The organism is Bacillus sp. PK3-067 (assembly GCF_056738645.1).
On sequence record NZ_CP096490.1, the window covers coordinates 2007456 to 2065126 of the forward strand.

Here is a 57671-nt window from a genome sequence, read left to right on the forward strand (position 1 = left end):
CTTGGCAGAGTGATAGATTTTTAGACTCTTATAGAGAGTCTTTCTAAAAATAGAATTGGATTAAGTATATCAAAGCAAATCAAGTAAAACAATGGAGGATGAATAATATGGCAGTTTATAGACCTGTTCAAGTTTCATATTGGCAAGATGCTTTTGTTTTAGATCTTACACCGGAGGAAAAATACTTCTACTTATATTTAATGACTAATAGCAAAACTTCTCAGAGTGGTATCTATGAGCTTCCACTAAGAGTGATAGAAATGGATACAGGGTATAACCGTGAAACAGTTGAGAAGCTGCTAGAGCGGTTTTCTGATTACGGGAAAATTCATTACAACAAAAAAACGAAAGAAATTATGTTGATTAATTGGCTTAAATTCAATGCTATTACAAATATGAATATTGAAAAGTGCGTGTTAAAAGAAATCCAGAATATTAAGTGTGAAGATTTTTTAATTGATTTTTATGAGACATGTTTAGAGTTAGAACAGCAGCAAGATTTTAAAATCCCTCGTATTAAGGAATACTTCCAAGCTCGTTTTGAGTGGCTTATAAGGGGCTTCGAAGACCCTATGAAGGAAAAAGAAGAAACAAAAACAGAAACAAAAGAAAAAGAAGAAACAAAAACAAAAGAAGAAGCAGCAAGCTGCTCAAGTGATAAAAAAGTTGCAGAAGAAAATCCAATAGCATTTTATGAGCAAAACTTTGGAGTTCTTAAACCATTTGTGGCTGAGGGTATTAATGCATGGATTGAAGATTTGAATGCACAGCTTGTTATCAAAGCAATGAAAATAGCTTTAGAAAAGAATGCACCTAATATGTCTTATGTACAAGGTATTTTAAGAGATTGGCATGCTAAGGGGTATAAGAGTATTACTGATGTTGAAGCTGCACAAACTCAATTCCGTAAGAAATACCAGTCTCGTGGTGGGAGAAGTAATACTAGAAAAGAAATCGTCCCTGATTGGTTACATACACAAGATACAGAAGTGCAATCTCAGCCTGTAAAGCACGATGAAATGGATTTAGAGGGTGAACGTAAACGTTTAGAACAAGTATTAGCTAAATATCGAAAAGAGGCTTAAGTCAAATGGAAGCAGATTATATTATGCTAGAACAATTTAATCATAGGTGGAGCTATCAGCAGATTAATGATTTTCGAGAGATGTGGAAAGCGGGTATTTCTGTAGAGAACATTTCGAAAGTATTTAAACGGAAACCCCAGGAAGTGATTTTACTAGTCTATGATCAAGCCGAAAAACGGAAAGTATCTCCAAGAAGTACGGGTTTGGAGGGATTGTAATGCCTGAACAACTAACGATATTTGATGTTGAACCAGTTACTGTATTTGATATTAAAAAGGCCAATGTCAGGAGGGTGAATTCTAAAGTTCGCTTTACAGATATCATTGTCCAAATACCAAGTAAAGCAAAGGCGATTGATGAACTTCCCAAAAAAACGGAACCAGATGATTATTATGAGTTGTTTGAAGAATATACACTTGGAATTTGGAGGTATAAACGTGTTGAGGATAAGGAATTTGATTGGGAAAGAGCTGAAGAACTATGTAAATATGCCCGTGATATAAAAGAGCCAATCCCTATCCGTTTGCATTTATCTGTAGAACAATTATTTAAACCAGAATATGTTCTTAAGTATTTGTAGATATGTCCAATTAAAATATGAAAAGTCGAGAGTTGCTCCCGGCTAAGAAATTACTAAGCTAACATGATTATAACAAAGGGAGGAACTCTATATGAGATTGAAAGAAGTAAAGGTAAATTCCGAAAGTTTAAAGATAGAAATCGATATAATGAAATATAATAATGTTTTTGCTATTATTGTTTGTGATGGTAAAGCAAAATTAACTGAATTACCAAGTCATGGTGAGACGAAGATTGTTACTCATCAAGGAAAAGTAAAACGAGTGAAGTTTGATGAGGGGGAAGAGTTTTGAATGAAATAAATAATTCAAATGTGTGTATTTTAGAAGAAGCAAAGAAGCAAGTTAATATTTTAAGGGATAAAATAAATGTGAAAAAAATCCAGGATCTAGTTACAAATTTTAATATGCAAAAAGAAACGGGGTGCGTATCGTCTGAGGAACATAAGTTTACAAGTTTAAAAGGTGCCCCAGGAATTTACGTGTTTTATATATCTTTTAAAGATGAACAGGAATTTGAAAATTTCAAAAAAGAGTGGGCCCATTTTAAAGATAATAATGATAAAAGGAATAATAATATTCCTAATATTAATAAAACAAATATGGAATGTTTAAAACTTTTTGATGATAGCAAAAAAAATAGATGTGTTATGTACTTGGGAAAAGCAGAGAAGAGTATTGGAAGTCGCTTAAAGCAACACATAATAAAGTGTACCGAAAGTACGTATGCTTTAAAATTATATGATTTTCCACACTTGAAAAATTATGATATATCATATGATTATTACTTTTTTAATAAGAAGTTGGATTTAGATGAGCTTACGATCAAAATTCTACTAACCGTATTTGAAAAAAAGCTTCATAATCAAATGAAGCCGATTATAGGTACTCGTAGGTAAGTTCTACCAGATAACTGGAGGACACCAATCAAAAATCAGCATCATAGCTGTGTGATTGGTGTCCTTTTTATTTTACCCAGAAAGAGGGATTTTAATGGATGAGTTAATTAAAGAATATAATTTGTCTTTAAATAAAGTTAAAATAGCGAAAGAAAGTGCAAGTGAAGAGGAACAGAAGATTTTAGTAGATATGATTTCGGATTTGGAATTTGCGCTGATTTGGATGCGTACAGGGAGAAAAGAAAATAATAGACGAGGCGTTGAAAGACGGGCAGTTTATCAACGTGAGAGGGCATTTGATCCGTTATTAATGCAACGTTATTTTCGTAGTACGGATGATAATGTTTATGAATGGGACAATCATTTACAAGAACATACAATTGGTGAGTGGGAAAAGATTCAATTAGAGGATGCGCTCTCTGTATTAACTGAGCGTGAAAAGGAAGTGTACTTAATGTCTAGAGGATACTGCTTGTCTTACAGTGAGATTGCTAATTATTTGATAATTAGTCGTAGTACGGTTCAGACAATGGTTGAGCGGGCAGAAAAAAAGATTATAAGGAAAACTAATGAGAGTCTTTTTTGTTTGAACATTTAAAAGACTTATGGATACATGATTATGAAAAGAAAAAGCGACTATTGTCATTCCTATAAGCTGACCGATAGTATAATATTAAAATATTGAGAAAAAGAAGTGATAATTAAAACATTTATGTTACTACTTTATAAAGTTGAGTGAAGTAATTTTAGGTGGGGGAAGATAAAGTGGAACTTTTGTACGTATGGATTGATAATTTTCAAGAAGGATTGATAGAAGAGCAAGGATTTAATTTTGATAATCGTTTTAAGTATCATTTGAAATACAACGAGGGTAATGGAAAATTTGAATTAAGTATAAAACCAAATCATAATTACTTGGAGGATTTTTTTCAACCTGAAAATCATAATTTAGAACAACTAGCAACTATTAAGAATGTAACTGCGATTGTAGGGCAAAATGGGGCTGGTAAATCAAGTATAGTTGACTTTTTAAAAGATAATTTTGGAGCAGATAGTCTAAGGGAGTATGAGGATGGGAGCGAGAGGTATCTTTATATCTTACGTGAGTATAAAAATTCAAGAATGGAACACTATATATGTTTTTCTAAAGAAATGAAGATTGATATTAAAGTAGATAACGAAACAAGCTATTTTTATGAAATAAGAATTGGTAGTGGTCTCCCTCGTAATTTAAAAGATACAACTTTAATTTATTTTTCAAATGTATTTGATAATAAAGAGGAATATTCGAATGAATCAATGGTAAATATCTCAACGAATCATTTGGCGAGTAATTTTTATAATTACCAATCTAATTATATTGAAGGAGAAGGGCCCAGTTTTAAATTCCAGGAGGTAAAAAGACAGATCCGTTTTATTCAAGCAGTAAAAAGTGAGTTGAAACAATTTGAATTGCCATTTAATGTGCCAAACCAAATTGATTTAATTTTTACGGGTATAGAATCTACTAGGAGAAGTATGATTTCAGAAGGGAAAAATATAATAGATTGTATTAGGGAGCTTGGATCGGATATAAGGAGAAAAATATTCCAGCTACCTGTGGATGAGGAAGAGCGAAAGATTATAATAGGATTTACTAGATGTATCCTCAATCATTTAGTTCGAGAATTAAGTGATTTGAAATTTAGAAGGGCTATAGAATTTCCATTTAGGCTTTTTAGAGATGAAAGTGATGAAAGTAATAAGAACGATTTTATTAGACTTGTTAGAGGGATAAGGAGATTTTCAAGAGTGATTAGAAAAAGAAATGAGGGGGGGAATGAATTAGCTGACATGCTAAAAGGTTTAACCATATTTATGCTGATGTTTTATAGGTCTTACCGTTTTAGAGTAGAGGGCATTAAAAGGGCGAAATATAAACTCTCTTTTACACTTGAAGAGTTAAATGGAGGGGAATTAGAAGAGTTTATAGATTTATATGAAAATTGTTATTTAAATCATGAGTTTATTAATTTCTCATGGAGAAACCTTAGTAGTGGGCAGCAAGCTTTAATAAATATTTATTCACGGTTTTATTTTGTTTCTAATAGATGGGAACTGACTGAAAATCCTAAGAATGATTTATTAATTTTTATTGATGAGGGAGAGGTATACTTACATCCTCATTGGCAAGGGAAGCTCCTAAATAGTTTGATTGAATATTTTCCAGTTGTATTTGGGAATAGAAGTGAGGGAGAACAAAGAAATATTCAATTAATACTTACATCGAATTCTCCTTTTATACTTTCTGATCTCCCAAGTACAAATATTATATTTTTAAAGAAAGAAGGGGAGAAAACTGTAGTGATAGGTGGTTTAGATGAATATAATCAAACCTTTGCGGCAAATATTCACTCTTTACTAGCACATTCTTTTTTTATGGAAGATGGCGTTACAGGTGCTTTTGCCAAAAGGAAAATTAATGAAATAGTTCATCTTCTTGTTAAAGGGGATATAAATAGAATTTTGCAAAATGAGCAAAAAATTGAGAGAACTATTAATTTAATCGGGGAACCGGTAATTCGTAACAAGTTGTCTCAAATGTTAAGAAATCGACTTTCTACTAGAATTATAAATGTAAATAATGAAATTGAACACCTGAAATCCCGTTTAGAAGAGTTGGAGATGTGGAAAAATGATACAAATAAAACGAGATAATTTACATATACTTGCTGAAAGTCATTATAAGGAATTCTTTGAAAAAAGGGGATTTTTGAAAGAGTTAAAAGAGCTTAAAGAGAAAGAAACAAATGTTTTGCAAAAGAAATTTTTCACGTATTTATATAGCAACATTAAAGATATAATCATGGGAAACCCAAAATGTTTAAACCGGATTTTAGAAAGTATAAAGAATAGTAATAAATTTATTATGTACCTAATTTCACAGCTCAATACCCTAGGAGCCAAGTTAAATAATCGAACAAAAAAACAAGAGAATTTAATAAAAGAAAAAGAAAATTTAATAAGGGAAAAAGCATTGCCAACTCAGTTATTAGAAATTGAAATAAAAATCCAAAAAGTGGAGAGTGAGTTACAACTTATTAAGCATTATATTGAGGAAGGAAAAAAACTTAATAACAAAATCGAGAAAATTTTTAACTATCCTGATTTTCGCAGACAGTATGGTAAGGATAGAAAAGAAAACAAGAATAAATGGGGAGCTTATGAATTAGTAAAAAAATTAAAAATAGAAGTTTGTCCTTATTGTAATAGACAATTTATTAGTATCGCTGAACCAGTAATTGGTGAGAAGGGTAAAACAAGGCCTGAATTAGACCACTTTTATAGTCAAGCTCGGTATCCTTTTTTTGCGGTTTCTTTTTTTAATCTTATTCCATGCTGTCATGTTTGTAATGCGAATCTAAAAGGTAGCAAAGAAATTGATATTGAAACCCTTTTACATCCATATGAAGAGGGGTTTGGTGACTTAGTTGAGTTCACAGTTAAGTTTAATGAGGAGGAAGATGAGATAGACTATGTTAATGCTTGGCTTTACAATCCTCAAATGTTTTCGATTGATTTTAAACTAAACGAGATTGAAAGACAAAAATATAGTCGTTCTGAGCTTAGATCTTTGCTTTATAAAATCAATAATAATAAGAGAACATTTAAATTAAAGTCTTTATATAATGTTCATACAGATTATGTTGGTGAAATAATAGCAAAATCAATTGAATATAATGATGACAGAATTGAGTCCATGTGTAAAGATTTTCCAGAGTTATTCCCAACAAAAGAGGATGCGGTAAGGTTAATATATTCTAACTATGTTGAGACGGAAAAAATAGATAAAAGAGTGTTAGCGAAATTAACTAGAGATATTACTAAAGAGTTTGGAATCAACTATACATAATAATAAAAGTCCCTAAGTATAAGGGACTTTTATTATTAAAACGCATTATTTAATAATAATCGTAGTTCATCCTTACTTAACCATGGCCTTTTCCTATGCAGCATCCTATGACAATTAGCACATACCATTACAATATCCTCTACTTTGGTTACAGAGCCCTCTTTAAGCTCTGAGACAGGTACAGTGTGATGCCCTTCAATGAAATCTTTTCCTAATGCCCCGTATGCCTTATAAAAATCAAAACCACAAACTTCACAAAACAGCTTTCCACCATGTAGTTGTTTAAATCGCTCCTTAGCCAATTTAATCACTTTGCTGTTACGTTCGTAAGATAGATGTGCCTTAAGGATTTGTCTGCCTTCAAAAAATCCTTCTTCGCCGTCTATTAAATCAGAATTACTATTAGTATCGTAATCTCTTAGCCCCCATAAACCATTTCCTTTACCATTTACAGCATAAAATAAATCTTGCTCACCTTTGTAAATATCACATTCACTTGAATGTTGATAAATGGTTTTTCTAATTCTTGCAGCTATAGACTGTTCGTGTTGATATCTACTCAAGTCAATTTTATTACGCTCCATAACCTTTGTTTTAATTTGATTCAGTGTTCCAGTACCTTCTAGTTCAGTTAATATTGCTATAATTTCATCTAACCATAAATTCCTGTTGGACATACAAATACCTCCTAATAAAACGTGTGTACCTATTTTTATTTTAATCTTTTACATTTATATATTCATATTTTATTGCAATGGAAGTAAATGGTTATATATAATTATAGAAGAGTTTACCAATGAAAAGTAACTGGGGGATTCAAAAAATGAATCAAACTATTTTAGAGAAAGTCCTAAAATTTCGGGACGATAGGAACTGGAAGCAGTTCCACAATCCTAAAGATTTAGCTATCTCTCTTTCTTTAGAGGCGAGTGAGTTGTTGGAGAATTTTCAGTGGAAAAGCAGTGAGGAAGCTGTAGAAACAAAAATAGAAGACATGAAAGATGAGTTGGCAGATGTACTCATTTATTCAATGCTGTTAGCAGATCAATTGGATATTGATTTAGAAGAGATTATTTTAAACAAAATAGAAAAAAACAATAAAAAATATCCAGTAGAGAAATCTCGAGACTCTAAAAAGAAATATAATGAAATTTAAAAAAGGTGGAATTAAATATGTTATATCTTTTTACTGCAAGTAATGATAGTGCTATAAAAAATTTGGAAGCTACTATTGAAAACCCATATCCTATTTCTACATGTTTAGCAGATTTAGATGTCGATACAGTAACTAAACTTAAAGATAATGGATTAAATGAGAATGTATGTATGTGGGGAGCAACTCCTGGTTCTTCAAATGTTGATAGATGGGGAAAGTTAAAAGAGGGTGACAGGATTTTAGCATATTCTAAAGGGGAATTTAAGTTTTACGGGACGATTTTTGCTAAGACTCATAACCCAGCTGTAGCTAGAAAAATTTGGAGAACCAACGATAACGGTGAAACGTGGGAATACATCTATTTTATTAAGGATCTAAAACCTGTAAACATTAAAGCAATAGAATTCGCAGCTTTCTTTGGCTACAAATTGAACCATAAACCACAAGGATTTACTAATATTGATTCAACAAAATTAGAAATTAAATTAGCGAAATATAAATCTATTGATAATATTATTAAAGTGTTGAATGAGAGTTTTATTCTTTCTGAGGATGAGCAAGAGGAAGATATGTATCAGGCTAATATTGATTCGGATTATAGTAATGTAAAGGTTGCAGAAGAGGGTAAACCAGAAAAACGAAAAATCCTGAAAATGGAAACTGGTAAAGAAGTATGGCCACGTGATTCCCAAAAAGCTAAGCAGGCTATTAAACAGGCGGAATTTAAATGTGAAATAGATGACACACATGAAACATTTGTATCGAAAGCCAGCCGAGAAAATTATATGGAGGCCCATCATCTAATACCGTTAAGAATGCAACATGATTTTGAAAATAGTTTAGATGTTGTTGGAAATATAGTTAGTATATGTCCGAACTGTCATAGGTTGATTCATTTTGGAAGAGCCAAAGATAAGAAAAAAGTTTTAGAACTTCTCTTTGAACAAAGAAAAGGTTTTTTGAAGAAGTTTGGTATTGAAGTATCTCTCAAAGAGCTCTTTGGATATTATGGAATTCTAAAATAAGGATATCCATAGCTATAAGTGAAGGTAGAATGTTTCATACTTAAACATAGGTATTATTGTGATGGGAATTTAAATTTTGTCTTTTGAAAGTATCAATAATTTGTATTATTTTTATAGGGTTATATATTTTTCCTTTGCTCTGCTGTATAGCAGAGCTCTTTTTTGTCGTACAAAAGCCACCTATATATGTAGGGTGAAACTTCACATACCGTATATATTTTATTAATTAATAAGGACATTGTTGTAGTGGTGTTTTAAATCTTTATATATTATTTTTATGATTTATTTGTTAAAATATTCTTCTGTTACATTTTTAATAGAAGGAATGATTGCTTTGAAAAAAATAAAGATGATTATTGGTCTTACAGGTATTTTATCTGTAATAACAATACCTACAGTAGCAATTGCAGTAGCGAAGGATGTATCTAAATTAGAAGAGGTTATAAAAGAAACAACGAAGTTAGGAATGAGTTTAGTCATAGGGTTAATCGCTATTTCAATAGCTTGTATAGCACTTCTTTCTAAAAGAAAAAGAAATTTAGATAAACAGTATTATTTAGATTATTTGATTCTAATGATGGGAATGTTAGTGCTCTTTTTTCTAGTTTTTCTTTTTGGATATATTCCGATAAAAACTAACTTTGCAATTGCTACAATTATCATGTATTTTGTAATAACTTTTGGTTTAATAGTATTAGCAGTTGCAGATACATATAAAGTCATAAAGAAAACTTTGGAATAAAAACCGTCTAAATTAATAGATGGTTTTTATTTTTGGTGAAAATTAATAAAACAAACACAACTTAATTTAGCTATTGTAAGTACAGTGTAGTTATCAATTTAGAGAGTTACCCTGTTAAACGTTTCACAAAAAATATTGATATTTTGTTATAATGAATTATAAATATTAATAAGCAGGGTGGATATAATGAGATACGAGATTTTTTCAAGTAGATTAAGAAAACAGCAAGAGGGAATTTCTGATGTATATATTTATGATAAAGTCCCGGAAAAATTAAGGATCCAAGTAATTCACATTTGGCATGAGGCGATTGGTGCACGTAATACAGAGGTATGGAGGAGAATCGATAAAGTACTTTCAAAAGAATTGGGTTTATTTAGTTTAGTAGATGAGGAATATAGTCTCGATTTGAGAGAAGGTTGTGAAAATTTTTTAATGTCATGTGATGATATTCATGCCTTGGATATAATAGAATTATCTTTTTTTATTTTGAGTCAATTCTATCTAATATATGAACCAGTTAGCTATAGGTTTAACCATGAGATAGATGAAAGTTTTGAAGATGCAATTAATGAATTGAATTATAGGTTTAAGGATAATGGAGTAGGTTATGAATTTATTAATAATGCCCTTATTCGAATTGATCAAACTCACATGCATCAAGAAGTTATAAAACCAGCCATCTCCTTATTATTGGAAGAAGGATTCGAAGGTGCTATGGAAGAATTTTTGAATGCACATAGATATTATCGTACAGGTAATTATAAAAGTGCTTTAGTAGAAGCGTTAAAGTCTTTTGAAAGTACTATGAAAACAATCTGTGATAAAAAAGGATATGTATATAATAGAGATAGTGATGCGGCCCAAAGATTAATTACAGTTCTATTAGAAAATAATTTAATTCCTCAGTACTTGCAGACTCATTTTTCTGGTTTAAGAAGTACGTTAGGAGCTGGATTGCCTACAGTAAGAAATAGACAAGCTGGCCACGGACAAGGTTCTGAATCTTTAATAGTTGAACCATACTTTGTTGAGTATGCCCTTAATTTAGCTGCAACTAATATCGTGCTTCTTGTTAAGGCTTATAAAGGATAAATACATATATCGAAATTAAAGTAGCGAATTCGCTGCTTTTTTATTTTGGATAGAAACAGGAACTGTTGAATTTTACTGTGAGGTGGTGTAAGTGGAAGATGAGAACAGAGATGTTCCTACATGCTCTGCTTGTAATGAACCGTGTATGTGGACGTTAAAAATGCCATTAACTATTAATTACCTTGATAAAACGTATATCCGTGAAGTAACTACAGATAACGCTAATATATGCATTGAATGCTTAGAAAAAGAAGTGCAAACCATTGGATAAGGAGGCAGGTGATATGTAAGTATGGCCAGACAACGAAGCCCAGACCGTGATAAAGCGTATCAACTATTTAAAGAACATAATGGAGATATTACTAATCGTAAAATTGCTGAATTATTATCTACATCCGAAAGAACTGTTTCAGAAAAAACGGTCGGTGGATGGAAAACGAAAGATAAATGGATACAGCAATTGAATGGAGTACTCCATAAAAATGAACGGAGTACTCCAAAGAAAGATGCGGAGTACTCTAAAAAGAAACCAGGAGCACCTAAAGGCAATAAGAATGCTTTAAATAATCGTGGTGGAGCTAAGAGAGGTAATAGAAATGCTATAGGTAATTCCGGTGGTTCTGCGCCATTACGTAATAGTAATGCCGTTAGTCATGGTTTATATAGAAAGTATTTACCACAAGAATTATATGATTTGAAAGAAGAATTAGAAGAAGCGATTAACAACGATCCATTATCGATTTTGTGGGAAAGTATAATGCTGCAGCACGCTCAAATCATTCATGCTCAACGTATTATGTTCGTTAATAATAAAGAGGACATGACAAAGGAGCTACGAAAGAAAAAGTTCAGTGAAAGCGGATTTGAAGAAGAGTGGGAAATTCAATTTGCTTGGGATAAACAAGCGAGTTTCTTAAATGCTCAATCTAAGGCCCTTTCTACTTTATCTGCTCTTATTAGAGATTTTGACAGGTTAGCTAATATAGATGATGAACGTCGCGCTAAACTTGAATTTATACAGGTTCAAATCGATAAGATTAAATCCACTACTAATAATGATGATAATAATATTGAGCCAGTTGTCATTGTAGATAATATCAGTGGTGATTTAAATGTCTAAAAAGAAGATTGATGAAATACTTCCACCGGCGTTTCACCAAGTTTGGTTAGCCCGTAAATGTGAAGCGATATTAAAAATCGTTTGTAAAGGCGGGCGTGGTTCCGGTAAATCTACTGATATATCCATTTGTATTGTTATGGATCTTATTCAGTTTCCTATTACAGTGCTATGCATACGTAAAGTAAAGGATACAATAAGAGAATCCTGCTATGAACAAATAAAAGAAGCGATAGAAATACTAGGTGTAGAGCATTTATTTCGTTTTAAAGAAAGTCCTATGGAAATCATTTATAAGCCGCGCGGAAACAAAATGATATTCCGTGGTGCTGATGACCCTGCAAAAATAAAATCTATTAAAATAGCGAAGTATCCGGTTGCTATTGCATGGTTTGAAGAATTGGCCGAATTTAAATTAGAAGAAGATGTTTCTACAATAGAGAAGTCTATTTTGCGTAAAGAATTACCGAATGGATTGCGATATAAAATGTACTATTCATATAACCCACCAAAGAGAAAACAGTCCTGGGTTAACAAGAAGTTTGAAACGCAATTCAAACCGAAAAATACATTTGTACATCATAGTACATATCACGATAATCCCCATATTTCTAAGCAATTTGTGGAAGAAGCAGAAGAAACGAAAAGGCTTAAGCCACAGCAATATGAACACGAATACGAAGGGAAACCAACAGGCAGTGGCATTGTTCCATTTAGTAATCTCACATTCAGACGTATTACAGATGATGAAATTAAAACATTTGATAATATACGTCAAGGGATTGACTGGGGTTATGGAAATGACGCGCTGTCTTTTGGTCGTATGCATTATGATAAAACGCGTAGGAAACTTTATATATTCGGTGAAATACATGGCGTTAAAATCAGTAACCGTTTATTAGCTGAAAAGATTAAGAAACTTGGCTGGGATGATGTTGAAATAATTGCGGATTCATCGGAACCAAAATCAATTGATGAAATGAAAAATGATCACGGTATTAAGAGAATCAAAGGAGCAGTTAAAGGCTCTGGTTCTGTTGAATACGGGGAAAAATGGTTAGACGATTTAGAAGAAATTATAATTGACCCCGAACGTTGCCCAAAAACTGCAGGTGAATTTGAAAATATTGATTATGAAGTTGATAAAGATGGTAATCCCAAAAATAGATTACAAGATAAAGATAATCATAGTATCGATATGACCCGTTACGCGTGTGAGGACGATATGAGTAAACGTAAAGTAGTTATGGGTGGAAAGGTTAAAAGAGTGTAGTCGGACATTTATTGTTCGGCTATTTCTTTTGCTCTTTATTAATAGAAGAAAGGAGGACATACAAACGATATGAGCGATAAGAAAACAATTAAGAATGTAAAAGTATTTGGTATTAATAAAGCAGCAGATGATCCAAAGAATAAGGAAGACAACAGCAAACAAATGGCAGTTGACCCATTTGCACAAATATATGGTGATAAGGGATTGATTAAACCACCTTATGATATGAAAGTGCTGCTTGATATAAAGGAAAGTAATCCTATTCATTCTGCTTGCATTAGCGCTAAAGTTGATGATATTGCTGGTGTTGGTTTTGACTTTGCTCCTTTTGAAGAAGTAAAAGAAGCAGCGAGCCAGGAGCAATATAAAAGGTTAAAAGACTTTATGAGGAATTGTAATCCGGAAATGACAAGCTCCGAGATCATAAGGGCCGTATGGGACGATTATGAAACAGTCGGATGGGGCATTATTGAAGTCGTTCGTAATAACAAAGATGAACCGTCAGAACTATACCACATTCCAGCTCATACGGTTCGTGCTCATAAAGATAAAGTACGCTTTGCTCAAATTGTAAATAACAAAGAACGATGGTTTAAAAAGTTCGGTTATCCTGATGATTTCCGTCTTGCTGATGGTAGGTCGCTAAATGCAGAGGATGTTGCAGAAAACGGAACAGAAAAAGCCGGAGAAGTAATTGTTATTCGTAAATTCGGTTCTCGTTCTTCTTATTATGGAATACCTAATTATGTTAGTTCTATTGGCTCAATAGTTGGCTCTCAAGCAGTAAGAGATTACAATATTAACTTTTTTACAGGCAAGACTATTCCAGACGCTCTGCTATTCCTTGAGGGTGTCGATGAAATAGATGAGGGAACAGAAAACGAACTAAAAGCATTTTTCTCTGCAGAAACTAAGGGTGAACATCATAAGTTGGCCGTAGTTCCTGTTCCACCAGGAGCAACAGCTAAGTTAGAAAAAGTCAGTCCAGACGTAAAAGAAGGTAGTTTCCGTTTATATAAGCAGGATAGCGCAATGGAGATATGTGTGGCCCATCGTGTACCACCTTATCGTATCGGTTGGGCTATGACAGGTTCATTAGGACAAACAACTGCTAAAGAAATGAACGAGATGTACAAGCGTTCTATTATTGAACCTGGACAAGAAATATTAGAACATCGATTAAATAATCAATTGTTCCGTGTATTTGCTGAAATACTAGGCGGTTTAGATTGGCATTTCAAATTAAATGAAATCGATACGGATGATCGTGAAGCAGATTTGAAGTATGCAAAAGACAGTTATGAAGGTGGAATATTAAAACTGAATGAGTCCCGTAAGGTAGTAGGTTATGACCCTGTACCAGAAGGGGATAAATTCTTTGATGGTACAACTGAACCTTCTCTACCGGAACCAATTGCAAAAGCTGCAGATAATGAGCAAGATAACTTAATTGCTATTAATGCATTTAGGGAAAAGCATGAAGAAGTAGAAAAAGCTATGCAAAAGAAGGTAGCGGATTTTTTTCCGAGCAGGGAAAACGGCTATTAAACCTGCTTCCCATTATTCGTATTAATAAGGCAGATGAAGAGATTAATCTTGTAATTGCAGAAACAGAAGTTGATGAATTTCTGGATAGTGTCGATTGGGATGAAGAAAGACAAATGTTTGTCGATGAAGTCACAGACACTCTGCAGGATGATGTAACAGAGTTTGTACAAAGTGCTATAGCTTCTAATGGTTTAACCTGGATAGTTTTAGATCCAATAGGTGACGTTGCTGCAAAATGGGTTGCTACTTATGCATTTGAATTAGCAAAAGTAATCCATGAAACTACTAAAGATAGATTAAGAGAAACGATGTTAAAGAATCTTAGTGAAGGAATGGGTGTCGATGCATTAAGTGTTTCTATTGCAGATGTGATGTCAGAAGCAAGTAACTACAGAGCAATGATGATTGCGCGCACAGAAACAACATATGCAATGAATTATGGAAATTTAATTGCTTATAAGGGTACAAATAGAAACAAGAAAACATGGCTTACAGGAAACGATGAGCGAGTTTGTAAAGAATGTGGTGGTTTACATGGGGAAACGGTAGATATTGATAATCTATTTAGCAATGGAAAGATGTGTCCGCCAGCTCATCCACATTGCCGCTGCACTATGATTTCAGAAGAGTAATAAAATATACCTATTTGATTGGGGTTTCATCGTCAAAACGTATGCGGCTTTAAATTGGCTACTATGCGTTTTGACAGTGGAACCCCAATCTTTATAGGGAAGGAGGTAAAACGATGGGATATGAACTAAAAAACGCCAATATCAGTTATGTTTCATTAGTTACAAAGGGCGCTAACGGTCGTCAATTTGCCATTATGAAAAGTGAATCTGCTAAACAACCAAATATATCAAAGCAAGTTCCAATCCTTAAAACAGAGGAAGAGAAGCAGCTTGTTACAGGTGTGGTATATGAACCAGATGTAGAAGATTCACATGGAGATACAATGACCGCAGAAGAAATTGAAAAGGCTGCATATACCTTTATGGAAAATTACCAACACATCGATAAGCAACATGATGAAATTGCTGGTAAAGGAACAGTTGTTGAAAACTGGATTGCTAAAAGTGATATGACAGTAGGCGAACAAGAAGTAAAAGCAGGAACATGGCTTATGACTGTTCGTGTTGATGATGCAGATACGTGGGAAGAAATTAAAAAAGGTGAAGTCACTGGTTTTTCTATGGGTGGATTTGGTGAACGTGTGGAAATCGCTAAGACTGATGATTTTACTCATGAAGATAAAGGTCTTATTCGAAAGATGTTAGATTTCGTTAAAGGTGAAACTCACAAAATCATAAAAGGCGAAGTAAAAGACCGCTTTATTGATGAAAAACAAAAACGTGATTTACGAGCTGTATTTAATTTGTTTGAAGATGTGTTCTATTGGGAGATTTGGGAAAGTAATCCCGATATCGACCGAATGACGGCTGCTCTTGATGATATGAAGGACATACTTTCTTCTATTAAAGGCGGTTATACCATTGCGAAATCAGAAGACAGTGTACAAGCAGAAAGCATTGTTTTAGAAAGTATTAAAAAAGCTGGTAAAGTATTATCCCAAAAGAATCATACAAAATTAGATGAAGCATTAGCTTTAATTACTGAAATAAAAGAAGCTGCTTCACCACAGGAGGAAGATGAAATGAAAGCAGAAGATATTGCAGAGATTGTAAAACAAGCAGTAGAACCACTAGCTACTAAGTTAGAAAAGATTGAAAAGCAGGTGAATGGTGAAGAGGTAGAGCCGACGCCAGAAGAGCAAACAGAAGAAGAAAAAGCTGCAGCAGTTATTCAAAAAGCACTAGAACCAATTACAAAGCGACTTGAAAATATTGAAAATGCTGCTTCTATCCGTAAAGGTTTAGATCCAGATGAAGAAGTTACACCAGGACAACAACAAATTAAAAAATCTAAATGGGCAGGATTGAACCTGTAAGGGGAGGATTTATCATTATGACAATGACTAACGCACAATTATTAAAACGTTTAGATCGTATTGAAAAGGCAGCAATGACAACAAGTGGAATGAATGCAGGGTTATTAAATCCAGAACAAAGTAAAGAGTTCTTCCGTATGGCATTTGATACAACGCCATTCTCACAATTACACCGTAAAGAAATGCGTAAAGCAAAACAAGGTGAATTAGATAAAATTGCAATTGGTGGCCGTATCTTACGTAAGAAAACAGAAAACAGCGATGATAATTACCGTGCAGGTGTTCAAACTTCCAAAATTGAGTACAATACAAAGGCTATTCGTTTACCTTGGGAAATTACAGAAGAATTACTCCGCGAAAATATTGAAGGTGAAGGTTATGAAGATACTGTAATGGCTCTTATGTCTACACAATTAGGTATCGATTTAGAGGATTTACATTGGAATGGTGATACAGAATCTTCCGACGGAATGTTATCTATTAATGATGGATGGTTGAAAAAAATCAAGAAATCGAAAGAGTCTCATATTGTCGATCATGCTAAATTGGTAACTGGTACAGGCGAAGCTGCTGCGGCAAATGGATTTGGAAAAGGCTCTATCTTTGCTTTATCCGGTGCAATGCCAAATAAATATAAAAACAGCAACCTACGTTGGATTATGTCTCCAAGCCGTAGAGAGAAATGGATTGAGTATTTAACAAATCGTCCTACTGGTGCTGGTGATGCTGCGTTACTTGGAGCAGGAGATCAAGTTAATAAACCAATGGGATACGGAATTGTTACGGTTCCATCTTTAGAAGACGATGTTATTATTCTTGCAGACCCTAAAAACTTTATTGCAGTTAATACATACGACACTCGTGTTCGTAAAACTACAGAAGGTAAAACTGCAGTAATGGAAGATAAACGATTCTATGTAATTCACTTTGATGATGATGCTGTAATTCAAGAAATGGATGCAGTAGCAATCCTAACAAATATTCCGGATACGTTTGGAGCTTAATATCCAGGCGTATTTTTTATGGGAATAAACCCTTTTTTATTAGGGTTTTGAATGTATACTTTTTTAATATTTTCTTGTTTTTAATAGAAAACGAGTTAGAACCAATAAAACCAACAATACGAATGTAAACTTTTATGTAATAGTTTACATTCGTGAAAGGGGTGTTAATTATGAAAGTAGTTACGCTGCGATACGGTGGCACTTACACCGCTTATGGACAAAAGTTTAAGAATGGCCAAGAAGAAACAGTTGCAAATGAAAAAGCTGATTACCTTGTAAGTACTGGACATTTTGAACTTGTAAAAGAAGTCGATAAGAAGGAGAAAGAAACATAATGGATATTACCTTGCAGGACGTTAAAGGCCGCGTAAATGTGCAGAAGATGCCTGATACAGTAATTCAAGAACTAATAGATTACTATGCAGTTATTGTTAGAAAGTATTTAAGAGTTAAGCCGGAGAATCCAATGAAAGAAGTCATTCAAACAAGCAAACTAGCGTGGCTTTCTTTTCCTGCTGAATCTATAGCAAAAGTTACTCATGTTAGTTCGAAACAAGATATGACCGATTCTATTACTGTAAATGGCCGTATTGTTTATGGTTTATCCGAAAATCAATTGTATGAATTCGAATATAAGATACAAGACTATGATGATCTGCAGGTACTTATGAAGAAATGTATTATTGATTTGGTTGTTTCTGCAGTAGTTCGTGCTAACTTACAACGAAAAGGTATGAAAACATCGGAGAGTATTGGCGATTATTCGTACCAGATTAGCCCAGAAACGCTGGATGAACCAGCAACAAACAATAAGATACTCGATGGTTTAAAAAGCTTTAGAGCAAGAGTTAAGCCGGTGATGGCTACATGAATACGTACTTCGATGATGGCGATATGGATGATTTATATATTCATGAGGTAGTAGTAAAACGAAAAATGAAAAAGAAACAATCCTCAGGTAATTATGCAGAAGTAGATGAAGACGTATATGAGAATATGACTTGTCGTGTAACTACTAATTCTGCTGCTGATAATGAGAGGTTTAAGCGTGATAAACAAAATTTCGATACAACCTTTAAGATATATGCACCTGCTTCCTACAAAATTAAGCCTAATGATCGTATCCATTTCAAAAGTGAAGAATTAGGCGTTGATTATATGTTTGAAGTAAAAGGCGAACCACGTAATCCTGCATTTATGAATCATCACATTGAAATTTATTGTGAAAAGGTATGATTCTATATGGCGAATTCAGTAGAAATTGAGTACTCAAGCAATATGGAGCAAGTAAAGACGCATATTAATGCTATGTGTGTTGAAAAAGTTACAGCAGCATCTATTCATTTACAAAATCAAGTTAAGAAGAATCTCACAGGTAGCCGTAGCGGTAAGCAATATAAAATACCTCATACGAGTCGTAAATATACTGCTTCTAAACCAGGGGAAGCTCCTGCTGTTCGTACCGGTGACTTGCTAAATTCGATTAAATACAATGTTAAACGATCACAATCAGAGGTATTGGGTGCAGTAGGGAGCGATTTGAAAAAAGCAATATGGCTTGAAACTGGTACAAGTCATATGGAAGCCCGTCCATTCCTATTAAAAGCGTTTGAAAAAGAACGTAGAGAACTTAAAAGAATGATGGGAGGGTAATACATGTCTAACGCTATTGAAGCTATTAGAATGCTTGTAGAGAACGATGAAATAATAAAAGCTAATCTATCAGAATATGGTGAAGGCGAGGACAAAGGCCCTGCTTTTACATTCCAAACCGCACAAGATGATATGAACATGCCTTATGCAGTTATAAGAATTGAAGCAAATAATCCGGATGACGTTGAAATTATAGACCGAATGATTCTTAATTTTGATGTGTATTGTGATAACGGGGATTATGATAAGGCAAATGCAATTGCTACACGTATTGAGAAGTTACTAGATAGAGAAGTCGGTTTAAAAGATGATGGGATACTTTCTATACATCGTGCAGGTAGTATCCCTGTACCAGATGAAGACCCATCTATCATTCATATAAATGTAAAATTTCTTGTCCGAACCATGCGAACGGACTTGTATTAGGGGGTAGGACAAATGAGCTGGAAATTAATTAATGGTGTCCGTGAAGGGACTACTGATAATTTTGTTATCGGTCCTGGTGTCATGTACAAAGGGTTTAAAAGTGTAAAAGAATTAGGTGAACTTGTAGGAGCGACTACAGGCGGAACTAAAGTGGGTTTTGATCGTGAGTATTATGATGCAGATATTGATGGTGTGCTAGGTAAAATGGTGCGTGGTAAGTGGTTATTAAAAGATGAACCGCATGTAGAACTTACATTAGTGGAGTTTACAAAAGAAAACCTGCAGTTAGCTTTACCTGGGATGACGGTAGATAGTACAACTGAAACTGATTACGATATTATGAAACCTTCAAATGATATTCCTGATTCAAACTATCATGATATTGCACTCATTGGTATGATTTCGGGTAGTGAATTACCTGTTATATTCGTAATTCGTAATGCAATGGTTGTTTCTTCTATTGAGGTGGATCTAAAAGACGGTAAAGGAACGGTTGGTTTGAAATGTAAATTTATCGGTCATTACAGTGAATCTGCACCAACTACACCACCATACGAAATCTATTTACCAAAGAAAAAGAAAGCAACAGTACAAAAAGCACCGGCTACCGCATAAATGGTAGTCGGTTTTCTATTGCATAAAACGAGCTGAATACAAAAAAAGGAGCGGACAAAATGACTTCTATATTAGAAAAAATGATGAATACCGGTACAGAAATAACAATTTTAGGCGAAAAAGTAACAATGCGACGATTAAATGTAACAGACGTTTGGCGATTCGCTAAGATTATTTCGAAAGTTGGACGTAGCGCAATAGTTAACTTTGCTGATTTTGGTAAGGATAAGCAAGCAATGGATGAACTTACTAAAGCAGCAGAATCTCTTCCAGAAGAAGAAAAACAAGCGCAATTAGTTGCACTTAAAGAGAAGCAGCAACAAAAAGGATTAGAATTTGCTTTCCGTGTTCTAACGATGATTCCTGCTTGTGAGGATGATTTTACAGAGTTCTTTGCTAGTTTATTAAAAGTGAAAGCTGAAGAATTTAGACAGTTCCCTCCGGAAGCAATGGTTTCTGTTATTCAAGGATTACTGGAAAGTGAAGACTTAATGACTTTTTTCAACCAGGTCAAGGGACTCGTGAAAGTTCAGAGCGAGAAATGGAGCCAATCAGCAGCAGCTCCGATTCAAGCTTAAACGAAAATTCAGATGAATATTTAGAGGAAGCCGAACAAAATATGTTACGTGCTTTCGATAAGATCCAAAAACGGTATGGATGGACAGATGATTATGTCTTATCAATACCGTATTCGCGTTTAATGGACCTGTTTTCTTTAATTGCACGAGAAGAGCAGCAAGAAGAACTAAATGAGTGGAAGAAGATGGCGTTCATTGGCTTTCAAACCCGTCAACTTGAAGAAGGTACTACTTTTAATGATTATCTTCAAGCCTTTGGACTAACTGACACCCAGGACGATAAAGAAGCATCTTATGAAATGGGTGAAGTATGGACGAAAGAAGAGTGTGAAGCGCATGTTGAGCAGATTATGGCTCACTTCCAGGAAGAAGACGATGAAGAATAAAATGGTTATCGGCCCCAGAAGGGGGTGCGTAAATGTTAGCTGAAATGTTCCAACTGTTCGGAACGATTGGTATTAAAGCAGAAGGCGCTTATAAAGATTTACAACAGTTTGAAGATCGAGTACAAAAGACTGCAAATGGAATGCATGATAAATTCCAAAAGGCAGGGGAATCAATTAGTCATGTAGGTAACAAAATGAAAGATGTTGGTACAAACATGACAACGGGCGTTTCCTTACCTTTAGCTGGTATCGGTGCTGCAGCTGTAAAAGTAGCTTCTGATTTCGATACTTCTCAAAGAAACATCCAATCTTCTTTAGGTCTTACTGAAAAAGGTGCTGAAAACCTTGGTAAAATCGCAAAAGAAACTTGGAAAGATGGATTTGGCCAAAGTATTGAAGAAGTGGATCAGTCTCTTATAAAAGTGTATCAGAATATGAAAGACGTTCCTCACGAAGAATTAGAAGAAGCTACAAAAAGCGCTATGACATTGGGTAAAACATTTGATTCTGATATCAATGAAGTAACTCGTGGTGCAGGACAGTTAATGAATCAGTTTGGTATTTCTTCAAAGGAAGCATTCGATTTATTTGCTGCTGGTGGACAAGAAGGTTTGAACTATTCAAATGAAATGTTTGATAATGTGGCGGAATATGCGCCATTGTACAAACAAGCCGGCTTCTCTGCTAACGAGATGTTTACCATTATGGCAAACGGTACTCGTGATGGAAGTTATAATCTCGATTACATTAACGACCTTGTAAAAGAGTTCGGTATTCGGGTACAGGATGGTTCTAAAGGTGTATCTGATGCCTTTGCTGAAATGTCACCCCAAACACAAAAGGTCTGGGATAACTTTAACAAAGGTAAAGGAACTTCTGCAGATGTGTTTAATGCCGTCTTAGGTGATTTAGGTAAGATGGACGATAAAGTAAAAGCAAACCAACTTGGTGTTGCTGTATTCGGTAGATGATAAATTGTGCCGAAATAAAATCGCGGTATAAAGCAAAGAGGGTGCGAATCCTAATTTGAACCGAAGGATATACAAAGTATAGCCAGGGGCAGAGCATAGAAGGTGAAAAGATATAATCCTTCCACGAGACCGCGACACTTATTAGTGAAAACGTATGCCGAACTTACAGGAAATGAACTGTAAGAAGTAGAGGATAAAAAGCCTTTACGATAACACAATTGACAAAGTGGGAAGACATGGGTGCTCAAGCTGTCTTAGGTCTTAATAATGCAAATGGTGCGTTAGGCGATGTCGAGGGCACAATGGGAAAAATGCAGAAGACGCAGCAAGAAGCTTTTGGTGTTCGTTGGCAAAAGTTAATGCGTACTACAATGGCATCTTTAGAACCATTAGGACAAGCTATTTTAGATATTGCAGAAGTGGCACTTCCTCCAATTATTAAAGCAGTAGAAGTTGCTGCAAAAGCATTTAGTTCTATGCCTAAACCGATTCAAATTGGTATTGTAGCAATTCTAGGTATGGTCGCTGTCTTAGGTCCATTAGTCGCCATGATGGGCTTTATGACAAGTGGGGTTGGTGCATTTGTTGGTTCATTAAGATTCCTAGTACCGATACTTACTAAAGTACCATTATTATTTACAGGTATTCTTAAAGTCGGCCCTAAACTTATCGGTATGTTTGGTGGAATTGGGAAAGCCCTAGCGCTGTTGGGTAGATCCATGATGACCTTACTTATGAATCCCTGGACGATTGCCATACTAGCAATTGTAGGATTAGTATATCTAATTTATAAAAACTGGGATGACATCGTAAAATACACCAAGAAAGCAGTTAAATGGATTGGCGATGTCTGTTCTAAAGCTTGGGACGCAACCGTAAAAGGTGCAAAAAAGGCATGGAATGGTTTAGGTAAGTTCTTCTCTGGATTTTGGAATGGTACAAAAAAACTTTTCAAATCTGCTTCATCATTTTTGGGTAAAGTCTTAGAAGAAGCTTGGAAATATATAAAACAAAGAATCGAATACAACATTAAAATTTGGAAAAACATTTTCGAGTTTGGATGGAATGCCATTAAATTTGTTTTTAATCTAGCATTAAGCGGTTTAAAAAAAATTGTAGATGGCACATGGAAATTCATTAAGAATAGTGTCCAAAAGGCAGTTAACACATGGAAGAAAATTTTCTCTACTGGATGGAATGCTATTAAAAGAATTTTCTCTATGGCTTTAGCAATAATAAAGCAGTACGTAAAAACCGAATTCGAAAAAATAAAAAATACAATATCCAGTGTTTTTAACACGATTAAGGAAATTGTAAAAAAAGCCTGGGACGCAATTAAATCAACCTTTACTACAGTATTAAAATTCTTAAAAGATTTTGTGAAATCTTCTTGGGAATCTATTAAAGATACAATTTCTAGCGTTATGAACACAATTAAAAATGTGATTCAATCGGCTTGGAATTTTATAAAGTTTACAATCATTAATGCAGTTCGTGAATTTGTTGGGTTTGTAATTACTAATTTCAACAAATTATATAACACAATAACCGATGTTGTTGGCGGTATAAAAGCATTTATTGTTAGTAACTTTAAAACTATAAAGAAAGCAATCACTGGTGCATTTACAGGGGTTGTAGATACTGTAAAAGATGTATTCAGTAAAGTTGGTTCTATAGTAAAAAATGTAGCAAAAGATGCAGTTAGCTGGGGAAAAGATATTATTGCCGGTATTGGTGAAGGTATGTCCGGTATGGCAGATTGGCTTATAAAAAAAGCTAAAGGAGTTGTTTCGGGAATACCTAAAGCCGTATTAAAGTTCTTTGGTATCCGAAGCCCATCCCGGTTAATGATGGAATACGGGGGCTATATTACAGAAGGTCTTGGTGTAGGGATGGAAAAAATGATTCCTGCAGTAGACAAAGCTTCTGAACTATTAAATAAAGCTGTCGTTCCACCTAAACCAATGAAACTAGTAACCGATGTATCTAATCAAATTGGACAAATGGGCGCACGTTCTGCTGATCTAATCGGTAAAACTGCACATCCATTTGCTGGACAAACCCACGTTGAGAAGAAAACAGATAATGGCGTATCAATTAAAAATGCTACATTTAAAGTCTCTGTTGAAAAACTACAATCTGCAGACGACTTTGTAAAAATGAGAAAGCTGCTACAAAACGTAGTTGCTGATGATCTAATGGGAATGGCGGTGCGAAATGTATGAGTATATTAAAAACATTGCATAGAAGAGGTGGTTCATACCATCTCTTAGGAAAGGCTGCAGAGTTAAAAGACACAATACGATATACCATTGATTTCTCATGGCCAGGGACATATAACTTTTCGTTTTTGTCCCAGGTTCCTATTGGTTCTGATGGCATGTTACCAGATAAGTACTTTATTGTTCGGGTAAATGGTATTGAAAGATTCAGAGCACGAGGTCCTTATGATTGGGAAGCGAGAGAAATCTTTGTAGGTGCAGGACCACAAACAATTGAATTTACAACAATCGGTTATGGTTCCTCTGACATAGCATATATACGCGACGTACATTACTATGCATTTGGGCATGTACCTAATATCGAAAAGATTGAACAAACAAAATTACCAAAATCACTAGATGGCTTAAAATTACATAATGTCATGCATGGATACCCGCGTTCTCAAAGTGCAGGTAGCAAAGGTTGTGAAGTAGAATTCACTGTACTATTTAAAGATATCAGTTATTGGCGTGATTTCATGAGGGAAATATACCGTCCTCATATTATTACTGGTGATTACGGTACCTACGGGGGTATAATTTCGCCGAATGAAGTAGATGCAATACGAAAAGGAACGTTAGTCATAGCAAAATGTAAATTAATGTCCATGTCACAAGCAGGGGTAGGAGTTGATGGAATGTGAGAGAAGGATCTATTTCTTTAATTAGAATGTTGGGGAGCTATTTCCAAGTTGGGAATAACTCCCCTAATTTAATTGTTTATATGAAAAGAAGAGATTCTTCTTCTTACGTACAAATACAACATCGTGTAATAGGCTTAGAAGTGCAGGAGAACGCAGATCAGTTTGCTAGTACATTTACTATTACCTTTGCGAATGAATACGGTCAAATGGCTCCTGATAACTGGTATGGTAAGTTCTCTTCTATTTCAGAATGGTTTTATAACAGTGAGGTAACAAATACAAATCAGCTATATCCACAGACTGAATTTAAAGTGTCTATTGGCTATGGTGAGGAAGCGTTACCTTATATACATGGTTTTGTATCTGATGTGAAGGTAAATGCCGAAAGCGGCACGATTTCAGTAACCTGCACTACATCCTATAAGAAGGTTTTACATAAATCAGTAATCCCAACACCTGGATCAGATGAAATTGTTGCACCTACCGGTAATGTTTATGATGTTGTGAAGTTCTTCTTTGAAAAAGCAGGAGTTACATTGCACGGTAACAGAGTAAATATTCCTGGAACCAATCAGAGTTGGATTGTAGAAGGAGCAACCGGTAAGAGATTTCAAAAATGGGATGAAATTGTTCGCGATATTATAGATACAACATTCCACTATATTAAACACGAACCGGACGGAAGTTGCACATTTATGAAAATGCCAGACTATGCAATTAATGAACCTGCAAAGTTTAGTTTTAGAGAAGGGGAAAACCTTATCTCTTTAGATATGCAGCTAACTGATCAGGATATAAGTAATAGTATTGTTGTTAAATGTGGAGATTACGCAAACGGATTTCTTAATTCGTTTCTATTAAAAAATGTATCGCAGGGTGATTTACGAGAGGAAATGATAGAAGTTCCCTGGGCGACAACGTTCTTTGCAAGAAGAGCGGTTGCTGCAGCTTATCATTTAAAAGCAATTCAGAAGTTCAGAACATTAACAGTAGCAGTAGTTGGTGATCCAAGGATTCAATTATTTGATGTTATTTCTGTTTACAATAGAGATTCTGGTCAACAATGGAATTACTTTGTTAAAGGGATTAATACAATGATTTCTGCAGATGATGGATTTTATCAGACTTTAGATTTAACTGTTAACTATGGGTATGAACCTGCTCCCTATACAGATATAACCGGTATTACAGTAAATGTAGATACATTACGTTTAAAACTTTGGGATTGGGATTTAGAGGATGGCGATTTGTTAAATATTTACTGTAATGATAAATTAATCGAAGAAAATTATTTCATCCGGAACAATCCAACGTATGTAGATATTCCGCTTGAATACGGCGTGAATATTATCGTATTTGAAGCAGTACGAAACCCAAAAGGGATTCTTACAGGACGTTTGCAAGTACTGGATACGCAGAATAATATCTTATTTGATTATGGTTCTTTACCAGATTTATCATTTCCTCGGGTAAATCAAGATGCAAATCACTATTATATCCAGCGTCCAGCCAAAACATGGTCTGTTACGCGCGTGAACTAGGGGTGATTCTATGATAATGCAAAAAAACTTATATGATCCAATCATGTATTTGATGAAAGGATTAATCGATAGGCAAATATATACCGGTGGTAAGCCAATACCTGGGAATGACCCAAATGACGTATTTAAAGAAGGCATGACCGAAGGATATACACTTATTCGTGACGGTGCTCGTTTATCTGCAGTTGATGGAGATAAATATCTGCACTATGACTTAGCCTTTAATGTACACGGTATGCTTGAAAAGGTTCTTGTCTCTCATAAAGTAACTGGAAAAGAGATGGAGATACAATTAATATACAATGCACAAAAGCAATTAGAGCGTGTGCAGCCGAGACTTCTTAATAAAGGTAACGGTATACTATCTGATTTACCAATTCCCGATGTGTCGTAATGATGCACGGGAATTTTTTAATACAAGAAAAAGGGTGATTGCTCTTGTTTGAAACAACCTATTTAGCCGGCGGCCGATTAGATCCACCTTTTCATCCGACTAAAACCGAACCATTCATACCTGGTTTCATTATGGATTCCACATCATTTAAAACGGATGAAGTGAAATATACATTACCTGCAGATATGGAGATTTACGCAATTAGTGTTAGTTCTTCCATTTACGAATTAGATGATAAGTGGGATTTAATCGTAAACGGGCAAACCGTTTGCCAAGATATTTATACAAAGCGGCTTCCGGAAGGGATGCACTTTATGGTTTATAAAGCAGTTAAAGCAGGAGACACAATTGTATTTCGATTCCATAACCAAGGAATTCTTGATAAAACAGTTTGGTTTGAATTGCACTTTTTAAGATAAGGGGGCGTATTGATGAGTTTTGCTGTTACCTATATGGCTGGTGGAAGATTTAACGCACCTTACTTCCCAACAAAAACAGAGCCATTCATACAAGGGCGAAGAGTTGGTATACATGATGAAATTCATGTAGATAAGTTTTCATTACCATTCGAAACAGAAATGATTGCTTTTTCTGTTGCCGCTTCACATTACAGTGATTCGGACTACTGGAATTTATTTATTAATGGCCAACAAGTGTTTAAAGAGGTTTATGTAAAAGATGTGCCGGAGGGATTTAATTTCTCCATTGTAAAACCTATACCTGCTAATGCAGAACTAAAGTTTGAATACCACAATGCATCTGCAGAGAAAAAAGCTATATGGCTTAATTACCAACTATTAAGAGATTAGGAGCGTGAAATAGATGGCATACGTTGAAAAAATGTATACAGAAGGCGAATTCCAAGACGAAATTGTTAAATTAGTAATCGCTAACGGATGGAAAAAAGTAAAATCGTTTTTCAGAGCCGTTTATCCGGATTTAGACGTAAAATCCGATGATGATACAAAATTTGAATTCGGCATGAGTAAGCACATGTTAGTGAAAAATAATAGCGGTTCTATTTATGGAATTGCTCAAATTTCAAAATGGTCACTTAAAAAGTCAGAGATTAAATACAACTTCACAAATGAAGAAGGAAAGAAAGCTTTTGCCGAAGACGGGAAAAAACGTCTAGAAAGCGGTAGGGATCGTTCTTGTTTTTATGTTTACATGATTGAAAAAGAACCAAGCGTTGCTGATGAGGGTGTTCTTGTTCTTCCTTATGAATCTAATAAATTCGAAAAAACATTATTAGATGTTGAACTAACTAAAATAACAGTTACTACAAAAGTAAATAGTGGTATGTCTTACAAAGTTTACTCCTATGATGAAGCAGAGACACAAGTTATGATGTCTCCTTGGGTGAAAGTAACATTACGAAATACGAATTTACAGGGTATCAACGCTCAAACAAATTGGTGGCCAGATTCATTAGTTCGAATCAATGGCCAAGTTGATGAAAGCCGTGTTGTTTTATTAATACAAGCTGATAATACACCAGCCTTTGAAAACAACGTAGTTCCAGTTACACCGCTTTATATGGGCCAATTAGAAAGTTATGCTAACGACGATACATTAGGTGATGCCTTATGGGCGGGAACAGCTTTTGATACAGGTAATGAAGAAGCATCACATAAATTCAATTTTAACGACACGAAACCATATAGAAATGTAGAAAACTACATGCCTGTCATGAAGTCTTATCCACGTTCTCCTGGTAACGGTATTGATAACGTAATTATTAAACGTTCGCGATTAGGAGCAAGATACCAGGCTCACTTTATCGCTTGGAATGTAGCGCCTAATGCAATGCCACCAGATCGCGTTGGTAAAGATGGCGGTCAATATTCACTAGCATGGCAGTCACAAGATAATGACGAATACAAATATCAATTTAACCCGTCTGTTTATAGCAATAAAGTACATACTTCTCGTGCCTATATTGTGCATCCAGATGAAGGTGTACGTGGATATTTACCTTATATAATCCTATTGTCTCCGCTGGGTCTATTAAATGGCGATAGATTAAAAGTTAGAAAGAATACTTGTCCGGATTCACACGACATTTACAAATTCTTTAATGTAGATGCTATTTCACCAATTACAAAAAGACCTGCTACAGCGTATCGTCCCGCTGGATTAGGTATTTTTGAGAAAACAGTATAAAGGAGTTTTCATATATGTGGTTTGATAAAGTCGTATATTTACAAACATTACCGCAAGAATTAGAAAAACTATTTGCTGATAACGGTTGGAAACGAACGCTATTTTTCCAAATCAAGAGCGGCATTTCAAAATTTATTGATGTAAGGTTGTTTGAATCGTTAGGAAGTGATGGAGAACGCAGAAGGTTCGGTATAGCAAATGCGTATGACACTGCTGATTCTGATTTCACTGATAGCCGGTTTATTTCTGCAGATTCTCCACTAGGTAAATTAGGGATGGGGGATGGCGTGAAGAAAGATTTCTCTATCCCTGTTTCTCCTGTTCTTGGTCCTTCTGTCATTGTATATGTAAATGGGTTTGAACAAGAAAAGAGTAAATATAAGGTGGATGCAACTACAGGAAAAGTAACGTTTACTACTGCTATTGCAAAGGGCGATAAAGTAACATGCGAATACAGATTAGCTACCAACACATATGAGCCAAACAATGACATGCTGCTATTTACTTTCAATCGATACTTTATTGAAAAAGAGATCCTTTCCGGTGATAAATTAGGGGAATTAGGAAAAGGAAATGGAACGAAAAAGAACTTCGCATTGCCATTCCCTAACTTTGACGAAAGTAGGACCGTAGTTTACAAGGATAATACTATTGTTGATCCTAGCGAGTACTCGTTCACTGAAACGGAAATTGTATTTAAAACCGCACCTGCAGCAGATACAACAATTAAGATTAGCGGTATTTATTTCTTATTACCAAAAGAAGACGGAACACTGGATACATTAACGGCAAAAACAAGTTTCGATGTTCAAAAGATGGAAAGTATTATGGGTGAAGTATATTCTACGATTAATTTTGTGAATCCATCGCCTTATACATCAATTAGTTTTACACCGGAGCAGCGTTTCTCTAAAGAGTTAAATCGTGATTCTGTTGTTTATCTGTACGGGAACGCAAACAAGGACCGCTTAATTATGTTTATGCGTGTAGATCCAACACCAAATCCAGTTCGTGCATTATTCGTTCCGTTGTATATCGGAAAATTATATACATTCGATGTTGCACCAAGAAAAAACATGATTATTTTAAGCGGCTGCAGACCAGGCGACCAATTTGTATATTCACCAAATAAGAAAATCGGTAATGCGCCACTTGATTATGGTTCTGATACATCAAACGGAAATGAAACGGTTCAATTATCACAATCAAGTACAGGAGCCATGTACCAGCATCATTATTTAGCTTTCATTACTCATGATATGTCAGTAGATAGTGGACAAGGACGCTTCAATCCATCGGTTTATAGTGGTAAATACCATTTATCTCAAATTTATATTGTGCATCCAAATGATGGCTACGTCGGAAAACTGGATGACGTATATGCGGTTCATCCAAAGAATATCCAGCAAGCCGATGAGCTAGAAATTGAAAAAACAGTTGTAGATGAAGTACTTGGTCAAGGTGATGGCCACCGTAAAGTATTTCATTTAGAACATAAGCCAAAGGGCGAAACGTTACGATTATTCATTTCATGTAAAGAAGTTGAAAAAACAGATTATGTATACAATGCAGAGGATAAGACCGTTACATTTAACGAAGCACCGGTTATTGGTTCTGAAATCACAGGCGCTTATGAAATGGCTCAATTATATCGTTATACATTACCGACAACGCCCGTTTGTCCTATGACACAAGCAAAAGCAACACCATTTAATCCAATTGGTTTAGCGATCTACAAAGAAGATATTTAAGCATAAGGGGGTAGCAGAAGAATGAGTGAAAAAGTTTATTCTATTGCTTCCCCTTCTATATGTACCAAAGAAAAAAGTCATGTTGTTGTCGTTGGTTCTGGATCTAATCAGAATGAAAAAGTTTATTCTTTTTCTATTACACCTGCGAATACAGAAAATAAAAATGATGTTGATTATCCGGTTTGCATTGCTCCTTATGCGAGATATAAGGCTGTTAAAGAAGATAACGCAGGAGTAACTGCCACAAAAGTAAGAGCAAAAGGGATTTTAACAGATGTTGTAGAGAATGCATTGCGACAAATAGAGGTAGAAGCCTACATTTCAAATGCAACTGATTCTGATTTAAATCGAAATATAAATGTGGCCAACATTGAAATGCAGCATTCGCAACGAATGGACAGTATTTCTGTTCAACTAATTTCTGCAGAAGAATCAACACAACATAGACGAATTTTCGATATAAACCATATCGAAGGGGTAGAGAGCGAAAAACCAAGCGAGATAGAAGCGATTGTACACGCTTCTGATGAAACAAATCTTATAACGAATGAGTATGAAGCTGCACCAATCATAAAGCAGGATTTACTAAAAGGTAAGTTACGTGAATTCGCTGCAGGTGTGGAAGTATTACCAGAATGGGTAAATGTTGCACGTATTGTATACGGTGAGGGTTTTTATAATGACCTTATGGCCGACAGAGTTACAACGGATTATGAAGCTGTATCAATGCATAATGAAACGAGCGAGATTGTTACCAGGGAGCTAAAAGCTACACATGCAGAGGTTACTTTATCTAATGCAGTTCCAAATATATTACCTGTATCTATTGCCGAAAATGAAACTGGTGATATACAGCAAAAAGAAATACTTCTTCATGTTCCGACACAATTCGAATTTGGTACAAAAGAGCGAGAAGTCAAAGGAATCATAGAAGAATTTGATTTGTTCAATGGTATGGGTATACCGGTTTATCTTCCGGATTATGATTTATTTGCTCGTATGCAAAGAGACATTGAAACGTCTATTGCTAAACAATATGAGTTGAATCGTGTAGAAGAAATTGAAAATGTGGACCTGCTTCCTTATGAAGATATTGAAAGCGCGTATTTAATTCGTGACATAGATGTAGCTCAAATTAACCTGGATCACTCTATTCGAGCAAAAGAACTTGCTGCAGATGTTATTGCAAGTGACGAAGTAAACAAGAAAATAAATGTATTTGATTCTGAAAGAAATGAATCTGCATCATTTACAAGAACAAAAGAACAGTATGCGAATGTAGATACAACACACGCATTTGAACGTATCGTAGAAACACTTGATTCTGTTTATACCGATCAACAAGAATTCGCAAATAAAGAAAATGTATTTACTGCAGCTGTAGAGATAGGACAAGAAGTTAAAAATGCTTCACGGGTATTATCTGTTAAAGATATTTCCGTAACTGACGATGCAAATAAATTGCAAAACACATTTGAAATACAGACGATTGTCGCAGAAGAAGCAGAGAGGTTACATGAAATAAATGCCGGTATTACTGATGCAGATTATTCTCATCGTATCTTAAAAGAATTACAAGGCGTATCGCCAGACGTTACTTTTGCAGAAGTTAAAAATGAGTTGCAAGCAACTGTAGTTGAACTGGATCAAGCAGATAAAGAAGATACTGCAGTACTTACACATGTAGATGCAATTTCTTCATTCGGATTAAAAGAACGCGTACTTATTACCTATGTAAATACTGATGAAGTTGCCAATAAAACAGAAAAAGCATTTCAAGCTAACATAGAAGAGTTTGATTTATTTGAGGGCCTTGGTATTCCTGTATATCTTCCAGAATTTGATTTGTTTGGCCGTGTTCAAAAAGAACTAGAAACACGTATTACCTTATTTAATAATTCATCTAAATCGTTAAATGTGATGCAGATGGAACTAAATCAAACAATTGAATCTGAAAAAGCAATGAAAGAACATACAACTACAGTGATTGAAGAAGTGGCTTCTGACATTGTTCCAGTTACCTTAGATGCTGAACATATAACTTTAGACATTTCTTACAAACAAGATTCACAACAAGCTCTTATTACAGAGCAAGAAGCTTTTAACGGTATTCGTGAATTTGAAGGCGGAATTATCTCTGATACAACGCCATCTGATAAAGAAGTTATAACAAGAGATACAAATGTAATTGAAACTGTAGATGCAGCAAGGGAATCTGAACGATATGCAATCGTTAGTGAACATGAGTTATTAGAGCGACAGGCTAGTGTAGAAGCTGTGGCTAATGAAGTAGATACATTTGATAGGGAACATGAATTAGAAATCGTTACAGAGGAACATGAACGATTTGAACGCACACCAGAACGAGAATCAATTCTAGAGGAAAATGAACTATTCAAAATGGAGAGAGTACTAGATACAGAAAAACCAGATGAATTAATAATCATCGAAAAGGAAAATGATGATCCGAAGTTATGGCTGCGACATAGTCGTCAATCTTGGTGGACAAATTCAAATTGGAAGAAAACAAGATAAAGAGAAGGTGATAAAATGGTAAGCCAATTAGGAAAAAACCTATTGCAACCAGAACCAGGGTGGACTCGTGAATATTGCACTTTAGAAAATGCTGAACCAGGTAAGTTTTTTTCAAATGTAGCATTAAACAACATTAATACAGGAGATAAATGGCGTGCAGTAGGTGATTCTGATAGTTTAGAACGGAATAGCGCCTGGTATATTGGTGCTGCATTAGGTCGTTCATTTTATTTTAAGTTTACAGGGAATGCAGTGCGTATATTATTAAAAAATTTTACAACTCATGCATTCAATATTGAAGTGACAATAGACGGTATTAGATATCCTGGTTCAGTTCCTGCATATTCTTCCGACTACTCTCTTGTCGTATTTGAGAAACTTGATCTATTTAAGGGTGAACATAACGTTAAAGTAACTACAGCAGGAAAGGCTTCTGGTGAACATGGAACTTCTTTTACGCTTTTAACTGCTATTGATTACGCAGATTTAATAAAAGTAGGAGATGTTCTAAAAAACCGGAACCTGGGTGGAAACGGTTTGATGATACGGATAGCAATATTCGGTACACAGGAGTATGGGCAAATTCAACTCATAGTGATTTTTATAACTCGACTTTGCACTTTAAACACAGTACGTCAAACAATCCACCTGATAAGAATCCAGTTTCAATCAAGTTCAATTTTATCGGTACAAGACTTAGAGTTATTGGTCTTATGAACTCGTCGTATGATACTAACGCTACGATACTAGTTGATGGAGTGGAAGAAATAATCAGCTTCTTTAGACCTGGTAGTCAATCCCAGACACTAGTATATGAGAAGATAGGTCTAATGAACCAAGAGCATACTGTTGAAATAAAAGGATATTTTATAAACCTCGATGCAATTGACATCGATGCCGACGGAGAGTTAGTTCCTTTTAAACAAGAAAAAACAAAAGTATCCTTATACGAAAAAGAAAGCGGAAAAATATTTGTAGATGATTTTGATTCCGTAAATCCAAAATGGCTTATGTCACCATCAAATTCATTTAACAATGCTGTTAAAAAGGGATTCTTACGTATGAATCATTCTACAGATAAAGACGTTATGCTTTTAATCGATAAACCACAAAGTAACTTTGCAATCCAGGTTATTGCGGATTATGCTCCTATAAAAGAAGGAGATGAAGGCGGCTTACTAATCTATCAAAATGAAAAGAATAAAGTCGAGTTTCTTGAATCCTATTCTGCTAATGGTTCAAAAAGCGTTAAAGAGTGGATGGCAATATGCAAGGAAAATCAATGGGACTTTTATACAAAGACAGATACATTTTTTGATTATGCGGATAACGATTCATTGGCAGCAAAAAGAATTGGTGTTGTTTTAAAAAGAGGAACTGCAGAGGGATTTGTACCGCTAGACATCAATAAAATTATTATGACAACAAGCAACATGTTACGTCTGCGCCAACTATATGAAAATTATAAGGTTGTATTAAAGGATACTGCAGATAATATCCTGTCTACTAACATCGTAGCTGCAGCTCATACCGGCATTGACATTCTACTTCCTTCTTTAGAGTTTGAGGGAATCATAGAAATATATGACGAGGAAAACGAATTGATAGCAAAGAAACAAGCTACCTTTTACGGTGGGGATATGTATTGCATGGGTTCATCCCTGCAAATCAAAATGAATAGCGCAGAATTAAATACAACGGATCCAACGAACTTAGGTTACATGGTGAATAACGAGCGTATTGTAAAAATGACAATCGTAAATGATAACATCGGTGCTGCTACAAATATAAAACTATCTATTCAACAGTACATGGAGAAAATCGGTTACACCTGGGCGCTAATTTCGTTAGATGGGACAAACTATTTAAATGAAATACAGATTGATTCAGTAGCCGCACAAAGTACGCGTGATTTTTGGGTAAAGGTTGTGAAGGATACAAATTTCCTAGCATTCGAACCAATTTATTTTAATATTCATCTAAAACATAATTGAGGTGAATACAATATGGGAACTGTAATGAAATTATATAGATATACATCGGAAAGTGAGATTACACCATCAATCCTTATTGAGAGGAATATAAAAATTACAATTGAACCAGGAAAAACTCTATATGCTCCACTAGATGTAGGTTGTAACAAATACGATATGCGCACGATTCAAGTTACAAATGATTCAAATGTTGAAGCAATGTTATTTATGTACGATCAAAAAGAGAATGGGAATCAAATCTATAAAAGTTTACCCGAAAAAAGAACGTATGATATTTTATCCATTCCTTGCGAGGATAAAGATCATACAAACAAGGTCCATCTTTATATAGAAAATAGGGGCATAGCAAACTCCACTTTTAATATTTCTATGAAAGCGATACGTTTAAGTTAAGGAGGAACATACAGAATGACAAATAAAATTTGTAAGTTACACAGACTAGAGCGAAGAGAAGTCTTTATGAAGATTATCGATGAAATGAAAAAGGCTGGGTGGCAGCAATTAAATGCTGATGCGCCATCAAAAGATAAAATTTATGTCATGTACTCAAGCGGTAACGACGGTATGAAGAACCATTCTATAGAATTACGCCCATTCGATTACGTCACTGCAAGTAGCCAAGATATTATAGCAGGTAACTATCCCCATTTTGATATAAGGAATTCTGCTAATTCTGTTACTGATGCAAGCTTTAGATTAATTGAAAGATATGATAAAGAGAAGGATGTTACCTTTGGAGGACCTGGTGCGTTCTATCCATTATGTTTTCATCAAGGGAAAACAACTAACAATACTAGTGCTACTAATATTAGCAAACCAATTGCTATGGTGGACCTATATTTATACGTTGATAAAGATATTGTTATCTATTGTGTTTATGAAAACGATGATAATCTTCCAGAACGAAAAGGGAAGACTGTAATAGGATTATTTGGTATTCCAGGTGAACTATATCAACAAGAACAATTCACACCTATATCTTCTCCTTTTAGTGTCTTGGTGAGTGTTTGTCCAAAGTGGGACCCTGGTACAGCACTGGTAACTGCTAGAAGTAAACTTATATATGAGGGATTAAAAAATGTCTCTATTAATACTTTCATTTGGGATAGGGTATTTTTAAAAGCACCCTCTTTAGAAGGGAATATAATATTCACATCATTTTTCATGGGGGATAACATAGATGGATTAAGAGCAAAATTTGATGGCCTTTACACATATAGGGGTTCAAATTTTGTAATTGGCGATATCGTTGAAATTTCTCAAGATGGAGAAGTCCAGAAATATAAATTATTTAACACCTACTACTCAAGTGTATGGAGTTCATTTTCGGAGTACAACATTGCATTAAGAGTAGAATAAGGCTGGTGATTTTATGACAATAAAAGGTATAATAATTCAACCCAAAACACTGTATCCAACCGTACAACGTAAACCACAAATACGTAAAGGTTCAAAATTAGAAATTAGTGATATGTATATTACAGGGGTTAGGAAAACTTCTATACGGAAAGGAGTTATGTTTAACTTCTCCCGAAACGAAAGCAAAACTACTGAAAAATCAGTAATGAAACCACCACGTACCGAACCACTAGAATTCGCGTGGAAGAAAATGAACATATAACTTTATCAAAACTTAAGCGTGCAGCAGCAGGCTTTTTTATTTTGGTCAAAATTTGAAAGGAGGTGAGAACTTGGAAAGAATTCACGAACTCATCAAGGCATTGAATATAAGCGATGTTATTACAAGTACTCAATTTAAAGTAGGTGGTGCTATCGGTGGTGGATTAGGAACAATAATTAATTTGTTATACGGTAAAGCGAACTTAATTTGGATATCGATCTATTGCTGGATTATCATGCTCGACTGGATTACGGGTAGTAAAGCTTCAAAGCTAGACGGAACATACTCATCACAATATGGAATTGAGGGCATCACGAGAACCGTGGTGCTTTTATCATTACCAGCCCTTGCACATTTATTTGATATTGCTCTTAAACTACCTGATTTCTTTTTCTTCATGGTAGTCGGTGGATTGAGTTATCACATTTTTAATAGTTTCGCAGCAAACTGTGCGCGAATTGGCTGGGAAAAATGGATTCCTGCATGGTTATTAGAAAGTGTAGCATCCGAAATTCAAGCAAAGATTCAAAGAAGCGATGCACGAAAAGAAAAACATACTACCAAATAAAAAATACACGCCTTACATAAGGAGAGCATTGTCAAAAGACAGTGCTCTTTTTGTTTGGCAAAAAGGGGAAACACACAATGAAAAAACCAATTAAACTATTTAGCTCATTATTTATGACTCTATTACTCTTATTTTCGTTTGCTACGGCTTCTTTTGCCGATAGAGTACTAATTATCCAAGACTTACCGAAACAAGCATATCGCTACGGTGTGGGCGCTTATGAGGGCGTTGTTGCACATAGTACTGCAACACCAGAAGCACCAGCAATTAACATTCGAAATTATGAAGCTAGAACATGGAGAAATGCATTTGTACATTATGCTGTAGATTGGAACGAAACAGTCCAAATTGCTGATACAAAATATGTTGCTTATGGTGCTGGACCATCTGCAAATAAAAGATTTGTTCACATAGAACTTTCTGAAACTAGCAACCCAGATAAATTTAAATCTTCTTACGAGCGTTATGTAAAACTATTAGCTAAGATTTTAAAAGATAGAGGAATTCATCCAAGCAAAGGTTTATGGACACATAAAGATATTACTTGCAAATTAGGTGGAACTGACCACGAAGATCCGATTGATTACCTTCGTAGTCATGGTGTGTCAGAATCACAATTCAGAGCGGACGTACAAAAGGCGTATGAAGGCGCAACAGTTACAGTTAAACCAAAACCACAAGAACCATCTCAAAACGTTGTAGGCGAAACAGGAGTAGCTTATATTGAAGGATTTAACGTAAACCTAAGAAGTGGACCATCAACAAATTATGTTGTTATCCGTCAATTAAATAAAGGAGAAGCATATCAAGTATGGGGAAAACAAGGTGATTGGTTAAATCTTGGCAGTAACCAATGGATTTATAACAACCCATCTTATATTAAATATCAAGGGGAACAAACTACTACTTCAAGTTCTGTAGTAGGAAAACGTGTTGTTTCTAAAGTGGACGACCTTCGTTTCTATGACTCTGCTTCTTGGTCTGATAAAGATGTAGCAGGAACGGTAGATGAAGGGCTTGGATTTACGATTGATGCTAAAGTATCCGTTAATGGTTCACCACAATACAAAGTACACAACAGTAAAGGCACAACATACTACATTACTACTAACACAACTTACGTTACGGTAATGTAATTACACATAGACTTAAGCTCACACACCTTAGGTAAGTATGCTTAAGTCTATGCTATCTTATGATTTATACACGTACCTCCAATAAATTTCGTTTCTATTAAAGAAATATATGTATTTCAAACTTTAATCTTTAATACTTTTAATAATTGATTTATATTCCTGTAAAAATGTTGGGACAACAGGGTTCAATGAACGATTAGTAAAGCAAGTTTTTTCAAAATGAAGGATTAATTCTTCTGTTATTTCTGCATTTTTTTCCGCATCAGTATTCCTCAAGTCAAAGTATTCTACTTCACCATATCGCGCTTTATATAAAGCTACTTTTTCAATATTAAAACTGCTACTTTCATAGCCCCAGTCTCTAGCAGTAAATGAAATATCATTCAAAAAATAATAACCGATTAATTGGGCAGCGTTTACCCACGAATAAGCGAACGGTTTCCCCGTTTTGAAATCATATAAAACACCATCGATTATTATGTCACCATCTGCGCCATCAACCATAATAGAAGCAAGTCCAAAATTAGGATTATACACGACTTCACTCTCTTTATGAACAATTGCAGGAATACAGAATTTCTCCTCAAACACTTTACACATCTGTTCTAATTCCCTGGCTATATCTTCACTCGGATGTGAGAATAAGCTTTTACGTATATCTTTGGGTAACTTATGATTTCGGTAAACCCACTCTAAATTAGCTAGAAAATTCGATACCCGAATCATCGTTTGAATATCACTTGCACCTTCTACAAAATCTCTCATTAGATTCACTGCTTTATTGTATAAGTCATCTAACCTTATTGAAATATTATCATCTTCTCCATTAAGTCTCTTAAATTCATCTAAGCCTTTTTCTGCTGCTAGTTCCGTAAAAAAGTCTTCACGATTATTAGTGGCAACCCTTGCAATTATTAATCTAGCCATATAATCAAATGCTGTTCCTAAAATCTTTGAATTATAGGGATTCTCTAGGGTATACGGAACCAACATATCATATTCATTTGAAAATGCTACATTACCAGACAATGTCTGAAAATTATTTTGATTAGGCGTTACCTTTTTAATGATATCCTGAAAAATTTTTTCGTTTCTTTTTAAACCTTTCAGCATGCTAGTTAATGACATAATACCTTCACTCCATTAATTTATTCTCTACTCAATTCTAGTACATCATCAGAATACAATATACCCTTAAAAGAAATAACAACTAATCAATTCTTAAGCGTTGGAATTTTTCAATCTTTTTCTATATTTGACTAACTTTCATCTGACTCACCTCGAAACTTAAATGTAATGGTGCAGAAAGAAAAAGTGAAACCAATTAAAGAAATGTCACGAGATCGATTGTATTTCAAAGAAGATATTTTAAAAAGCAAAGAGCAAATGAGAAAGTAACCTTAGATCGAAGGGTTACTTTTTGGTACTTTTGGTTGGATTCCCTGAAAATTTGTTATAAGAAAACTATGAACTATGTTAGAGTATAATTTGAACGTTTTGAATAATTGTTTAACTTTGTAACTTGAAAGGAAAATGTACATGACAGGGAATGACTTTATAGAAATTTTAGCCACTGTATTTAGGCTTCTTAGGACGGAAGATACATTACAAACAACAGTAACACCACATCCAATAACTGTAACAGGAGTTGATAGGATTTTAGAAGTATTTAATGAAATTTCAAGCATAACAGAAGATAAATTCACAATATATTATAAAGACCACGAAAATAATGATGTAGCAGAGGTTGCAGTGTTAATGGATCGTATATTCCGTGCCTATCGGGATGAGAGAACACCTAAATTAATTGAAGATGATACTAATCAAATTAAATATGAGATGGGGAAAGAAATTTCAGACCATTACATAATTTGGTTATTTAAAAATATATTTGAGCAGTTTCCTAATTTAGAAGAGCAATCAGGGATGGAAAGAACTTTTATGCTCCTATCTAATAGGAGTAGATCATTGTTAAGAGGGGGATCTAGATTCGGAATCCCTACTGATGTTGAGGAAATCTCATTATTAGATATAATGCGTAAGGTAGTAGATTGTGGGACTCTAAAAATAACTAAGTTAGAGACTTCGAGAATTAATTTAGAAGAAGCGATAGACTCATTTAGTTATACATATATGTGTAACATGAATACTCCAATTAAGATATATAGTATCGAAGAAGCGATGGGTATTTCAAAGAGAAGACAACGAGAGACAAATCATGATTTCCAAGCCCCAAAAAGAAAATATAATTCTAATTTAATTGATTATTATAATTTGGCGGTCTCATCGGAAGATCCATTTGTTTCATTTATCTCTTATTATCATATAATTGAGTACTTTTTTGATGAAGTATATAGAGAACAGCAGATAAATACTTTAAAAACAAGTATTACAGCTCCAAGGTTTAATTATAAAGATGATGAACAATTGTTTAATATAATTGATAAAATTTTAAAAGATAATAAGTCTGTTAGGGAAAACGGAAGTGGAAACGAACATCAATCACTAAATTACGTTTTAAATAAATATATTAATAACTTAGATGATTTCAAACAAGGACTAAGTAGTGAAGAACTTAATTTTTACCAAAATAATACTGTCTTATTTTCAAAAGGTAATATTATAAATTGGGGTAATGATAAAGATAAAATTTTAAAGGCTATTTCAAACAGAATATATAAAACACGCAATGCACTAATTCATAGTAAAAGTTCAAAAAAAGATATGACATATCATCCCTATTTGCATAAAATTGAGTTAGAAAAAGAAATTAATCTCATTAAATCAATAGCAGAATGCATTATAGAAAATTCCTCTGTCCTTATCGGTTCTTGAGATACACTAATACTTATTGGGTCTAATCTATTAATAAGTTGCAAAAAAAAGAAAAAAGGTGGAGAAACAAAATCCCTCTACCTTTCAGCTTTTCATAGTGTAGAGAACACTCTTTCGTGCCGGCAAGCTGGGAAGAGTGTTCTCTTTTTATATGCAGTTATTATTACTCTTTTTCGAAATTACCGCTCTTACCTAACTGGGGACGTTTTCTTCCGACTTTTTTAGGTTCTACTTTTTCTTCTTTCATTTTCCTGGTCATATAAAGATGTTGCAGGTACTGTTGATGAAGTATTAGGGTTTACTATTGATGTAAAAGTTAAGGTAAATGATTCGCCCTAATATAAAACGGAAAGGCATTTCATTTATTACTATTTATGCTCACATATTTGCTCACATTTTGTTCACGTACTATATAAAAAAGTATGAAAATCTATAAAAATAATTATTTCAATAAAATTTGTTCTAGATATTAAAAAGTGCCAAATCCCTTGTGGTATAAGGGGTTTGGCACTTTTGTGTTTTTTATATTTTATCAAATAAACAACCCTAAAACTGTTCATTCTTCTCCCAAGATTCAACGATATAATGTGCAATCGTCGGATTGAAGCCTTTACCAACTAAAAACATAATCGCAGCAACTTCTGTTAATGCGTGTTCGTGTGATGTATGTTTTGCTTCATTTAAACCGTAATCTACCCATGGTTTTACGAAATCTAGTACAGGTTTCTTGAAAGGTAAAAATTGTGTACCGACAACTTGTTGAATTTGTTGTTGTGTTGGTTCAGTAATTGGTCCAGGTGGTAAGATTTGTGGTTGTGTAATGTCTAGTGTTGGTCCGGGCGGTAAAATTTGTGGCTGAGTTGGATCTATTGTTGGTGGTTTAGGTGGTGAGACACGTGCGTCGTAGTTTGGTTGATACATTTGTTGTTGATATTGCGGTTGTTGTGGTTGAGTTGTGTATGGGTTTTGTGGTGCTGCATATGGATTTTGTTGATATTGTTGTTCTTGGTTTTGTGGTGCTACATATGGATTTTGTTGATATTGTTGTTCTTGGTTTTGTGGTGCTGCATATGGATTTTGTTGATATTGTTGTTCTTGGTTTTGTGGTATTACATATGGATTTTGAGGATATCGCTGTTCTTGATTTTGTGGTGCTGCATATGGATTTTGAGGATATTCATAATTTGGACGTGTGTCATATGGATTTTGTTGAAATTCAGTTTCTTGGTTTTGCGTTGTTGCATATGGGTTTTCGTCATATTGTTGCTCTTGCTGTTGTAACTCTTGTTCTTCGTATTGTTCTGTGTATCTCTGTTCTTGTTGTTGAGGATACAATGGTTGCCTTGGATAAGGCGGTTGATTATTATAGAACATGTTTATTCCTCCTTCATGATGATGCCTACCACCTAGTGTATGGGCGGACAAGAAAATATGTGATGAAAAAATGCGGGCGTGTTACAATAAGTAACTGGGTGAAGATAAAATGACAAAACAAGAAAAAATTCAAAAAACAATTACTTTTGTAAAACATATTTTAGAAAAAGATGCGAGTGGGCATGATTGGTATCATATTGAACGTGTACATAAAATGGCGATTTCTTTATCTGAGCAAGAAGGTGGAAATCGTTTTATAATTGAAATGGCAGCATTACTTCACGATGTGGCAGATGAAAAGCTAAATGAAAGTGAAGAAGCAGGAATGAAAAAAGTTTCTGATTGGTTAGAAGAGCTACGTGTTGAAGAAGAGGAAAGTAAACATATTCTTCATATCATCGCCAATATGTCTTATAAAGGTGGCCATGGCGGCACAGTAGAGTCACTTGAAGGGAAAATTGTTCAAGATGCGGATCGTTTAGATGCTCTTGGTGCAATAGGAATTGCTCGTACATTTGCATATGGTGGGGCGAAAGGGAGATTAATGTATGACCCAACTATTCCGCCGCGTGAAGAAATGACGAAAGAAGAGTATAGAAAAAATAATGATCCATCTTTAAATCATTTTTATGAAAAACTTTTGAAATTAAAAGATTTAATGAATACGAATGCAGCAAAACAAGAGGCTGAAATTCGTCATCGTTATATGGAACAGTTTATTGAACAATTTATGAAAGAGTGGAATGCACAAATATGAAAATGTTAACTGTGGAGAACTTATCAAAATCATATGGAGAAAAGCCGTTATTTGATGGATTATCATGTAGTATTACAGAAGGACAACGTGTCGGAATTATTGGTGTAAACGGAACTGGTAAATCGACATTATTAAAAATTATTGCAGGATTAGAAGCTCCTGATACAGGTGATATGACGCATTCACGTGGGTATACAATTAGTTATTTATCACAGCAACCAGAGTTTGATGAAAAACTGACAGTATTAGAGCAAGTGTTCCATGGTGATACACCTTTAATTCGTCTTCTTCGTGATTATGAAAAAGCACTATTAAATATTGAAAAAGATCCAAGTAATGAAAAAGTACAGGAACAATTATTTGCAGTGCAGCAACGTATGGATGCAATGAGTGCATGGGAAGCAAATGCAAATGCGAAGTCTCTTTTAACGAAATTAGGAATTACGGACTTCACTGCAATTGTTGGGAATTTATCTGGTGGACAGAAAAAACGTATTGCAATGGCACAATGTTTTATTGAAACACCGGATTTATTAATTTTAGACGAGCCTACGAACCATCTTGACCATGAGACAGTTGAATGGTTAGAAGAATATTTAGCGAGATATACAGGTTCGGTATTACTTGTAACCCATGATCGTTATTTCTTAGATCGTGTGACGAATCGTATTTTTGAATTAGATAATGGTAAACTATATAGCTACGAAGGAAACTATAGTACATTTTTAGAAGCGAAAGCACTTCGTGAAGAGCAAGAATTGGCACAAGAATCGAAACGCCAAAATTTATATCGTCGTGAACTTGCTTGGATTCGTCGTGGTGCAAAAGCCCGTTCTACGAAACAAAAGGCGCGTATTCAGCGTTTTGATGAGCTAAAGGCACAAGAAGGACCAGCTGCAAAACAGTCAGTTGATATTGCACTAAGCGGAAGTCGTCTAGGAAAGAAAGTACTTGAGTTAAAAGATGTAACGAAAAAATTTGGCGATAAGACGGTATTACATAATTTTAATCATATTGTGAAACCGGGTGATCGTATCGGAATTATTGGGGCGAATGGAAGTGGGAAATCTTCCCTATTAAATATGCTTGCAGGTAAGTTATCTCCTGATAGTGGTGAAGTGGAAGTAGGACAAACTGTAAAAGTTGCTTATTATACGCAAGAAAATGAAGAGATGAATTTAAATCAGCGTATGATTGAATACATTAAAGAGATTGCAGAAGTTATTCATACGACAGATGGAAAAGTAATTGGTGCATCTCAAATGTTAGAACGTTTCTTATTCCCGACGCATTCACATGGTACACCACTTGGTAAACTATCTGGTGGTGAAAGAAGACGTTTATATTTATTACGTATTTTAATGGGAGAACCAAACGTACTTTTACTTGATGAACCTACGAACGATCTAGATACACAAACATTAACAGTACTAGAAGATTATTTAGAAGATTTCCCAGGTGTCGTTTTAACTGTATCGCATGACCGTTACTTCTTAGATAAAGTAGTAGATGAACTGTTCATCTTTACTGGCGGAGGCGAAGTGCGTGAGTTTCTAGGTAGTTATACAGATTATTTAGAAATGGAAAAAACGAGAGAACTTATGGAGAAAGCGGAAGTTCAAAAAGAGAAAAAAGTTGTAGAAGAAGCTCCAAAACAACAACGTAAACGTAAACTTTCATACAATGAACAGCGTGAATGGGAAACGATTGAAGATACAATTGCCGAACTTGAAGAGAAAATTGAGTCAATTGGAGAAGAACTTGCGAAAGTTGGATCTGACTTCACAAAGGCACAAGAATTATCTGAAGCACAGCAGAAAACAGAAGAAGAGCTAGAAAAAAAGATGGAAAGATGGAGTGAACTATCAGACATCGTTGAAGGATTAAAATAAAAACAAGCTGCATATATTGAAAAGTAAAGAGAAAAACTTTACACTATTGGTAGAACCTATTTTAGGAGGGAAAAAATGAGAACATCTAATCCAATGTTGAAAAAAGAGGCATTCCGTAAAGAGGGAGCAAGTGCTTCTGCGATGACGATTGGCGGAACAGTAGGCAAAACGTTCATTATGCTTATCTTGCTACTTGCAACGTCTGTCTATTCATACATACAGATGATGCAGGGGACGATGAAGATGCCAGTATTAATTGGTGCTTTAATCGTTGCGGCAATCATCGCATTTGCGTCTATGTTCTTCCCGCGTATTTCACCTTTTGGTGCACCAATCTATGCAGCGGTAGAAGGGGTTGTGTTAGGAAGTATTTCAGCAGTTTATACAATGAAATTTGGCGATTCTATCGTTTTAAATGCTGTATTACTAACAATCTCAATTCTATTTGCAATGTTAGTGTTATATGCAACACGCGTAGTAAAAGTAACGGATAAATTCCGTACAGGCGTGATGGCAGCAACACTTGGAATTATGGTTATGTATTTAGTCGTATTTCTACTAAATATGTTTGGTGTAACTGTTCCATACATTCACCAAGGTGGTACAATCGGTATTATTATTAGTGCAGTTGTTATTGTAGTTGCTGCATTAAACTTATTACTAGATTTCGATTTAATCGAAAATGGTGTACGTAGTCAAGCTCCGAAATATATGGAGTGGTATACTGCGATGGGATTAATGCTTACATTAGTATGGTTATACTTAGAAATTCTTCGTTTCGTTTCGTACTTTACGAAAAATGACTAATAAAAAAATCCTGCATGAAAAATGCAGGATTTTTTTATTTTCAAAGATATATTGAATGTATGGTATAATATGGATGATAGCAACTTGAAGTGAAGGAGATGGAATATGATGAAAGAGAAGAAGGGGATTATGAAAAAACTATTTTCTAAAAGTTTTTTCATAGAACTAGATGAAGCTTTAACGTATCCATCATCAAAAGTTATTACTTCAGCGATTGAAGGATATGCAACTGAATGCAATGAAAGACTAAAATTTGAGAGTAAAGTTAAACCGATTACTTTCTACTTAGAAAATGCAATGTACCGTGCTGAAATAAAGATGGCTCGCGGAGGATATTACATATCTTGTACTGAAGTGTAATAAATTTTGAAACCATACATGTTTGAACTATGTATGGTTTCTTTTTTTGTTTTGTAAGGTCTAAAATAATACTTTTTACTTACGGATATATCATTTTGTGCTTTTTACCATTCAAACATTTCTCCTTACAATGAAGAAAAACATGTGAGGTGGTATAACTTATGATGAATCGAGTTGTATTAATCGGTAGATTGACAAAGGAGCCAGAATTATACTACACAAAACAAGGCGTTGCTTATGCACGAATATGTGTTGCGGTGAATAGAGGATTTCGAAATAGTTTAGGTGAACAACAAGTCGATTTTATTAATTGTGTCGTTTGGCGCAAATCGGCTGAGAATGTAACTGAATATTGTAAGAAGGGGTCGCTCGTTGGGATTACAGGGCGTATTCAGACTAGTAATTACGATGATGAACAAGGCAAGAGAATATATAGAACTGAAGTTGTGATTGAGAGTATTACCTTTTTGGAGAGAAGGCGGGAGGGGGCATTGTAATAAAAGGTGATTTTAAGTAATAGCTTCGGAAAAAATTGTGGAAAGTATTTTAATAAACTTAATGGATAAAAAATAAAAATCATCGGAAACGAAAGCTTTTAAAATCCCGTTCCTAATTTAAAATGTAAAAAGAATGAAATAGTATGGTAGCGGGAAGAAAGTAGTAAAATTAAGCATCCGAGTAGGAGTATAGAGTGATAACATGTTACAATACAGCTAAGATCATGCAATAAAGGAGAGTTTTTTACGTGAAGATTAAAGCAATTGAACCGACGCCAAGTCCAAATACAATGAAAGTTATTTTGAATGAAGTATTACCATCAGGAGCACGTAATAATTATACAAATGAAAATAAAGAACAAGCACCAATGCAAGTGCAAGAAATTTTGAAAATTGAAGGCATTAAAGGTGTATATCATGTAGCCGACTTTTTAGCAGTCGAGCGAAATGCAAAGTATGACTGGAAAGTATTATTACAACAAGTTCGTGCTGTTTTTGGCGAAGAAGTAGTGGAAGGAAGTGAAGAACAACAACTGTCTCATTTTGGAGAAGTGAAAGTGTTTGTTCAAATGTTCTTTACAATTCCAATGCAAGTAAAGTTAACAGATGGAACATCGGAAGAACGTGTTGGCTTACCAGATCGTTTTAAAGAATCAATTATGAAAGTGCAAATGTCTGCACCAAACGTTGTAAAAGAGCGTAAATGGGTAGAACAAAGTACACGTTACGGTAATTTTGAAGAAATTGGGAAAGAAGTAGTGGAAGAGATTGTTGCTGCTTATTCAGAAGAACGTGTAAATGAAACGGTTAAAGAATTATTAAATCAAGCAGGTGCTGTTGAAGTAACGATTCAAAAGCGTGAGCCATATAAAGTAACAGAAGAGATGATGAAAGATTCTGACTGGAAAAACCGTTTTGCAGCATTAGAACAAATGGATCCTACTGAAGAAGATATTCCAGTGTTGAAGATGGCGTTAGATGATGAAAAAGTTTCAATACGCCGTTTAGCAACAGCGTATTTAGGTATGGTAAAAGGTGATGAAGTATTACCGTTATTATATAAAGCGTTGTTAGATCGCTCTGTAAGTGTTCGCCGTACTGCAGGAGATTGTTTATCAGATGTAGGTGATCCGGCAGCGATGTTCGTTATGATTAAATCTCTGAAAGATCCAAGTAAATTAGTACGCTGGCGTGCAGCGATGTTCTTATTTGAACTTGGAGATGAAAGTGCGATTCCAGCATTAAAAGCAGCGCAAGATGATCCAGAGTTTGAAGTAGCGATGCAAGCACGTCTAGCATTAGAGCGTATTGAAGGCGGAGAAGAAGCAAAAGGTTCTGTATGGAAACAAATGACGGAGTCTCGTAAAGGGGAATAATGTATGATTGTTTTCTATGATAGTTGGTGTACGATGTGTACGGCCGTTGCAGAACGTACGAAAAAATTAGATAAAAAGGGTAAGATGAAATTTGTTTCATTTCGAAATGAAGATGTAGTTGAGAAGTATGAGCTTTCTCAAGAACTACAAAGTAAGATGGAACAAAGACTGTATATTTTTAAAAATAATAAGTGGTATGACGGTATTCAGAGCATAGATGTATTAGCAAAGGCCGTTCCATCTTATTGGTTTGCAGTTCCTTTTATAAAGCTATCTATCGTACTTGGTTTTGGAAGTAAAGTATACGATTATATCGCTAATAATAGAAAACTCGTTCCAGTGGGACATTGCCGTGGTGGGGTTTGTGAAATCCCTACAAAAAAATGAAATCATCGTTATCTTTCTTTTGCACCTATTAATAGAGCGTGATATGATGAATTTGGAATGAAAGTTGAAGGAGAGATTACAAGATGTCAAATGCTTATGAAGAATACATGCGCCAAATGGTAATCCCAATGCGCCAAGAGTTAGTGCGTTCTGGGTTTGAAGAGTTAACTACAGAAGAAGCTGTAACAGAATTTATGGAAAATACATCAGGTACAACTTTAGTAGTTGTAAACTCTGTTTGTGGTTGTGCAGCTGGTTTAGCACGTCCATCAGCAGGTCAAGCGGTTGTTCGTGCTGAAAAACAACCTGATCATCTTGTAACTGTATTCGCAGGTCAAGATAAAGATGCTACTGCAAAAATGCGTGAGTACTTCGGAGAAATTCCTCCATCTTCACCATCTATGGCATTATTAAAAGGAAAAGAAGTTGTTCACTTCATTCACCGTCATGAAATTGAAGGTGCAACTATGGACGAAATTATTACGAACTTAGAACAAGCTTTCGAAAAGAATTGCTAAAGAAGGGGGAGAGTAAAACTCCCTCTTTTCTTTATATAGAGGTGAAACAATGATCGTAACAACAGCAGGAAGAACGAACAAAGAAATGACAGATTATGCAAACGAGGTAGCAGCAGAATTAAATGCTTCTTTCGTTAAACGTAATGACATACCGGTACATAAGCTACATGAGCAGTATGAACAAGATGTGCTTGTCGTTGGGAAGAACCGATTAGCTATTTATCCAAAAGGTACGGAAGAATCGTTTTTCTTTCATCCGAACTCAGCGATGTTTCGTGTGAAAAGGTTAATGCGTGGAGAACACGATCCGTTTGTACAAGCTGCTAAATTAGAGAGCGGAATGACAGTGTTAGATTGTACGCTCGGGATGGCATCAGATAGTATTGTAGCTAGTTATGTTGTTGGGGAAAGCGGAAAAGTAACAGGACTTGAAGGCAATGAGTATATGGCTTATATTATGGAAAATGGTTTGAAAACATGGTCTTCATCTGTTTCTGAAATTGATGAAGCAATGCAAAGAATCCAAGTAAAGCAAACGGAGCATTTTTCATTTTTAGCGCAATGTGAAGACAATAGTTACGATGTCGTTTACCTTGATCCGATGTTTGAAGAAACTGTCATAGAATCCGATGGAATTAAAGGGTTAAAACACTTCGCTTTGTATCATGATATTACTGACGAAACAATTGCGGAGGCAAAACGAGTGGCGAGAAAACGTGTCGTTTTAAAAGATCATTTTCGTAGTTCTAGATTTGAAAAACACAATTTTTATGTATACAAAAGAAAAAGTGCTAAGTTTCACTTTGGTGTAATTGACCCTTGCTAATTGTTTGAAAAGATGTATAATAAGCAATAATTAATTAAATATACTGTCTGTGATGAAGAGAGTAGTCTTTTTTAGAAGGAAAGCGAGCTAGGGATGGTGTGAGCCTAGTACGGAAGAAAAAGATGAAGCGCACTTCGGAGATGCTTCTTGAACGAATAGTAGAGAAAGCCGAGGCCCCCTGTCCTCGTTATAAACGGGAAAGTGGTTCGTAACGAACAACAAGGGTGGTACCACGGGTTAAAACTCGTCTCTTTTTTAGAGACGAGTTTTTTGTGTTTTAAAAAATAAGGAGGTTGTATCATGGATTATAAAATGCAGTTTGCGGAAAGTTTATCTAATATTTTCACGAATGAATTAACGCAAAAACAAATTTTAGATTTAATTGAAACACCGAAACAAGATGAATTTGGAGATGCAGCGTTCCCATGCTTTTCATTAGCGAAGCAATATAAAAAAGCACCAGCTCTTATCGCAAAGGAAGTTGCTGAGAAATTCAATGATCCGTTTTTTACGAAAGTAGAAGCCGTTGGTCCTTATGTAAATGTATTTTTCAATCGTGAAACTGTAAGTGATGCAGTATTAAAAACAGTTTTAGCGGAGAAAGAAGAGTTCGGTCAAAACCACTTTGGCTGTGAAAAAACAGTAGTAATTGATTATTCCTCTCCTAATATCGCGAAACCTTTTTCGATGGGGCATTTACGTTCTACAATGATAGGAAATTCGCTGAAACATATCGCTGAAAAATGTGGCTATGAAGTTGTAGGGATTAATTATATAGGAGATTGGGGAACACAGTTTGGAAAGTTAATTACGGCTTATAAAAAATGGGGAAATGAAGCAGTAGTTAAAGAAGATCCAATACGTGAGCTATTTAAGTTATATGTCCAATTCCATGAAGAGGTAAAAGACGACGAAGAACTAGAAGAAGAAGGACGTGCTTGGTTTAAGAAACTAGAAGAAGGTGATGAAGAAGCGGTAGAACTTTGGAATTGGTTTCGTCATGAGTCCCTTAAAGAATTTTCTCGCATTTATGAACTTCTCGGCGTAGAATTTACTAATTTTCAGGGAGAAGCACTTTATAATAATTTAATGGAAGATTTTATTGGGATTTTAGAAGAACATGAGTTGCTTGAAGAATCAGAAGGTGCATTAGTCGTTAATTTAGAAGAAGAAGGAATGCCGCCTTGCTTAATTAGAAAATCAGATGGTGCGACGATTTATGCAACGCGTGACTTAACGGCAGCTTTATATCGTCAAAACACTTATGGGTTTGATAAAGCGCTATATGTTGTTGGTCCAGAACAAAGCTTACATTTCAATCAATTTTTCACCGTATTAAAAAAACTTGGCTATACTTGGGTTGATGGTATGGAACACGTACCGTTTGGCTTCATTTTAAAAGATGGTAAGAAAATGTCGACACGTAAAGGAAGAGTTATTTTACTTGAAGAAGTACTCGAAGAAGCAATCGAACTTGCAAAACAAAATATTGAAGAGAAAAATCCAAACTTAAAACAGAAAGAAGAAGTAGCAAAGCAAGTCGGTGTTGGTGCAGTCATCTTCCACGATTTAAAAAATGAGCGTATGCATAATATCGAATTCTCATTAGAAAATATGCTGAAATTTGAAGGAGAAACAGGACCTTACGTACAGTACACACATGCACGTGCTTGTTCTATTTTAAGAAAAGAAAGTGTAGAATTTGAAACATGTACATTTGCTTTAAAAGACGATCATAGCTGGAGTGTCGTAAAATTACTTAATAAATTTCCTCAAGTAATTGAAGCGGCTTTCAATAAAAATGAGCCATCGATTATTTCGAAATATATATTAGATGTAGCACAATCATTCAATAAATATTACGGTAATGTTCGTATATTAGAAGAGAGCAAAGAAAAAGACAGCAGACTCGCATTGGTTTATGCTGTGACGGTTGTATTAAAAGAAGGATTACGTTTACTTGGGGTGGGGGCACCTGAGGAGATGTAACATAGTAGTAAACTGACAAACTGGGTCTAGTATAAACCTGGTTTGTTTTTTTATTGGATATATATTTTTTTTGCAAAATCAATTAAAATCTTTTTAGAGAGGGTGATTCATATTGATTCGAACTTTTATTTTACAAATTCCTTGTCATAGAAGATTAGATAGGAGTTTTTTTAAACTACAAAAGTACATACCTTTATGTGCGCGTTGTACAGGCATGCTTATTGGTATTTTAATGTTTCCAATTTATTTTTATATGACACCTTCATTTCTTTTGGCAATCATACTATCATTTTTCGCTCAAATTCCGTTACTTATCGATGGGTTCACCCAAAAGTGGAAATGGAGAAGTAGCTCAAATTTGCTAAGAATAACTACTGGTGTATTAAGCGGTAATGGTATGGGATTATTCATTTCCTCTAGTGTTATATGGATATTATCTTAAGATATATAGTAATGGAGGTATTTACATAGATGTTCTGGATTTACTTAATTCTAATTTTTATTTCAGGCGGAAGTGGAATTGGTTTTATGATTCAAAATAAGTATACAGAAGCAATAATAGCTTTTGTTATTTGTATACTATTGTTTGGGCTACTGTATTATTATCTTAAAAGAAACAAAAGAAAGAGAAAAGCAGATTGTGACGATTTAGACTGTACGGATTGTTTTGATTGTGATTGTACTTGTTAAATTTTTCTTCCAAATAAAAAGCTAGTGTATTATTAAAAATACACTAGCTTTTTTGCTTTGAAATTTTAAGAAAAGTGTAGGAATACGGCTATTCTATAGAGAACTTTAGTTTTGTATATTTAAGGAGTACCCTGATTCTCCAGATGAAGGATTAGCCTTTTTAAGTAAAATACCTATTATAGATGAAGAAGCAATTTGGGAAACTGATATAGATGAATCAAATTATTGTGCTATTCGAATCATGTTTACATATAAAGGTTGCAATTTAGGAGTTACGAATGTTCATTTAAATTGGAAATCTAATAGAAAAAGACAAGAACAAATGAATGCCGTGAATAATTGGATTACAAATAAAGTAAGTGATTACGAATTATTATGTGGTGATTTTAATGATGATCCATATTCAATGGTGCATCAATACTTAATTCGGAAGCATTGGATAGATGTAGCTCAGTTTAAAGAAATTGAAGAGAACATGATAGCTCAACCAACTTTAGATTATAGAAAGAATCCGAATTTAAAAGGTGATGTAAAGCAAGAAAAAAGATATGATTGGGTCATGATACAAGAAAATGCCGCATTTGAATTTCCTACGATTGAAAACGTATCTATATTTGGGGATTCGGTACTAACTTCAACTGGTGTGTTTCCTAGTGATCATTACAGTGTTTTTGTAGAGTTGAAATTTAATGAATGAGAAAAATGTCATTTTTTGTTGGTAAGTCGATATTCACCGTATAATCGCCGATATAATTTCATGTACTGTTTTTAACTAACAAAAGATAGGATACACATGTTACGTTATTCTATATAATCAAACAAAATACAGAGAAAGACAATCATTTTTACTATATTTTGTTATAAATTTGAATAATATTAATTAATACCATCCATTATAAGAGATTTTAGTTGAATACATACTATATGGTGTGTAAAATCTAAGCAAGTAGCAGTATAAATATAAATTCGAGGTGAATGCATGCTAGATTTTAAGCAGTTAGAAACTTGTTTAAAAGACAAGAGATTTGTAGATGGATTACAGGAAATAAATAATGAAATTGCATATATAAAAGAAACGAATACTTTATCCTATGTGAAGAATTGGCTTGCCAATATTCCTTCGCATAAGGAGTTCGATATATTAATTCGTCTTACTGATGAAGGGCTTATGCACCAATACAGTTCATTCCTCATTCGTTACGCTTATAAAAAATTCCCAAATATGAGAACGCTCTCTTTATATTGTGATGAGTTAATTGATGAGCGGAAAATTCTTGAAGCAGAGCAGCTGTTAAAAGAAACTTTAGAAGAGAGTAATAAAGAAGAAATAGATGCGGATTTTTTAGCGAAAACATATTTTACGTTAGTACGATGTCTTTTAGAAATGAAACGAAACGAAGAAGCGTTAATGTATATGCAAAAAGCAGAGGAGTACAGTGCACGCGCAGTGTTTGATAAATGGGGCTACGTTTATATGCATACAGGTGAATGGGAGAAAGCGGAAGAACAATTTATTGCTGGCATGCAGCATGAAGATTGTGAAGAGTTATCTACCTATTTATTATCACAATTGTATGCGAATAAAGGAGAACAAAAACGCGCGATACAGTTAATCGATGATGCAATTGTAAAATTCCCACAAGTACCATATTTTCATTTTGAGAAGATAAAGTATTTATTAGATTTAGAGCGATATGAAGAGATGTTAGCGGTAATAGATAACATAAATACTCAGCTGCCGTATCATGCCTATAATACTTACTTTGTACATTTACGTGCAGAAGCACTGTACAAAATGAATAAATTTGCAGATTTACAAAAACTATTAAAAGAAGAAAAGAGTTTAAAAGAATCTTTATATCATAATTTAGAAAAAAATCCGGATGGAAAAAAGGTTCACTTGCCGATAGTTCCTATTGTACAAAAGGATAATTATTGTGTTCCGACAAGTTTAGAGATGATGTTGCGTATATGGGGAGAGAAACGTACACAAGATGAAATAGCAGAGTTTATTTTTGATATGACAGGTTCGAAGTTTTCAGATACTGTTTCTTATTTAGAAGAATTAGGTTATGAATATCGTTATTTTAAAGGGAATGAAGAGAATTATAAGAGACTGATTGACGAAGGAATTCCTGTTTTATTAAGTATAGATATTGAGCATGCTTCACACGTACAAGTTCTATCTGGATATGATGATACATTGCAAGCTTTCTATGTTCAAGATCCAAACTTTATAGAACCAGTTCTTGTGGAATATAGTAAATTACAAGAAAAATATCGTTATACAGGCTGTTTAGCAATCACGTTTGTTCCGAAAGAAAAGAAGGAGCAACTAGCGTTTCTAAGTGAGGAAGAAAATCGTTACTTTAAATCTATTTTTTCTCTTACGGATCATTTAGATGAACATGACAAAGAGGGGATTAGTAACTTAGTACAATTTTTAAAAGAAACGAGTGATAATCCAAATACGTGGTTATATACGATAAAGCACTTAGATGTTGAAGTAGATAAAGAATTTATTTTATATTGTATCGATAAGTTAATGGAAAAGTTTCCGAACTCGGACTTTGTTAAATTGCATGGTGCACAGTGTTTTATTCGTCTTCAAGAAGTAGAGAAAGCGGAGCAAATGCTGACAAGCGTTGAGAAGAAAAATAATCGTGCTTTATATCATTTAATAAACGGAAGATATGCTTTTGAGCAGGAAAGTTATATAGAAGCGATTTCAAGCTTTCGTTCATCGTTACAATTAGACGCAGATCAGCCTATTGCTTGGAGTTTTCTCGCTTTATCCTATATGTATATTGATCAATCTGAAAAAGCATTGCAATACTCTCAAGTTGCGTTAGAGCGTAGTCCTGAAAGGTTCACTTTAACAAATCACGGTTTAATATTAATAGATTTAGAAAGATATGAAGAAGCATATGAAATCTTTAATGACTTGTTAAAAGAGTATAAATATGAAGCGCATGTATGGTATGAACGAGCGAGATGTGCACATCAACTAGGGAAATTATATTTAGCAATAAAAGGGCTTAAAGTAGCGATTCGTTTGGATAGTAATGCACCTTACATTTATACGAAACTTTCGGAAATATACGAATCTGATTTGAAGGATGAGGAAAGTGCGAAAGAAATTTTATTAAACGGTATTGAGAATTGTGATGATAAAGCACCTCTTTACGTAAAATTAGGTGATTATCATTTTCAAAATGATAGCTTGGAAGAAGCAGAAGTATTGTATAAGCGTGCTTTAGAAGAAAATGATGAGGATGTTTATTCTCACTTCGGACTTACACAAGTTTATATGGCAAGAGAACAATATAAGGAAGCAAAAGAATATATACTTGGTCTTGAGAAGCAAATTGAAAAGAGCCAAGATTTCCTCATGAATGCAGGAATGGTTTTATGGGATGCTGAAATTGAACTTGGTGGAAATGAAGAAGGGTTTAAAGTAGCACTATCTAAGTTAGAAAATGGTATAAAGAAAAGTGATTATAATGTAGCAAGTGCGTTAGATGAATATGTGAATCGAATTAAAGGAACGGAATTTGTACAACGAGGTATAGCATTTTTAAGAACGTTACACAAAGAAAGAAATGAAGTAAGTGAGTACGGTTGTTATGCAGGTATTTTATATGAATCTATTGGACAGTACGGCCAAGCGATGAAAAGATATAATAAGGCGATAGAACAAATGGAAACGGCATTACCGTATTACCGAATTGGTGAAACACTTATGGCATTAGGGCAATTGACGGAAGCAAAACAAGCGTATGAAACATGTTTAGAGCTTGATGGGAATTTCGTAGGTGTACATTTACAGCTTGCGGAAATATACGAAAAAGAAGAAAACCGTTCTAAAGAACAAAGTCATATGGTTCAGGCGATGAAAGAAGAGCCGTTGCATATTAATATGCAATATTTAGCACAGCTTTCAGTAGATATGAATCTTCAGGAAGAATTGCTGACTGAACTAGAACAATTAGTGGACGAAGTACCTGAAATATGGCGTTTAGATGCGATTGCATATGTGTACGGAGCGATGAATGAAATAGATAAAGAACAAGCACAGGTTGAATACGCACTACAATTAGATGGTGAGCATATAGAAGTTCTATATCATTATGCAAAAGTATTAGTGAAAAAAAGAAATGTAAAAGCAATTGAAGTTGCAATGAAAGTAATACAAAAAGATTTTGATAATGAACGTATATTTGATGTTTATGTAAAAGCAGTAGAGCAACATAAAAAATTGTCTAACATACGAGATTTTCTTCATACGTTAAAGGTGAAAAAAGCAGAAAGGAGTACAGCATTCATGTATGCTGCAGCTGCGGTTACGGAAATATGGATTGAACGCCAGCTGCATGAACAGCCAAAACGATCTATCATTACGAGAGCTTTTTATCGTATGAAAAATCGTGCGAAAGAAATTTCAATGGTTACTATGATAATTGATTTATATGAAATCTCTTTAAAGTTAAATCCGAAAAATAGTATGGCAGCACAGCGATTTGCGCTATTTTATGAGAATGTAGAGATGAATAAAGAAGCAATAGAGATTCTGCACACGTCACTAGAAAATAAATGGGATTATGACGTAGCGAAGCAACTTGTAAATCTTTTCGTTGAGTGCGAGGAAGAAGATATGTTAAGAGATGCTTTGGAATTAACGAAACAAATGGTTCGAGAACTACCAGATGATTATGATACTCTTCTTCTGCAAGCACAAGTATTCTTTAAAGCAGGGGAAGA

Annotated in this window: 59 protein-coding genes, 4 pseudogenes and 1 other annotated feature (1 of these 64 only partly in view); of the genes and pseudogenes, 60 read left to right on the forward strand and 3 right to left on the reverse strand. The window is 34.6% G+C overall.

The features are described 5' to 3' along the window. Nucleotides 1-107 precede the first annotated feature (107 nt). The 8 genes from M1D73_RS10470 (at nucleotide 108) to M1D73_RS10505 (ending at nucleotide 6454) form a co-directional block, all read left to right on the forward strand. On the forward strand, nucleotides 108-1085 hold the full coding sequence (locus M1D73_RS10470) for a DnaD domain-containing protein (RefSeq protein ID WP_243340824.1): 978 nt from the start codon (nucleotides 108-110) through the stop codon (nucleotides 1083-1085). A gap of 5 nt (nucleotides 1086-1090) precedes the next feature. Continuing rightward, nucleotides 1091-1303, forward strand: a complete 213-nt coding sequence (locus M1D73_RS10475) for a hypothetical protein (protein ID WP_243340821.1) — start codon at nucleotides 1091-1093, stop codon at nucleotides 1301-1303. Further along, nucleotides 1303-1665 carry a cell division protein SepF gene (locus M1D73_RS10480; RefSeq protein ID WP_243340819.1) on the forward strand — a complete coding sequence of 121 codons (363 nt, stop codon included), beginning with the start codon at nucleotides 1303-1305 and terminating at the stop codon, nucleotides 1663-1665. The genes M1D73_RS10475 and M1D73_RS10480 overlap by 1 nt, the downstream gene beginning before the upstream one ends. A 91-nt stretch (nucleotides 1666-1756) precedes the next feature. Continuing rightward, nucleotides 1757-1957, forward strand: a complete 201-nt coding sequence (locus M1D73_RS10485; protein WP_243340817.1) for an XtrA/YqaO family protein — start codon at nucleotides 1757-1759, stop codon at nucleotides 1955-1957. Then, a complete protein-coding gene (locus M1D73_RS10490) occupies nucleotides 1954-2562 on the forward strand; it encodes a hypothetical protein (RefSeq protein ID WP_243340816.1) in 609 nt (202 codons plus the stop codon). The genes M1D73_RS10485 and M1D73_RS10490 overlap by 4 nt, the downstream gene beginning before the upstream one ends. Nucleotides 2563-2656: 94 nt before the next feature. Further along, the gene (locus tag M1D73_RS10495) at nucleotides 2657-3160 is read left to right on the forward strand and encodes a sigma-70 family RNA polymerase sigma factor (protein ID WP_087875273.1); all 504 of its coding nucleotides are present in this window, start codon (nucleotides 2657-2659) and stop codon (nucleotides 3158-3160) included. Between the two features lie 167 nt (nucleotides 3161-3327). After that, complete coding sequence (locus M1D73_RS10500) at nucleotides 3328-5259, forward strand: AAA family ATPase (protein ID WP_243340814.1); 1932 nt, start codon at nucleotides 3328-3330, stop codon at nucleotides 5257-5259. Further along, nucleotides 5237-6454: a hypothetical protein gene (locus M1D73_RS10505; RefSeq protein WP_232487519.1), complete on the forward strand. Its 1218-nt coding sequence runs from the start codon at nucleotides 5237-5239 to the stop codon at nucleotides 6452-6454. Before M1D73_RS10500 ends, M1D73_RS10505 begins: the two co-directional genes overlap by 23 nt. Nucleotides 6455-6489: 35 nt before the next feature. Here the strand turns inward: M1D73_RS10505 and M1D73_RS10510 are convergent, their stop codons facing one another. Then, nucleotides 6490-7131: an HNH endonuclease gene (locus M1D73_RS10510; RefSeq protein WP_243340812.1), complete on the reverse strand. Its 642-nt coding sequence runs from the start codon at nucleotides 7129-7131 to the stop codon at nucleotides 6490-6492. Between the two features lie 146 nt (nucleotides 7132-7277). Between M1D73_RS10510 and M1D73_RS10515 the strand changes: the two genes are divergently transcribed. From M1D73_RS10515 to M1D73_RS10685, 35 genes and pseudogenes are all read left to right on the forward strand, one after another. Next, nucleotides 7278-7610, forward strand: coding sequence for a nucleotide pyrophosphohydrolase (locus M1D73_RS10515; RefSeq protein WP_162841973.1), 333 nt, complete (start codon nucleotides 7278-7280; stop codon nucleotides 7608-7610). A gap of 17 nt (nucleotides 7611-7627) precedes the next feature. After that, a complete protein-coding gene (locus tag M1D73_RS10520) occupies nucleotides 7628-8635 on the forward strand; it encodes an HNH endonuclease (protein WP_232487520.1) in 1008 nt (335 codons plus the stop codon). Nucleotides 8636-8969: 334 nt separating this feature from the next. Continuing rightward, entirely contained in the window at nucleotides 8970-9377 is a 408-nt protein-coding gene (locus tag M1D73_RS10525) for a hypothetical protein (RefSeq protein WP_153043752.1), read from the forward strand. Between the two features lie 186 nt (nucleotides 9378-9563). Next, nucleotides 9564-10472, forward strand: coding sequence for an STM4504/CBY_0614 family protein (locus M1D73_RS10530; RefSeq protein ID WP_087875278.1), 909 nt, complete (start codon nucleotides 9564-9566; stop codon nucleotides 10470-10472). A gap of 91 nt (nucleotides 10473-10563) precedes the next feature. Beyond that, entirely contained in the window at nucleotides 10564-10743 is a 180-nt protein-coding gene (locus M1D73_RS10535) for a hypothetical protein (protein ID WP_087875279.1), read from the forward strand. 21 nt (nucleotides 10744-10764) lie between these two features. After that, on the forward strand, nucleotides 10765-11592 hold the full coding sequence (gene terS, locus M1D73_RS10540) for a phage terminase small subunit (RefSeq protein ID WP_087875280.1): 828 nt from the start codon (nucleotides 10765-10767) through the stop codon (nucleotides 11590-11592). Next, on the forward strand, nucleotides 11585-12862 hold the full coding sequence (locus M1D73_RS10545) for a PBSX family phage terminase large subunit (protein ID WP_243340809.1): 1278 nt from the start codon (nucleotides 11585-11587) through the stop codon (nucleotides 12860-12862). The genes terS and M1D73_RS10545 overlap by 8 nt, the downstream gene beginning before the upstream one ends. A 69-nt stretch (nucleotides 12863-12931) precedes the next feature. Beyond that, entirely contained in the window at nucleotides 12932-14410 is a 1479-nt protein-coding gene (locus tag M1D73_RS10550; RefSeq protein ID WP_243340807.1) for a phage portal protein, read from the forward strand. 113 nt (nucleotides 14411-14523) lie between these two features. After that, nucleotides 14524-15042: a phage head morphogenesis protein gene (locus M1D73_RS10555; RefSeq protein WP_243340805.1), complete on the forward strand. Its 519-nt coding sequence runs from the start codon at nucleotides 14524-14526 to the stop codon at nucleotides 15040-15042. 113 nt (nucleotides 15043-15155) lie between these two features. Continuing rightward, nucleotides 15156-16358, forward strand: coding sequence for an XkdF-like putative serine protease domain-containing protein (locus M1D73_RS10560; RefSeq protein ID WP_243340803.1), 1203 nt, complete (start codon nucleotides 15156-15158; stop codon nucleotides 16356-16358). Nucleotides 16359-16375: 17 nt separating this feature from the next. After that, complete coding sequence (locus M1D73_RS10565) at nucleotides 16376-17362, forward strand: phage major capsid family protein (protein WP_044795829.1); 987 nt, start codon at nucleotides 16376-16378, stop codon at nucleotides 17360-17362. 170 nt (nucleotides 17363-17532) lie between these two features. Next, nucleotides 17533-17697 (forward strand): YqbF domain-containing protein, encoded by a 165-nt coding sequence (locus M1D73_RS10570; RefSeq protein WP_000869888.1) that lies wholly within the window; start codon nucleotides 17533-17535, stop codon nucleotides 17695-17697. Next, entirely contained in the window at nucleotides 17697-18233 is a 537-nt protein-coding gene (locus tag M1D73_RS10575) for a hypothetical protein (RefSeq protein WP_243340801.1), read from the forward strand. The genes M1D73_RS10570 and M1D73_RS10575 overlap by 1 nt, the downstream gene beginning before the upstream one ends. After that, nucleotides 18230-18598 carry a hypothetical protein gene (locus tag M1D73_RS10580; RefSeq protein WP_001099511.1) on the forward strand — a complete coding sequence of 123 codons (369 nt, stop codon included), beginning with the start codon at nucleotides 18230-18232 and terminating at the stop codon, nucleotides 18596-18598. Before M1D73_RS10575 ends, M1D73_RS10580 begins: the two co-directional genes overlap by 4 nt. 6 nt (nucleotides 18599-18604) lie before the next feature. Then, nucleotides 18605-19015 (forward strand): HK97-gp10 family putative phage morphogenesis protein, encoded by a 411-nt coding sequence (locus tag M1D73_RS10585; RefSeq protein ID WP_000024034.1) that lies wholly within the window; start codon nucleotides 18605-18607, stop codon nucleotides 19013-19015. 3 nt (nucleotides 19016-19018) lie between these two features. Then, nucleotides 19019-19441: a hypothetical protein gene (locus tag M1D73_RS10590; RefSeq protein WP_243340799.1), complete on the forward strand. Its 423-nt coding sequence runs from the start codon at nucleotides 19019-19021 to the stop codon at nucleotides 19439-19441. 12 nt (nucleotides 19442-19453) lie between these two features. Further along, nucleotides 19454-20056: a hypothetical protein gene (locus M1D73_RS10595; protein WP_000118571.1), complete on the forward strand. Its 603-nt coding sequence runs from the start codon at nucleotides 19454-19456 to the stop codon at nucleotides 20054-20056. 59 nt (nucleotides 20057-20115) lie between these two features. After that, complete coding sequence (locus M1D73_RS10600) at nucleotides 20116-20634, forward strand: hypothetical protein (RefSeq protein WP_061139373.1); 519 nt, start codon at nucleotides 20116-20118, stop codon at nucleotides 20632-20634. Next, nucleotides 20598-21020: a hypothetical protein gene (locus M1D73_RS10605; RefSeq protein WP_098829369.1), complete on the forward strand. Its 423-nt coding sequence runs from the start codon at nucleotides 20598-20600 to the stop codon at nucleotides 21018-21020. Before M1D73_RS10600 ends, M1D73_RS10605 begins: the two co-directional genes overlap by 37 nt. 32 nt (nucleotides 21021-21052) lie before the next feature. After that, nucleotides 21053-21985, forward strand: a pseudogene (locus M1D73_RS10610) (phage tail tape measure protein); the annotation flags it as partial. A 224-nt stretch (nucleotides 21986-22209) separates the two neighbouring features. Further along, nucleotides 22210-24216 carry a phage tail protein gene (locus tag M1D73_RS10615; RefSeq protein WP_312039173.1) on the forward strand — a complete coding sequence of 669 codons (2007 nt, stop codon included), beginning with the start codon at nucleotides 22210-22212 and terminating at the stop codon, nucleotides 24214-24216. Next, nucleotides 24213-24896, forward strand: a complete 684-nt coding sequence (locus M1D73_RS10620; RefSeq protein WP_243340795.1) for a hypothetical protein — start codon at nucleotides 24213-24215, stop codon at nucleotides 24894-24896. Before M1D73_RS10615 ends, M1D73_RS10620 begins: the two co-directional genes overlap by 4 nt. Then, entirely contained in the window at nucleotides 24893-26437 is a 1545-nt protein-coding gene (locus M1D73_RS10625; protein ID WP_001206675.1) for a hypothetical protein, read from the forward strand. Before M1D73_RS10620 ends, M1D73_RS10625 begins: the two co-directional genes overlap by 4 nt. A gap of 10 nt (nucleotides 26438-26447) precedes the next feature. Further along, nucleotides 26448-26831: a hypothetical protein gene (locus M1D73_RS10630; protein WP_243340793.1), complete on the forward strand. Its 384-nt coding sequence runs from the start codon at nucleotides 26448-26450 to the stop codon at nucleotides 26829-26831. Nucleotides 26832-26875: 44 nt separating this feature from the next. Next, entirely contained in the window at nucleotides 26876-27250 is a 375-nt protein-coding gene (locus M1D73_RS10635; RefSeq protein WP_000464284.1) for a hypothetical protein, read from the forward strand. A 12-nt stretch (nucleotides 27251-27262) separates the two neighbouring features. Further along, nucleotides 27263-27640: a Low copy number virion structural protein gene (locus M1D73_RS10640; RefSeq protein WP_243340791.1), complete on the forward strand. Its 378-nt coding sequence runs from the start codon at nucleotides 27263-27265 to the stop codon at nucleotides 27638-27640. A gap of 13 nt (nucleotides 27641-27653) precedes the next feature. Next, nucleotides 27654-28997, forward strand: a complete 1344-nt coding sequence (locus M1D73_RS10645) for a hypothetical protein (RefSeq protein ID WP_243340789.1) — start codon at nucleotides 27654-27656, stop codon at nucleotides 28995-28997. Nucleotides 28998-29011: 14 nt separating this feature from the next. Then, nucleotides 29012-30748, forward strand: a complete 1737-nt coding sequence (locus tag M1D73_RS10650; protein ID WP_000264171.1) for a hypothetical protein — start codon at nucleotides 29012-29014, stop codon at nucleotides 30746-30748. A 21-nt stretch (nucleotides 30749-30769) separates the two neighbouring features. After that, on the forward strand, nucleotides 30770-33283 hold the full coding sequence (locus tag M1D73_RS10655; RefSeq protein WP_243340787.1) for a hypothetical protein: 2514 nt from the start codon (nucleotides 30770-30772) through the stop codon (nucleotides 33281-33283). Between the two features lie 15 nt (nucleotides 33284-33298). Next, nucleotides 33299-35277 (forward strand): annotated as a pseudogene (locus tag M1D73_RS10660) (hypothetical protein). Between the two features lie 12 nt (nucleotides 35278-35289). After that, the gene (locus M1D73_RS10665; RefSeq protein WP_243340782.1) at nucleotides 35290-35670 is read left to right on the forward strand and encodes a hypothetical protein; all 381 of its coding nucleotides are present in this window, start codon (nucleotides 35290-35292) and stop codon (nucleotides 35668-35670) included. A gap of 15 nt (nucleotides 35671-35685) precedes the next feature. Then, nucleotides 35686-36636, forward strand: coding sequence for a hypothetical protein (locus tag M1D73_RS10670; protein WP_243340780.1), 951 nt, complete (start codon nucleotides 35686-35688; stop codon nucleotides 36634-36636). Between the two features lie 13 nt (nucleotides 36637-36649). Next, a complete protein-coding gene (locus M1D73_RS10675) occupies nucleotides 36650-36898 on the forward strand; it encodes a hypothetical protein (RefSeq protein WP_243340778.1) in 249 nt (82 codons plus the stop codon). A gap of 70 nt (nucleotides 36899-36968) precedes the next feature. After that, nucleotides 36969-37466 (forward strand): phage holin family protein, encoded by a 498-nt coding sequence (locus M1D73_RS10680; RefSeq protein WP_000439587.1) that lies wholly within the window; start codon nucleotides 36969-36971, stop codon nucleotides 37464-37466. 77 nt (nucleotides 37467-37543) lie between these two features. Then, entirely contained in the window at nucleotides 37544-38602 is a 1059-nt protein-coding gene (locus M1D73_RS10685; protein ID WP_243340776.1) for an N-acetylmuramoyl-L-alanine amidase, read from the forward strand. A gap of 123 nt (nucleotides 38603-38725) precedes the next feature. Here the strand turns inward: M1D73_RS10685 and M1D73_RS10690 are convergent, their stop codons facing one another. Next, complete coding sequence (locus tag M1D73_RS10690; protein ID WP_243340774.1) at nucleotides 38726-39730, reverse strand: hypothetical protein; 1005 nt, start codon at nucleotides 39728-39730, stop codon at nucleotides 38726-38728. A gap of 147 nt (nucleotides 39731-39877) precedes the next feature. Here M1D73_RS10690 and M1D73_RS10695 point away from each other — a divergent pair. The 3 genes and pseudogenes from M1D73_RS10695 to M1D73_RS10705 all read left to right on the forward strand — a co-directional run. Beyond that, nucleotides 39878-40000 (forward strand): annotated as a pseudogene (locus tag M1D73_RS10695) (DNA-binding protein); the annotation flags it as partial. A 141-nt stretch (nucleotides 40001-40141) separates the two neighbouring features. Continuing rightward, nucleotides 40142-41437: a hypothetical protein gene (locus M1D73_RS10700; RefSeq protein ID WP_243340772.1), complete on the forward strand. Its 1296-nt coding sequence runs from the start codon at nucleotides 40142-40144 to the stop codon at nucleotides 41435-41437. Between the two features lie 228 nt (nucleotides 41438-41665). Continuing rightward, nucleotides 41666-41773, forward strand: a pseudogene (locus M1D73_RS10705) (N-acetylmuramoyl-L-alanine amidase); the annotation flags it as partial. Nucleotides 41774-41983: 210 nt separating this feature from the next. Here the strand turns inward: M1D73_RS10705 and M1D73_RS10710 are convergent. Then, entirely contained in the window at nucleotides 41984-42811 is an 828-nt protein-coding gene (locus M1D73_RS10710; RefSeq protein WP_000499733.1) for a hypothetical protein, read from the reverse strand. Nucleotides 42812-42920: 109 nt separating this feature from the next. Between M1D73_RS10710 and M1D73_RS10715 the strand changes: the two genes are divergently transcribed. The 14 genes from M1D73_RS10715 to M1D73_RS10780 form a co-directional block, all read left to right on the forward strand. Next, entirely contained in the window at nucleotides 42921-43568 is a 648-nt protein-coding gene (locus tag M1D73_RS10715; RefSeq protein ID WP_000165966.1) for an HD domain-containing protein, read from the forward strand. Beyond that, nucleotides 43565-45460, forward strand: coding sequence for an ABC-F family ATP-binding cassette domain-containing protein (locus M1D73_RS10720; protein WP_000783160.1), 1896 nt, complete (start codon nucleotides 43565-43567; stop codon nucleotides 45458-45460). Before M1D73_RS10715 ends, M1D73_RS10720 begins: the two co-directional genes overlap by 4 nt. A 75-nt stretch (nucleotides 45461-45535) precedes the next feature. Then, on the forward strand, nucleotides 45536-46267 hold the full coding sequence (locus M1D73_RS10725; protein ID WP_001260655.1) for a Bax inhibitor-1/YccA family protein: 732 nt from the start codon (nucleotides 45536-45538) through the stop codon (nucleotides 46265-46267). A gap of 105 nt (nucleotides 46268-46372) precedes the next feature. Then, nucleotides 46373-46627, forward strand: coding sequence for a DUF4318 domain-containing protein (locus M1D73_RS10730; protein ID WP_000975138.1), 255 nt, complete (start codon nucleotides 46373-46375; stop codon nucleotides 46625-46627). Nucleotides 46628-46788: 161 nt separating this feature from the next. After that, nucleotides 46789-47124 carry a single-stranded DNA-binding protein gene (locus M1D73_RS10735; RefSeq protein WP_000982017.1) on the forward strand — a complete coding sequence of 112 codons (336 nt, stop codon included), beginning with the start codon at nucleotides 46789-46791 and terminating at the stop codon, nucleotides 47122-47124. A gap of 248 nt (nucleotides 47125-47372) precedes the next feature. Next, a complete protein-coding gene (locus M1D73_RS10740; protein WP_086385943.1) occupies nucleotides 47373-48500 on the forward strand; it encodes a conserved virulence factor C family protein in 1128 nt (375 codons plus the stop codon). A gap of 3 nt (nucleotides 48501-48503) precedes the next feature. After that, complete coding sequence (locus M1D73_RS10745) at nucleotides 48504-48887, forward strand: thiol-disulfide oxidoreductase DCC family protein (RefSeq protein WP_000634907.1); 384 nt, start codon at nucleotides 48504-48506, stop codon at nucleotides 48885-48887. A gap of 83 nt (nucleotides 48888-48970) precedes the next feature. Next, nucleotides 48971-49405: a BrxA/BrxB family bacilliredoxin gene (locus M1D73_RS10750; RefSeq protein ID WP_000063706.1), complete on the forward strand. Its 435-nt coding sequence runs from the start codon at nucleotides 48971-48973 to the stop codon at nucleotides 49403-49405. A gap of 49 nt (nucleotides 49406-49454) precedes the next feature. Further along, nucleotides 49455-50231, forward strand: coding sequence for a class I SAM-dependent methyltransferase (locus M1D73_RS10755; RefSeq protein ID WP_000637455.1), 777 nt, complete (start codon nucleotides 49455-49457; stop codon nucleotides 50229-50231). Between the two features lie 40 nt (nucleotides 50232-50271). After that, nucleotides 50272-50486, forward strand: a binding site (T-box leader). 45 nt (nucleotides 50487-50531) lie between these two features. After that, nucleotides 50532-52220 carry an arginine--tRNA ligase gene (gene argS, locus M1D73_RS10760; RefSeq protein ID WP_121868334.1) on the forward strand — a complete coding sequence of 563 codons (1689 nt, stop codon included), beginning with the start codon at nucleotides 50532-50534 and terminating at the stop codon, nucleotides 52218-52220. 112 nt (nucleotides 52221-52332) lie between these two features. After that, entirely contained in the window at nucleotides 52333-52662 is a 330-nt protein-coding gene (locus tag M1D73_RS10765; protein WP_000621475.1) for a DUF2085 domain-containing protein, read from the forward strand. A gap of 29 nt (nucleotides 52663-52691) precedes the next feature. Then, complete coding sequence (locus M1D73_RS10770; protein WP_000498601.1) at nucleotides 52692-52910, forward strand: hypothetical protein; 219 nt, start codon at nucleotides 52692-52694, stop codon at nucleotides 52908-52910. Between the two features lie 115 nt (nucleotides 52911-53025). Continuing rightward, nucleotides 53026-53607, forward strand: a complete 582-nt coding sequence (locus tag M1D73_RS10775) for an exonuclease/endonuclease/phosphatase family protein (protein ID WP_306299079.1) — start codon at nucleotides 53026-53028, stop codon at nucleotides 53605-53607. A gap of 282 nt (nucleotides 53608-53889) precedes the next feature. Next, on the forward strand, nucleotides 53890-57671 hold the 5' portion of the coding sequence (locus tag M1D73_RS10780; protein WP_121868333.1) for a bacteriocin-processing peptidase family protein. It continues 421 nt past the right edge of the window; only the first 3782 of its 4203 coding nucleotides appear in the window; the start codon lies at nucleotides 53890-53892; its stop codon lies off the right edge, out of view.

Coding starts and splice junctions, on each gene's coding strand:
- M1D73_RS10470 (WP_243340824.1), top strand. CDS start 108: ATGGCAGTTTATAGACCTGTTCAAGTTTCATATTGGCAAGATGCTTTT.
- M1D73_RS10475 (WP_243340821.1), top strand. CDS start 1,091: ATGGAAGCAGATTATATTATGCTAGAACAATTTAATCATAGGTGGAGC.
- M1D73_RS10480 (WP_243340819.1), top strand. CDS start 1,303: ATGCCTGAACAACTAACGATATTTGATGTTGAACCAGTTACTGTATTT.
- M1D73_RS10485 (WP_243340817.1), top strand. CDS start 1,757: ATGAGATTGAAAGAAGTAAAGGTAAATTCCGAAAGTTTAAAGATAGAA.
- M1D73_RS10495 (WP_087875273.1), top strand. CDS start 2,657: ATGGATGAGTTAATTAAAGAATATAATTTGTCTTTAAATAAAGTTAAA.
- M1D73_RS10505 (WP_232487519.1), top strand. CDS start 5,237: ATGATACAAATAAAACGAGATAATTTACATATACTTGCTGAAAGTCAT.
- M1D73_RS10510 (WP_243340812.1), bottom strand. CDS start 7,131: ATGTCCAACAGGAATTTATGGTTAGATGAAATTATAGCAATATTAACT.
- M1D73_RS10515 (WP_162841973.1), top strand. CDS start 7,278: ATGAATCAAACTATTTTAGAGAAAGTCCTAAAATTTCGGGACGATAGG.
- M1D73_RS10520 (WP_232487520.1), top strand. CDS start 7,628: ATGTTATATCTTTTTACTGCAAGTAATGATAGTGCTATAAAAAATTTG.
- M1D73_RS10530 (WP_087875278.1), top strand. CDS start 9,564: ATGAGATACGAGATTTTTTCAAGTAGATTAAGAAAACAGCAAGAGGGA.
- terS (WP_087875280.1), top strand. CDS start 10,765: ATGGCCAGACAACGAAGCCCAGACCGTGATAAAGCGTATCAACTATTT.
- M1D73_RS10545 (WP_243340809.1), top strand. CDS start 11,585: ATGTCTAAAAAGAAGATTGATGAAATACTTCCACCGGCGTTTCACCAA.
- M1D73_RS10550 (WP_243340807.1), top strand. CDS start 12,932: ATGAGCGATAAGAAAACAATTAAGAATGTAAAAGTATTTGGTATTAAT.
- M1D73_RS10555 (WP_243340805.1), top strand. CDS start 14,524: ATGTTTGTCGATGAAGTCACAGACACTCTGCAGGATGATGTAACAGAG.
- M1D73_RS10560 (WP_243340803.1), top strand. CDS start 15,156: ATGGGATATGAACTAAAAAACGCCAATATCAGTTATGTTTCATTAGTT.
- M1D73_RS10565 (WP_044795829.1), top strand. CDS start 16,376: ATGACAATGACTAACGCACAATTATTAAAACGTTTAGATCGTATTGAA.
- M1D73_RS10570 (WP_000869888.1), top strand. CDS start 17,533: ATGAAAGTAGTTACGCTGCGATACGGTGGCACTTACACCGCTTATGGA.
- M1D73_RS10575 (WP_243340801.1), top strand. CDS start 17,697: ATGGATATTACCTTGCAGGACGTTAAAGGCCGCGTAAATGTGCAGAAG.
- M1D73_RS10580 (WP_001099511.1), top strand. CDS start 18,230: ATGAATACGTACTTCGATGATGGCGATATGGATGATTTATATATTCAT.
- M1D73_RS10585 (WP_000024034.1), top strand. CDS start 18,605: ATGGCGAATTCAGTAGAAATTGAGTACTCAAGCAATATGGAGCAAGTA.
- M1D73_RS10590 (WP_243340799.1), top strand. CDS start 19,019: ATGTCTAACGCTATTGAAGCTATTAGAATGCTTGTAGAGAACGATGAA.
- M1D73_RS10595 (WP_000118571.1), top strand. CDS start 19,454: ATGAGCTGGAAATTAATTAATGGTGTCCGTGAAGGGACTACTGATAAT.
- M1D73_RS10600 (WP_061139373.1), top strand. CDS start 20,116: ATGACTTCTATATTAGAAAAAATGATGAATACCGGTACAGAAATAACA.
- M1D73_RS10605 (WP_098829369.1), top strand. CDS start 20,598: ATGGAGCCAATCAGCAGCAGCTCCGATTCAAGCTTAAACGAAAATTCA.
- M1D73_RS10620 (WP_243340795.1), top strand. CDS start 24,213: ATGAGTATATTAAAAACATTGCATAGAAGAGGTGGTTCATACCATCTC.
- M1D73_RS10630 (WP_243340793.1), top strand. CDS start 26,448: ATGATAATGCAAAAAAACTTATATGATCCAATCATGTATTTGATGAAA.
- M1D73_RS10640 (WP_243340791.1), top strand. CDS start 27,263: ATGAGTTTTGCTGTTACCTATATGGCTGGTGGAAGATTTAACGCACCT.
- M1D73_RS10645 (WP_243340789.1), top strand. CDS start 27,654: ATGGCATACGTTGAAAAAATGTATACAGAAGGCGAATTCCAAGACGAA.
- M1D73_RS10650 (WP_000264171.1), top strand. CDS start 29,012: ATGTGGTTTGATAAAGTCGTATATTTACAAACATTACCGCAAGAATTA.
- M1D73_RS10655 (WP_243340787.1), top strand. CDS start 30,770: ATGAGTGAAAAAGTTTATTCTATTGCTTCCCCTTCTATATGTACCAAA.
- M1D73_RS10665 (WP_243340782.1), top strand. CDS start 35,290: ATGGGAACTGTAATGAAATTATATAGATATACATCGGAAAGTGAGATT.
- M1D73_RS10670 (WP_243340780.1), top strand. CDS start 35,686: ATGACAAATAAAATTTGTAAGTTACACAGACTAGAGCGAAGAGAAGTC.
- M1D73_RS10675 (WP_243340778.1), top strand. CDS start 36,650: ATGACAATAAAAGGTATAATAATTCAACCCAAAACACTGTATCCAACC.
- M1D73_RS10685 (WP_243340776.1), top strand. CDS start 37,544: ATGAAAAAACCAATTAAACTATTTAGCTCATTATTTATGACTCTATTA.
- M1D73_RS10690 (WP_243340774.1), bottom strand. CDS start 39,730: ATGTCATTAACTAGCATGCTGAAAGGTTTAAAAAGAAACGAAAAAATT.
- M1D73_RS10700 (WP_243340772.1), top strand. CDS start 40,142: ATGACAGGGAATGACTTTATAGAAATTTTAGCCACTGTATTTAGGCTT.
- M1D73_RS10710 (WP_000499733.1), bottom strand. CDS start 42,811: ATGTTCTATAATAATCAACCGCCTTATCCAAGGCAACCATTGTATCCT.
- M1D73_RS10715 (WP_000165966.1), top strand. CDS start 42,921: ATGACAAAACAAGAAAAAATTCAAAAAACAATTACTTTTGTAAAACAT.
- M1D73_RS10720 (WP_000783160.1), top strand. CDS start 43,565: ATGAAAATGTTAACTGTGGAGAACTTATCAAAATCATATGGAGAAAAG.
- M1D73_RS10725 (WP_001260655.1), top strand. CDS start 45,536: ATGAGAACATCTAATCCAATGTTGAAAAAAGAGGCATTCCGTAAAGAG.
- M1D73_RS10730 (WP_000975138.1), top strand. CDS start 46,373: ATGATGAAAGAGAAGAAGGGGATTATGAAAAAACTATTTTCTAAAAGT.
- M1D73_RS10735 (WP_000982017.1), top strand. CDS start 46,789: ATGATGAATCGAGTTGTATTAATCGGTAGATTGACAAAGGAGCCAGAA.
- M1D73_RS10745 (WP_000634907.1), top strand. CDS start 48,504: ATGATTGTTTTCTATGATAGTTGGTGTACGATGTGTACGGCCGTTGCA.
- M1D73_RS10750 (WP_000063706.1), top strand. CDS start 48,971: ATGTCAAATGCTTATGAAGAATACATGCGCCAAATGGTAATCCCAATG.
- M1D73_RS10755 (WP_000637455.1), top strand. CDS start 49,455: ATGATCGTAACAACAGCAGGAAGAACGAACAAAGAAATGACAGATTAT.
- argS (WP_121868334.1), top strand. CDS start 50,532: ATGGATTATAAAATGCAGTTTGCGGAAAGTTTATCTAATATTTTCACG.
- M1D73_RS10770 (WP_000498601.1), top strand. CDS start 52,692: ATGTTCTGGATTTACTTAATTCTAATTTTTATTTCAGGCGGAAGTGGA.